The organism is [Collinsella] massiliensis (assembly GCF_002161605.1).
GTDB lineage: Bacteria > Actinomycetota > Coriobacteriia > Coriobacteriales > Coriobacteriaceae > Enorma.
The window spans coordinates 1-57,172 of the sequence record NZ_NFIE01000014.1; the positions used below are offsets into that span (position 1 = coordinate 1).

Here is a 57,172-nt window from a genome sequence, read left to right on the forward strand (position 1 = left end):
CCACTCTCCCTTGCGAGGTCGCCTCGGGCGCCCCAACTGCCATGCCGGCATCCCTGCCCGCCAGATTCTGCATTGCACCAAAGCATCCGGTATCCGGCTCTCAGATGCAACGACTTAAAGATAGGAGCGCTATGGCAGAGCGGACGGAGAGCGTCCTCGCCTCACGGCAGAAGACGGCGGAGCACATCATCAAGAACCTCGCGCGGCACGGGATGGACGGCTACTATTGCGCCACGAGCGCGGAGGCGGTCGAGCTCGTGCGCTCGTGGATGGCCGCGGGCGAATCCGTGACCTGGGGTGGCAGTGAGACGTTCAAGGAGAGCGGGATGAAATCCGCGCTCGATGAGGCCGGCTGCTTCCGCATGCTCGACCGCGCGAGCGCGACGACCCCCGAGGAGCAGCGCGAGATGTGGCGCGACCGCTCGAGCGCGGACTGGTTCTTCATGAGCGCGAACGCCCTCACCCTGGACGGTGAGCTCGTGAACATCGACGGCAACAGCGACCGCCTCGCGCTGTTGCTCCACGGCCCTGCGCACGTCGTGGTGCTCGCGGGCGTGAACAAGATCGTGGCGGACGTGGAGGCGGGCTTCAAGCGCATCCGCACCGTGACGTGCCCGCTCAACGCCGAGCGCCTGCACACCGAAACCCCCTGCGAGCTCACGGGCGCCTGCTCGCTGTGCCATGCGCCGAAGTGCATGTGCTGCAACCTCGTCGTGACGCGCCATTCCCGCCATGCGGGGCGCATCCGCGTGGTGATCGTCGGGGAGGAGCTCGGCTATTAGCGTAGAGCCCCGGCACAACGCGAGGGGCGGCACCGACTCTTCGGTACCGCCCCTCGGCGAACTCAGTACTTTGGACTCACCTCAAGCCATCAAACGCACCTCGGGCTTCACTCCCTCTGGAACGAAACCCCCGTCCATAGGTGCCTTCGAGCTAGTCTGCGTCTCGTCTTCGGCTTCTCTCCGTGCTGCGACGGAAAACAATGGGTTGCCCTCTGGCAGAGACCCCAGGCGCTAAGCCTCGAATCCGCAGGCTACGAGCCCGAACGCTTGCGGTTCATCTTCTAAACCCATTGGACTCGCCTCCTTCGGTCGTCGCTTGCTCCTCTGAAGCGACCCTGTTCTGTCATTGCGTATATTCCCGTGCGTGCTCCATATATTCCAGAATTCAAGAATCGGAGCATATATGCCGCGAACGGTCGGTATGCGCCCGCGAGCGGCTCGCCGGGGACGAACCGTGGCAGCGTCCGGCATCCCCACAGCATTCCCGCAGGTAGACGCCCTTACGCTTCCGCCTCCGCGGCGAACTTCGCGAGCACCCCGGGGATGTCGATCTGCTGCGGGCACACCGCCGCGCAGCTCCCGCACCCGATGCACGCGCTCGGCCGCTTGTCCGCGTCCATGGTCTGCAGGCGCATGCGCGAGATGAAGTCGCCGTTGCCGGTGATCTGGCGCTGGTTGTAGAGCGAGAGCAGGTCGGGGATGTCGAGCCCCTGCGGACAGTGGCTCGTGCAGTAGCGGCATGCGGTGCAGGGCACGGTGCCCTGGCCGAGCATGTCGGCCACAATCTTGGCGAGCACCGCGCGGTCCTCCGCCGTGAGCGGCCGCTCCTCCTCGAAGGTGGCGATGTTCTCCTTCAGCTGCTCGAAGTTCGACATGCCGGAGAGCGTGACGCAGACCTCGGGGATGCCCTGGATGAAGCGGAACGCCCAGGCCACCGGCGTCTCGTCGGGACGCTGCGCGGTGAGCTTCGCGGCATCCGCCTTGGAGAGGTTCGCGAGCTTGCCGCCGCGCACCGGCTCCATGACCCACACGGGCAGGCCGTGCTTGGCGAGCAGCTCGACCTTACCCTTGGCGTCCTGGAACTCCCAGTCGAGGTAGTTCAGCTGGATCTGGCAGAACTCCATGTGCTCCCCGTATGCCGCGAGGAAGCGCTCCATGACGGGGATGGCGCCGTGGGCCGAGAAGCCGAGGTGCCGGATGCGCCCGGCCTCCTTCTGGGCGAGCAGGTAGGGCATGATGCCGTGCGCAGGGTTGAGGTACTCGTCGATGTTGAGCTCGCACACGTTGTGGATGAGGTAGAAGTCGAAGTAGTCCATGCCCGTGCGCTCGAGCTGCGCCTCGAAGATCTCCTCGACCTTGTCCATGTTCGCGAGGTCGTACCCCGGGAACTTCGTGGCCAGGTAGAACGAGTCGCGCGGATGCGGAGCGAGCGCGCGACCGAGAGCCGCCTCGGAGGTGCCGTTGTGGTAGCCCCAGGCGGTGTCGAAGTAGTTCACCCCGTGCTCGAGGGCGTAGGCGACCATATCGTCCGTCGCGGCCTGGTCGATCGCGCCGTCATCGCCGTCCACCACGGGCAGGCGCATCGCCCCGAACCCGAGCGCCGACAGCCTGAGCCCCTTGAAATCCTTGTACAGCATGGCCTTCCCCCTAACGGATCCCCTACCGGTTCACGAACAGCACGACCGCGACGATGATCGCGACGACCACGACGACGATGCCCGCGATCGCGCCGATGAACCGCGCGCGCGAGCCGCGCGTGCGCTCCCGCACGCTCCGCTCCACGTTCGCGAGCTGCTCGACCTCCGCCGCCTGCTGCTCCCGCTCCGCGCGGTCCGCCTCGAGCCGCGCGGCGATGGTCTCCGTGACCTCGGGGTGCGTGTGGATGTCGTTCGCCTCGTCGATGAGCGCCTGGGCGTCGCGCGCCTCGTCCTGGGCGTCCTCGGCCGCCTGCTCCTGCTCGCGCTTGGCCTTCTCCTGGGCGGCGATGCGCTCCTTCATCGCGCGCTGGCGCTCGGAGGCGGCATCGCGCGCCTCGCGGTAGGCGTTGCGCGCCTCGTCCGCGGCACCGCTCACCTCGTTGAACGAACGCTTCGCCTCGTCCATGGGCTTCTCCGCCTCGGCCACGGCACGGCGGGCGTGCTCGAGCGCCTCGGCGAGCTCGCGGGTGATGCGGGGCAGGTCGTCCTTCGCGAGCGTCAGGTCGTGCTCGGCGTCGGCGATCTCCTGGTCGAGCTCGCCCGAGCGCACGCTATAGGCCGCGGAGTTCGCCGAGGGGTTCCGCTGCACCTCCGAGCGCTCCTCGCGGAGCATGGTGAGGCGCGATTCGGCGCTCTCCACGGCCGTCTGCGCGGCGGCGACGCCGTCCTTCTGCTCGCGCTCGGCGCGCTCGAGGTTCTTCTTGGCATCGTCGAGCCGACGCTGCAGGCGCGCGCCGTTCTCGCGCGCGGACGCCTCGCGCGCCTCAGCGGCGTCGAGCGCGGCCTTCAGGCGCTTATCGGTCTGGGCGTCGGCATCCTTCATCTGCTGGAGCTCGCCCTTCAGGGCATCGATCTCTCCCTGGATGCGCTTCTGCTCGCGCACGGCGGCCGAGCCCGCCTGAACGGCCGCCTCGCGGCGCGCCGTCTGCTCCGCGACGATCTGCTCGAAGCCCGCCTCGACCTCGCGCCGGTGGGCGAGCTCCGCCTCCTCGCTCGCGATGGTGCTCTCGAGCGACTCGAGCTGGCTGCGCGCCTCGGCGTGCGCGCGGCGGGCGTTGCGCATCTCGTTCATAGCCGCGGCGCCCGAGGTGAAGAACGACCCCACCGCCTCGACGGCGGATGGCCCCTCCGCGCCGGCCGGCGCGACCTCAGTGCCCGCATCGCCCGTGGGCGGCGCGGCGTCTTCTGCATCGTACGTTTGCGGCTTCTGCTCGTTCAGATCTTCCGGCATGATCCACTCCCCCAATGCATGGGCGAACTGTTTCTCAGCTCAATGATATATGCCCGCGCGGACACGCGGGCACGCGATCGTTGATTTTTACCGAGCGGCGCGGGGCGGAAAGGCGACGCCCGGCCGGCGGCGCCCCGGCGCATCCACCCGGCCGAGAGCCGGCGGCACCCTCGGGGCGCGCTACTCGATGAGCATCGCGTCGCCGAAGCTGAAGAAGCGGTAGCGCTCCGCCACGGCCTCGGCATAGGCGTCCATGATCTGCTCGCGGGTCGCGAGGGCGGAGACGAGCATCATGAGCGTCGAGCGCGGCACGTGGAAGTTCGTGATGAGCGCATCGACCACATGGTAGGTCGAGCCGGGCATGAGATAGAGGTTCGTGGTGGCGTCCGCGCGCGCCACGATGTCGCCCGCGCGCGCCACGGCGGCGGAGTCGGGGGCATCCTCGAAGCGGCGCGCGACGACTGCGGGGTCGGATGCCGGCGCCGAGGCCTCCCAGGCGCTCTCGAGCGAGCGCACGGCCGTCGTGCCCACGGCGATCACGCGGTGGCCGCCCGCCTTCGCGGCGTGCACGGCGTCCACGACCGCCTGCGGCAGGTGGTAGCGCTCGGTGTGCATGACGTGCTCGGTGGGGTCGTCCTCCTCCACGAGGCGGAACGTGTCGATGCCAACCTCGAGCTCGACCGTCGCCCAGCCCACGCCCTTCTGCTTGATGCGCTCGATGAGCTCGGGCGTAAAGTGCAGGCCCGCCGTGGGCGCCGCAGCGGAGTGCTCCTCGCTCATGGCGTAGACGGTCTGGTACTTTTCGGGGTCGCCCTCGTAGTCGGTGATGTAGGGCGGCAGCGGCACGTGACCCGCCGCGTGGATGGCCTCGTCGAGGGTGCGCGGACGGCCGTCGGTGCCCTCCCCCTGCGGCGTGAAGCGCACGATGCGCCCGCCGCGGCTATCGGGCACGAAGTCGACGATCTCGCCCGTGAGCACCACGGGCGCGGTCTCGGGGGCGTGCGGGCCGCCCGCGCGGTACTCCACGACCGCCCCGGGCTTCAGACGCTTGCCCGGGTTCACGAGGCACTCCCACACATGCCCGAGCGGGTCGAGGTCCTCGCGGCGCGTGAGCAAAAGCGTCTCGGCCATGCCGCCCGTCTTGGCCTTGCGGCCGATGAGGCGCGCCGGCATGACGCGCGTCTCGTTCGCCACGAGCAGGTCGCCGGGCTCCAGGTAGTCGATGATGTCGTAGAAATGGCGGTGCTCGACGCTCCCGCCGTGCGCAAGCGGCACGACATCGCCCGTCGTGGCGAGCGGCTCGCCGCGGTGCAGCACGAGCAGGCGGCAGGAGTCGCGCGGCTCGGCGGGCGCCTGGGCGATGAGCTCCTCGGGAAGGTTGTAGTCAAAATCGTCGGTGCGCATGGCGACCTCGCTTTCCGTGTTCCGGCTGAATAGCTTAGCACGCTTGCCGAAACGAAACGACCCGTTCTGAAGCGAGGTAACCACGCGCTGCCTTTATGAGAAGAGACGACGGATCTCGTCGCGACCCTCCTCGCTCGTGAAGATGATCGCCTCGTCACCCGGCTCCAAGACGGTATCACCGTTCGGCACGATGAGGTTGTCCTCGTGTTCCACGGCGGTCACGATGGTCTCCGCTGGGAACGGGATGTCCTTGAGGGCGAGCCCCGCCGCGCGGGCATGCGCGCCCACCGTCACCTGCACGATGCTGTGCTCGTCACGGCCGAGCTTCATGAGCGTGTACATGTCATGCACATCCATGCCCTCAATCACGAAGCGCGCCGTGATCTCGGCCTGATTCACACCCACGTCCACACCGTTCACCGGCGTGAACATCCACGCGTTCGCCGGGTTGTTCACACGCGCCACGACGCGCGGCACCGCATATTCCATCTTCGCGAGCATCGACGTCACGAGGTTCGTCTCGTCCAATCCCGTCACGGCCGCGACGGCATCCGCGATGCGCACGCCGGCGCGCTCCAAAACCTCGGGATCCGAACCGCTCCCCTCGATAACGGAGACGTTCGGGCATATCTGACACAAGCGCTTGACGACTTCGACGCGCTGCTCGATAACCGTGACCGCGATGCCGTCGTCCGTGAGGCGGGAGGCGAGATGGGCGCCGGTCTTGCCGCCGCCGACAATGATGACCTGCATGATTCCTCCTAATCGGTGATGCCGAGCATCTGCTTGAACTTCCTGCTGGCAGAGGTCGCCACAGCGGCGTAGATGATGTCGCCGGCGGCGAGCACGGTGCCCTGCGTGGGGATGAACGTCTCGTTATCGTGCGAGACGCTCACGATCTGCACCTCGCCGAGCGCCGAAATCTCGCGTACCGTGGCGCCATCGAGCAGCGCCGGCACGTCCGCGCGAACCAGGCGCACATCACCCGAACCCACTTCGAACACGTTGTCGAGGTGGTTATAGGTAAGGAGCTCGCCGATGCGCGCGATGCCCCAAGCATTAGGTGAGACCGTCTGGATGTTCAGGCGACGGTACGTATCGGCCTTCGTAAGATCGTGCAGGCGCGCGATGACGCGGGGCACGCGGAACGTCGAGCGGGCGACGTGTGCCACCACGATGTTCGCTTCGTCGGAACGCATGCAGGAAACGAGGGCATCCGTGCGGTCGATGCCCGCGCGCAGAAGCACGTCGCGGTCGAGACCGATGCCGCACACGCGTTTGCCGGGAAACGAATCACCCAGCGCATCGAGCGCTTTCTGATCTTGGTCGACCGCCGTGACCGAGAACCCTTGCCGTGCGAGTTTCCACGCGAGCCCCGATCCGATAAAACCCATGCCTACGATGATAACGTTCATAATCTCCACCTTTCAGATGGTGCGTACCCTCAACTCTAGCGATTCGCGACGGCACGCGACCGTTCACGACGGCGCAGCCATGCCTTGCGAATCTCTTCGATGGCGATGACCACGGGCGGGATGCAGCAGAGGAAAGCATAATCCTGCCAGGCCAGCGGCGCGGTGTGGAACACACCCTGCAGCGGCGGAAACGTGGTGAGGATCACGAGCAGCACCACCTCGAACACGATGCCTATGAGGATGCGGCGATTCGAGAAGAGCCCGATCTTGAATACCGAGGTGGTTTCCGTACGGCAGTTCATGACCTGGCCGATCTGCGCGAAGATGATGCCTGCGAGCGTCATGGTCGTCGCCTGGATGTACACGGGGTCACCGTCGTCGCCCAAGCCGGCGAGCGGGATGCCCGGCCAGCCGGCGAGCATGTTCACCAGGAGATAGCCTGCCATGGCGACGATCGAGGCCATAAGTCCGTACCACAGGAAAGCCTTCACGAGCACGCGGCGATTGAGCAGGCGCTCGTTGGGATCGCGCGGGGGTTGATCCATGATGGTCTCCTCCGGCGGTTCGGTGCCCAGGCCCAGCGCCGGCAGCATGTCCGTGCCCAGATCGATGGTAAGGATTTGCATGGTTGTGAGCGGCAGCGGCACGGCGCCGCCCGAGAGCAGATAGACCGCGTTCGGCACCGCTTCGGGCGCATTGGAGTTCAAGATGTAGAGCAGGAACTTGCGGATGTTGCTGTAGACAGCGCGCCCCTCCTCGATCGCGGCGACGATCGAGGCGAAGTTGTCGTCCGTCAAGATCATATCAGCCGCCTCCTTCGCCACATCGGTGCCGGTGATGCCCATGGCGACACCGATATCGGCTTTCTTGAGCGCAGGGGCATCGTTCACGCCGTCACCCGTCACCGCCACGATCTCGCCCATCTCCTGGAGCGCCGTGACCACACGGAGCTTCTGCTCGGGCGCCATACGGGCGAAGACCACTTGTCCGGCGAGCTTCTCCTTGAGCTCTTCATCGCCCATCTTCGAAAGCTCGAAACCCGAGATGACGGATAGCCCCTCGCCCTCCACGATCTTCAGGCGCCGCGCGATGCTCGCCGCGGTGAGACCGTAGTCGCCCGTGATCATGACGATGCGGATGCCCGCGCGATGGCACTCTGCCACAGCCGCCGCGACTTCGGGGCGAGGCGGGTCCATCATGACCTCGAGCCCCACGAAGGTGAGATCGCGCTCGATATTCTCGGGCGTGTAGTCGCTCATAGCGTCGGGGATACCCGCTCCTGCGTTCGCTCCGTCGAGCGGACGGTACGCCACCGCGAGCACGCGCAGGCCGTCGGCGGCATACGTGTCGTTCGCTTTCATGATGCGCTGGCGGAGCTCCTCGGTCATGGGCTCCACCGCGCCGTGTACGCGCACATGGGTCGAGAGCCGCACGACCTCGTTCGGCGCGCCCTTCGTGAATGCGATGCGGCGCGCCCCCTCCAGCGGGTACTCAAGGGCGTGCACGGTCGTCATGCGCTTGCGGCGGCTCTCGAACGGCAGCTCCTTCACACGGGGCATGCGCGCCTCGAGCTCCGCACGATCGATGCCACCCTTCTGCGCGGACACGATGAGGCACGCCTCCGTGGGATCACCGTACACCTCGTAGCGTTTGCCCTCCTCTTCCGGCTCGGCGAGACGCGCGTTGCCACAGAGCAACCCGCCTTCGAGCAGGAGCTCGAGGTCGGCGTCGTCCACAGCGCGCCAGCTGCGTCCCTCGCCCTCGATCTGGCCATCGGGCGCGTACCCCACGCCGGAGATTTCGTATTCGCGCGTCGCCGTCCACAAATGGTTCACGGTCATCTCGTTCTGCGTGAGCGTACCGGTCTTATCCGTGCAAATCACGCTCGTGGAGCCGAGCGCCTCCACGGAATCGAGCTTCTTCACCAGGGCGTTTCGGCGGCTCATGCGCTGCACCGCCATAGCGAGCGAAAGCGTCACCGTGGGCAGCAGGCCTTCGGGAATGAATGCCACCACCATGCCGAGCGCGAAGATGAACGACGACGCGAACGGCTCGTGCACCACGAACAGGGACAGGCAGAAGAACGCGATACCCATGCACATGGCAAAGATCGTGACCTGTTTCGTGAGGCGGTTGAGCTGGCGCGTGAGCGGGCTCTCCGCCGCCTGCATGTTCTGCGTGAGGCTCGCGATCTTGCCGAATTCCGTGTCCATGCCGATGCGGAACACCACGGCGCGCCCGTTGCCTTCGGACACACTTGTGCCGGCAAAGACGAGGTTGGGGATCTCCGCGGCGGAGAGCCCCTCTTCGAGCACCGCGTCAGCGGTCTTGCGCGACGGGGTGGATTCGCCGTTCAGTGTGGATTGATTCACCTGCAAGTCCGAGCTCGCGATGACGCGCGCATCCGCGGAGATCTTGTCGCCCTCGGCAAGGAGCATGATATCGCCCGGCACGAGGTCTTCGGCCAGAATCTTCTGCTCCTGGCCATCGCGAATCACCGTGGCGTAGGCCGGCAGCATCTTCTTGAGCGCCTCGGTCGCCTGGCTCGCGCGCGCTTCCTGCCAGAAGCTGAACACGCCGTTGATGATGTTCACGAGCCACACCGCGACGCCGAGCTCCGGGAGTCCCGCGACGAACGCGATGGCGCCCGCGACCCACAAAAGCACCGCCATGAGGTGCGTGAAGTTCGCGAGAAACGCGATGACGGGCGACTTCTTCTTCTCGCTTTGGATGACATTCTTCCCGAAGCGCCCCTGGCGTACGGCCGCCTCACCCGAGGCGAGTCCCGCGCGAGCCGTCCCAAGTTGGCCGAACACGCCGTCGATGGACGCCTTGCGGATGGCATCGAGCGCACCCGGATCCGTTGCGGCGACGGATGCCGGGACGCCGGAGCCCGAACTGCTTCCCATGAAACCTCTCCTTCCCTGATCGCGGGATGCCGACAGCACCTCCGCGATTGCGGAAGCATCTTAGTCACGCGAAAAAGCGGCTTCAAGGGGTTTTGCCATATCTTTGTGGCATCTTAATGCCCTGGCTCGCAGGGGGTGCCCGGAGCGCCGGAGGCGCTAGAGGCGTTGCATTCGATAGCCAACGCCCACATGCGTTTGGATGAGCTTCGGTTGCGACGGGTCGCGCTCGATCTTCTTCCGAAGCGTCGCCATGAAGACGCGCAGGCTCGCGATGTCGGAGTCCCACGACGTGCCCCATATCTCATGCGTGAGATAGGTGTGGGTGAGCACCTTTCCCACGTTTTTGCACATGAGCACGAGCAGTTTGTACTCGATGGGCGTGAGGTGCAGCTCTTCACCGTTGAGATACGCGCATCCCGCCGCATAGTCCACGCGCAAAGGGCCGTTCTCGAACACGCTCTCGCCCGGGTCGTCGCCGAGCGACATGCGAGCGCGCCGCTGCCAGGCGCGCACGCGAGCGAGAAGCTCTTCCACGGAAAACGGCTTCGTGAGATAGTCGTCCGCTCCCGTATCGAGCGCTTCAATCTTGTCCGCCTCCTCGATGCGCGCCGAAATCACGATGATCGGCACGTTCGACCATGAGCGTATCTTCTTGATGACGGCGATGCCATCCATATCCGGAAGGCCCAGATCGAGCAAAATAAGATCTGGGCCATGCGACGCGGCCTCGAGAACCGCCGCCTCGCCTGTGGCGGCGGCTTCCACATGGTAGCTATGCATAGCAAGGGCCGTCGTGATAAGACGGCGCACCGCCGCATCGTCCTCCACCACGAGAACGGAGAGCGTCCTCGTGCCGTCCGCACCGGCCGATGCCGCCGATTTCGATTCCCTATCCATGAATCGCAACCTCCTCTGCGGGAAGCGTGAACGAAAAGACGGCGCCATGGGGCACGTTATCGTGCACCTCGATAGCGCCGCCGTGCGCCTCGACGATGGAACGGCAGAGCGCGAGTCCCAAGCCGAAGCTACGCTGCGCATCTGCCGGCCGCTCTGCCTTCGAGCCGGAATAGAAACGATCGAACACATGCGGCTTGTCGTCGTCTGCCACGCCCGGCCCATCGTCTGCAACCGTCACGCGCACAAACGCCCCCTCACGCCGTGCGTACAGCCGGATGGTCGAACCCACCGGGGTGTACTTGATGGCGTTGCCCACGAGGTTCGTGAGCACCTGGATGATGAGGCTCGCATCAATGCGCACGAGGAGGATCTCCTCTGCGGGCTCGATGACGATACGGTGCTCGCCCGCCTGGTTCGCGAGATGCGATACAGCGGCCTCGAAGATGTCATCGATGAGCTCGGAGCTCAAGGTGAGCTTGACGGTGCCCTCATCGAAATGAGTGATGGTGAGCAGGTTCTCGACCATATCGATGAGCCAAAGCGAGTCATGGTACACGTCGTCCAGAAGCGCGCGACGCTGCTCGGGCGCGAGGCGGCCGGAGTCATCGCGTAGAATCGCCGCCGCGCCCGAGATCGCCGTGAGCGGCGTGCGAAGGTCATGGCCGAGCGAGCGTAACAGGTTCGCGCGGAGCTGCTCGTTGCGCGCGAGCACAGCGGCCTCTTCCCGCTCGTGCGCCTCCCGTTCTCGAGCGAGCTCGAGCGCGCACTCGCCGATGATCGAACGGGCGATGGAAAGCTCGAACGAGTCGACTCCGCGCTCGGCGGCGCGAATGCACACCACGCCGAACACCTCGTCGTGCGTGCGCACGGGCAGAAACAGGCCGTCTCCCATGGAAAGGGCAGCAATTTCCGAAGCTTCTACGCTTGCGGGCGGCGCGGAGGCGGGCGCGGCCGCAGCCGAAGCAGCGCCCTTCGAGCGCTCGGCAGAGCGGAGCGCGCGCAATGCGTCCACGCGGGCAGCCTCGGCAGCTGCGACCCGCATCGCCTCATCGTCCCCGTTGCCCACCAGCGGCGCGCCAAGACCGTCGCCTTCGGCAGGATAGAACGCCACCAACCCGTCAAGAAGCTTCGAAAGCTGGCTCAAAGCTATTCGCGCGATGCTTTCGGGATCATCCGCTTGCTGAAGCAGCTGGTTCGTCTCAAGGAGCACGCTCGTGCGATACGCCGTCCGCCGCGCCTCGCGGGCGTTTCGCGCGATATGGTTCGTGAGCTCCGAGGCAACGATGGCGGCGACGAACATGATGCCGAACGTGACGAGGTAGCTCGTGTCGAGCGACTCGAGCGAAAAGCGCGGCACGACGAAGTAGAAATTGTAGAGAACCACCGAGAGCGCAGACGAAAGCAGCGTGTACATGCGTCCCGATGTGGCCGTAGCGGTGAGCAGCGTCGATAAGATGTAAAGCGAGATGATGCTCGAATCGGTAAAACCCAGCTCGTGAAAGCCGAGACCGACCGCGGTCGACGACGCCAGGAGCACGCACATGACACCGATATGTGCCGCCGCTCGCCCTTCGCGTCGCGGCGCCCGCACGTTCGCCTCACCCATCTGCCGCCTTCCTTCGCGTTCTTCCTCAGTATAGCGCGGCAACGCGAGCGCAACGCATTCGTTCTTCATAGGTAATGCGCTGTCTACCTGCATCTTTATGACATTTTAATATCCAGGCGCCCGAGCTTAACGCCACCTTTACCACTCGCGTGCTGTACTGGATTCGACAGCAGGGACATATCCGTGAAGCCCCTATGGCGCCTGTATGTCGCTGCCGAGGAATCTTGGATTCACGTGCATATCGCCTGTTTCAGATGATTCATGCGGGGAAGAATCCGAGTTTCCGGCATAGGTTCTGCGGGCGTCGAACACCTCGAACCCGCCATGGGAAGGAGACCATGTCATGCACGCGATAACCCCGATCGCCCTCGCCGGGCTGCTCCTCGGTGCCGGATGCGCCGCGCTCTTCGGCTACTGTGCGTACGTGTTCGCAAGCGTCAGCCTCCGAATGCCGCGCAGCAAGCGTCGCAAGGGCTAACGAGGCGCGACCCCGCGCCGGCCTTATGCGCCACGCAGCCTGCACCCCGAACGCTGGCGGGCAGCGGCCCCACCCGAGAACCCGTCCCGAATCCAAGGGCTGGCGGCTAAACCAGAGCTGCCGAACAGCTCGTCCAATATATCGTCGATCAGGGCGTCTACGGTGCGCTCCAACGCCCCAGTGCGCAGAAGGCCGCGATTGAGCAGGACGAGCGCGAGCGTGGACTGCAGGTTCTGCACGGCGGCGATATCCACCCCAGGCCGTGCGTCGGCAACCTCATCCACGATCCAGCGCACGAGCGCGCCGTCGGAAGCAGGGTCGAGCGTCCGCTCGTTGGGCAGGTTCCGCACGAGATGGCGGTACTCCTCTGACGTCGCGATCCGGAAGATGTTTCGTTCCAACCGCCAAAGAAGCTCGAGCCATGAGCGCATCCATCACGCGCTGGCGGTTTTCCGTGAGCATCGCGTAGATGAAGTCGTCCTTTGAATCGAAGAAGTTATAGAACGTGCCCTTGGCGATACCCACAACCGCCGTAACCCGCTCCACGCGCAGAGAGCGAATACCGCCCTCGACGAGCTGCTCCCAGCCCGCCTCGATTATGCGACGGTATAGCTCGTCTCGATTCTGCTGAGTAAAGATAGCAGGCATGGTTCTCGCCTACCGCGCTGACGAGCGAGCCCGCCGCTCGCGGTAGCCGAGCCATTCGCGCACGAGCGCCAAGACCACGCTTGCGCCCACGATGAGGGCGAGCACGTGGAAGGCCAGGTGCATGCCGTCCATGAAGACGTCCGGCCTGCCCGCGACGTAACTCGTCACGGGGTAGCCGATCGAGCTCGACATGCCGCCGTAGAGCAGGGCCGAGCCCGCCGTGATGCCGACCGCCTGCCCCAGGTAGCGCATGAGGTTGCCGAGCGACCCCACGAAGCCGAGCGAGCCTTCCGGCGCGTGCCCCATGACCATGGAGTTGTTCGGCGCCTGGAAGATCGCGCTGCCGAGCGAGGTGAACATGATGCAGGGGATGAGCACGAAAAGCGACGTGTCGAGCGCCACGAACCCCATGATGGCAAGGCCGCAGGTGTAGATGACCTGCCCCACGAGCGTGGGCTTCTCGCACCCCACCTTGTCCGAGACCGCGCCCGAGATGGGACCCACGATGGAGTTCACGAGCGGGTAGCACGCCATGATGAGCCCGGCCGCCCCGGCGCCGATGCCGCGCGCCTCCTGCAGGTAGTACGGGAAGATGAAGGTGTAGGCGGACATGGCGAGGAAAACGAGGGCCATGTTCACGAGGTCGATCACGAAGCGCACGTCCCGGAAGACCCCGAGCGTCACGAGCGGCGAGGTCGCGTGGTTCTCGACCACCACGAACGCGGCGAGCAGCGCCGCGCCGCCCGCGAGCATGCCGACGGTGAGCGGGGTGACGCCGCGCTCCATAAGCGTGATGGCGAAGAAGATGGCGAGGATGGCCGGGATGAGGAGCGCGGTGCCGAGGGCGTCGAACGACGGACGGCGCGCGGGGCGGTGGTTGCGGAGCACCTTGAGGCCGACGGCGAACGAGATGACGCCGATGGGCAGGTTGATGATGAAGATGAACTCCCACGGAAGCGACGCCACGATGAGGCCGCCGAGCGTGGGGCCGCACATGGCGCCGAGCGCGGTGAAGGTGGCCACGAGCCCGAGCGCGCGGCCGCGGCTCGTGGGGAAGGTCTCGGTGATGATGCCCTGGTTGTTGGCGAGCGACGCGGCGCCGCCGAGCGACTGGACGGCGCGGGCGACGACGAGCATCCCGAACGTGCCGGAGAGCGCGCAGAGCGCCGAGCCCGCGGTGAAGAGCGCCACGCCCACCTGGAAGATGCGCACCTTGCCGTACATATCGCCCAAGCGACCGAACACGAGAAGCGCCGCGCAGGTCACGATGCTGTAGATGCTCGCGACCCACTGGATGGACGCCATGTCCACCCCGAGCTCCTGCTGCATGGAGGGCAGCGCGACGTTCACGATCGTGCCGTCGAGGATCTCCATGAACGTCATCGCGAGGATGACCACGAGCGCCGCCGCCGTATGCCCGCGCGACGCGCCGGCCGTCGCGCGGCGCCCCATCTCGTCCCCCATCTCAACCATCCCCCCATGACATGACGATTCTGTTCGGGTACCCATGGTATTCCCCCGACGCCGATTGGGGAATAGGCGCTCGGAACTCAGGAGGCGCCGCGATGCCTGGCCTTGCGCTCGTCGCGCTGGCGGGCGCGGTCGAGCGCCGCCTCGGCGGCGGAGAAGCGGCAGCCGCAGTACTGCTGGCGGTACATGCCGAGCTCGCGCGAGCGGCGCGTGGCCTCGCCGTACCAGGGGCGGAAGTCGCGGATGACGGGCGTGAGGCCGCTCGCGGCGGCGAGGCGCTCGAGCACGTCGTTGCAGGTCTCGAAGAGCTGGTAGGGGGACACGGCGAGCGTCGTGGCGATGTGCGTGAAGCCCGCGCGCTCGGCCACGCGGCACGCCTCAGCCAGGCGGAGCGCGTAGCAGGCTCGGCAGCGGTGAGCACGGTCGCGCGCGCCGATGGGCGCCACCGCGCGCTCCCAGCGCTCGCGGTCCTCCCCCGCCTCGATGAGCGAGATGCCCTCCGCGGCGCACCAGCGACGGAGCTCGGCGAGGCGGCGGTCGTGCTCCTCGACCGGCTGGATGTTCGGGTTCGTCCAGCAGATCGTGGGCTCGAAGCCCTCGTCGACGAGCAGGCGCACCGGCTCGAGCGAGCAGGGTGCGCAGCAGGCATGCAGCAGCAGGCGCGTCATGGGCGCACCTCCCCGCGCGCTGCCGCGCCGGGGGCGGCGGGCTCGTCCCTATCGCCCTCATCCCCCGCATCGCCCGCGCCAAAGAAGCGCACGCCGGACGCCGTGTCCTCGCAGTGCGTGATGAGCGGGTCGGCGGCGATCTCGCGCGCATACTCCCAATCGCCCGCGCAGCCCGAGAGGTGAAGCGTCGCCGCGAAGGCGCCCGCCACGGGGCAACCGCACGCGAAGCCGGCGGCGATCAGGGCCGCGGTCACCACGAACGTCGGGGCGAGCGCGATGACGAGGTACTGCGCGCGGGTGTAGATGACGCCCTCCGCGCTCGCGTAGAGCATGCCGCGCTTCCAGTTGGCGCCGAAGGTCACGCGCGCGCCTGCCGGTGCGAACGCCTTGAAGAAGATGCCGTGCACGAGCTCGTGCGCGATGAACGACACAGCCGTCGCCACCGCGACCCAGGCGATCCACAGCAGGTAGTCGATGAAGCCCCTGCCGTCCGCGGCGAAGATGCCCGAGAGCAGCCCGTCGAACAGCCCGGGTGCGAACATCGCGAGCACGATGCCGAACACGAGCGTCGCCCCGAGACCGATGACGAAGGTGACCGCGGAACTCTGCGCAACGCGGCGGAGGAACCCCTCGTCCTCGAAGGTCTGTATGTCGCCTCGGAATCTCATGCGCCCAAGCATACACGCAATCCGGCGCGCTGTGCCATAATGGGCACGTAATTGGACGGTTCAACCATATATGCAGGAGACCGCATGGCACCCAAGCTCAGCATCGATTCGCGCCCCACCTGGCCGCGCCGCGCCATCGTGACGGCCGGCATGCCCTATGGCAACAAGAACCTGCACTTCGGCCACGTGGGCGGCGTCTTCATCCCCGCGGATTTCTACGCGCGCTTCCTACGCGACCGCATCGGCCGCGAGAACGTGCTCTTCGTCTCGGGCACCGACTGTTACGGCAGCCCCATCATGGAGAGCTACCGCAAGCTCCACGACGAGCAGGGCTACGAGCGGTGCATCGCGGACTACGTCGAGGCGAACCACGACCGCCAGGCCGCGACGCTCGCCGGCTACGAGGTGGAGCCGGACTTCTTCGGCGGCAGCGCCCTCGAACCGGCCGTGCACGTGCACGAGCAGATGACCGACGAGATCATCCTGCGCCTGAAGGAGCGCGGCGTGCTGGAGAAACGCGCCACCAAGCAGTTCTATGACCCCAAAGCGGGCCAGTTCCTGAACGGCCGCCAGGTCATCGGCCGCTGCCCCATCCAGGGCTGCAAATCCGAGAAGGCCTACGCCGACGAGTGCGACCTCGGCCACCAGTTCGAGCCCGAGGAGCTCATCGCACCCAAGAGCGCCCTCACCGGCGAGACCCCGGAGCTCCGCCCCGTCGACAACATCTACTTCGACCTCCCCGCCTACCTCGACTTCCTGAAGCGCTACACGAGGGGCCTCGAGGGCGACGAGACCGTGCGCCCCGTGGTGGTGAAGACGCTCGAGGAGTGGCTCAACCCGCCGCAGCTCTACATCCAGAACAAGTTCCGCGAGGCGTTCGACGCCATCGAGGGCCAGCTTCCGCCGCACACCGTCACCGAGCCGGAGGGCAACAAGAGCTCGTTCACCGTCACGTTCCCCAGCTGGCGCGAGCGCGACGCGGCGCACGAGGTGCTCGGTGCCGCCGGCGTGCGGTTCCGCTCGGGCAAGGCGCTCGTGCCCTTCCGCATCACGGGCAACATCTCCTGGGGCGTGCCCGTCACCGACGAGTGCGGCTGCGCGGGGCTCACGTGCTGGGTGTGGCCCGAGAGCCTCTGGGCGCCCATCAGCTTCACGCGCACGGCGCTCGGCGCGGACGAGGCGGCGGGCGCGCACCGCTGGTCGACGGACGACTGGCGCGCTTGGTGGTGCGACCCCGACGCGCACGTCTACCAGTTCATCGGCCAGGACAACATCTACTTCTACGGCATCGCGCAGACGGCGATGTGGGAGGCGCTCGGCTGGAACATGCAGCAGAGCACGCTCGTGGCAAACTACCACGTGCTCTACATGGGCAAGAAGGCCAGCTCGAGCAGCAAGACGCCCCCGCCGCCCGCCTCGGAGCTGCTCGACCACTACAGCGCCGAGCAGCTGCGCGCGCACTTCCTGTCGCTCGGGCTCGGCGAGAAGCCGGTGAGCTTCAGCCCCAAGGCGTACGACACGCGCGAGACCGGCAAGAACCCGGACGGGACGGCGCTCCTCGCCCGCGACGACATGCGCGTGATCGACCCGGTGCTCAAGGAGGGGACGCTCCTCACGGGCGTCTTCAACCGCCTCGCGCGCTCGTGCTTCTACGGCGTGGCCGAGAAGGAGGGCGACCCGAGCGCGGTGCGCACGGGCTGCATCCCGGCGGGCGCCGCCACGCCCGAGGTGGCCGAGGCCGCGGAGCAGGCGGTCCTCGCCTTCGAGCAGGCCATGTGGCGCACGGAGCTCCATCGCGCGCTCGGCGTGTGCGACGCCTACCTGCGCGCCGCCAACAAGCGCTGGAGCGACGCGAGCAAGGCCGCCAAGGCGGTGCAGAAGGAGGACCAGGCCGCGGGCGACGCGCTCATGCACCAGGCGCTCGTGGACGCCTTCCTGGAGCTGCGCGTGGCGACCGTCCTCATGCACGGCATCGTGCCCGCCGGATGCGAGCTCATCTGCGAGTACTTCGGCATCGCGCCCGAGACGTTCTTCAGCTGGGAGCACCTGCTCGACCCGATGGATGCCTTCGTGGGGAGCCTCGGCGAAGAGCCGGGCGCGCACCGCGTAAAGACGCTGCCGCCGCGCTTCGACTTCTTCTCGTTCTAAGCGGCGCGCACGAGACGGGTAGATCTTGCTGCGGCGGTCGGGTGCCTCGCGCTCGGCCGCCGTTTTGCGTTCGTTCTGACCGATTGGTGGATTGGATACAACATGGGCATCGATGAAAACGCTTTCGCATATGTTCTCGATACGATTCCGCTCGGCTACATCGCTCCAAGCCCCGTGCACGGGAACGGGCTCTTCGCCCGCTGCGCTATACCTGCGGGATCGGTCATCGCCACGCTCGACGGGCAGGTCATGTCGTGGAGCACCTATCGTGAGCTACGGGACAGCATCGACTCCACAAGCCCCATCTTGTTTTACGAGTGGAATGCGTTGGAGCAAAACACGCTGCTCGTGCGACCGTTTCGCACGAAATACAGCTTCATAAACCACTCACGTTCGCCAAACCTGCAAATCGAGCGCTTTCCCCTGCGGGTGGTCGCCCTTAGCGACATCGCCCAGGATGAGGAATTCCTTCTCGACTATCGAAAAGAGCCCCTGAACGAGGAGTACCTCAATGGACATGGCAGAACATACCTGTAAGCAGTTTGATGTATACATCCATGACATCCAGGTCGTTGAGCTTCCCCAAGAAGCGCTGAAGCACGCGCTCCTGAGCACCCGCCATCCCCTTGGCCCCGACCCTCGACCAGACACTCCCTCATGGGCGCAATCGCTTGAATATGGCCGGGCGTATCACCGCATATCGTGGAAGCATGTGCTCTCCCCCGCAGAAGATGCCGCTCTCTTGGAAGCAACGCTGTCGCGCTTCGACACCGTCTATCTGGACGGCAGCGTTTCCGTTGCGGACGTGCTGGATGTCCACAGCATGCGATCAGATCTTCTCTTCGATTCCAACACGATGCAGTGGCTGCTCCTTCATGAGATGAAGCTGAGCATCCCGATCGAGGTCATGGATTCCGCTGCGACCGTCAGAAGCGAGGACCCCTGCAGCCGCAACTGGTATGCTGCGCTTCGGGACTGCCTCGTTCGCTCCTCGGACGACCAACCTGACAACCGCGCTCCTTGGATTCAGAGCGCCGAGGACGCCGCCCGCCTGGCAATCTGCTCATATTTCTACCAGCTCAAGCGCTATTCCCTTAATCCCCATGGCGTTCGCTTTCCCCCTAATTGCGGAAATCTGAGCTTCTTTTATGTGCCCGATCACCCCGAGGCACTCTCGCCGTATTCGGATCATGAGCTGTGCTCACGCATCGCGCGGTTGGGGCACAACGTGGAGCGCATTGACAGCAACGAAGATGATGCCCTGCGCAAAGAACGGCTCTACTATGATTTCGGCGGTAGGTACCATACGATCATCGTAGACTCCCAGGATGCGATCATGCGCTACATGCCCCTGCAATTCCATGCGCAATACTGCTGGGCATACCTGCGTACCGCGCACACGCTCGTATGCGACATGGAAGACGCCCTCGTCATGGAGTCGCTTTCGAAGCAGGACGAGGACTACCTCGATCGCATCATCAACAACATCCACTATGAGCAGTTCCTGTATGCGGAGTTCTCGCGTTCCGTCCAAGCCGACACCGAGATCCTCGCGTATATCGATCGGAAATGGTCGCTCACCCTTTCCCTCACACAGCTTGAGCAGTTCGCGAACAATCTCGCGGGCACGCTCGAGCGCTCATTGCAACGATCGGCGGGAAAGACGGCGCGGCGCCAGGAAATCGCCCTGTTCGCGCTGTCGCTCATCCAGCTCATCGCCCTCGTAAGCGTATGGGCGGATTACCTGAATCTCGTGGAAACCTATGGCGATAAGAACTATGGCGCATTCCCCTGGGCGATGTTTGGGTCGGAATCTGCCCTGAACTCATTCAACGTCCTGCTCCCCTGGCTGCTCATCATCGTATCGATATGCATCATGATTTGGTGCCTTGCGAAAATCGCCAGGCATCGTTAGCGCGCTCACCCCATGTCCCAATAGTGTTTTTAGGATGCATCTCGCGGCGTGCGGGAATGTGTCCGCCCCCACGCGGGCGCGCTCGGGCATAATCTGCTGGTTCGAAATGCAAAGGGGGGAAATCGATGCGGAACGAACTTACCTTGCGGCGCGCCGAGGCAGGCGACGCCGAGCGCGTGCTCGCCATCCTCGAGGACGGCAAGCGGTCGATCGCGCGCTTCGGAATCGCGCAGTGGCAGTGCGGCTACCCCAACATGGGCTCCGTGCGCGCAGACATCGACCAACGCGCCTGCTACCTGGCAGAAGACCCCGCGGGCAGGGCACTCGGCGCCATCTCCGTGCTCTTCTGCCCGGATGCCGAGTACGACGCCGCACCGGTCGCGTGGCTCACGGGCGACGCGGCTGCCGAGGGGCGCGCGGGCGCGTCCGAGCCCGTCTACGCCGCCGTCCACCGCTGCGCCACCGCCGCCGAGGCGCTCGGCCAGGGTGTCATGTCCTACCTCTTCGCGCAGGCGGAGGAGCTCGCGCGCGCTGCCGGCCGCCGGAGCCTGCGCATCGACACGCACCCCGGCAACGCCGCCATGCGCGGCTTCCTCGCCCGCCAGGGCTTCACCGAGCTCCAGGAGTTCGAGCTCACCACAAAGGGCGACACCGAGCGCGACCTCACGCGCATCGCCTACGAGAAGCTCGTCTGAACCCGCCGTTGGGAGGCACCGATGCAGAAGCTCTATCTCATGCGCCACGGCCAGACCGTCTACAACACCCAGCACATCCTGCAGGGCCGCTGCGACTCGCCCCTCACCGATGAGGGCATCGCCCAGGCGCGGCGGGCGGCTGCGTGGCTACGCGAGCACGGGCGCGACATGGAGGCCGTGGACCTTGCCGCCTCCTCGCCGCTCGGGCGCGCCGAGGCCACGCTCGACATCGTGCGCGCCGAGGTCCCGCAGCTCGCAGGAGCCGAGCGCGCCTCCGTACCCGGTCTTGCGGAGCGCGACTACGGCACCTTCGAGGCCGGCCCCGTCGAGCGGCTCGGCGTGAGCCCCTGGGATCCGGGAGATGCCGCCGTGCGCCGAGGCGGCGAGACGAACGCGTGCGCGCGCTACCGCATCGTGAGCACCCTGCGCTCGCTCATGAATAGCTGCGAGGGCAACGTCCTCGCTGTGAGCCACGGCTCCATCAGCCTCGCCTTCAAGACGTACTGGGCGCCGTATGCCCGCTGCGCGCAGGACGTGCCGCTCGGCAACTGCTGCATCCTCGTCTTCGAATACGACCGCGCGCGGCGCGCCTTCGCCAACACGGAGATCGTCAACCCTGCATAAGCGCGGACGCGAGGGCGCGCGGGCTAGCGCTTGCCGTGGGAGTTTCGCCAGATCTCGCGGCCGAGCATGAGCGCGAGCACGAGCGCGAAGAAGTACCCCAGAAAGCCGATGATGGGGATGCCGAAGATGACCGGCTCGATCTTTGCGTAATAGACCACCGAGGAGCCGATGAAGAGGCCCGCGATGACGATCGACATCGAGAGGCGGTCCACGATGCCGCCCAGGCGGCGCAGCACCGCGTCGGACCCAAGCACCTCGGCGTTGATCTTGAGCTGCCCGCGCGTGAGCATGCGCGACGCGAGCCCCAGGTACTCGGCGGTCTGCAGGTTCCCCCGCGCCGCGCGCACCGCGCCCTTGCCGAACTCCTCGGCCGCCTCGCGCATCCGGGCGTAGGCGCTCTTCTCGTGCGCGATGTGCACCTGGATGATCTCGATCATGTTGACGTCGGGCAGGTACTCCGTGAGCAGGCCCTCGAGTGTCACCATGCCGCGCGCGAAGAGCGTCACGACGCTCGGCAGCTCGATGGAGTTCTTCCGCGCCAGGTTGATGAGCGTGGTGAGGAAGCGGCCGATGTCGAGGTCCTTGAGGTTCGCGCTGCCGAAATCCTGCACGATGTAGTCGAGGTCGGTGAGGAAGGCCGTGTGGTCGATGGAGGCGGTGTCTCCGCGCGAGACCGCGAAGCGCATGAAGGCGTCCTTGAGCTTGGGGACGTCGCTCTCCGCCACCGCGAAGATGATCTCCTTCACGATGCCGCGGTCGTGCTCGGACATGCGGCCCACCATGCCGAGGTCGATGAAGTAGATGACGCCGTCCTTCAAGATGATGTTGCCCGCGTGCGGGTCCGCATGGAAGAAGCCGTCGTCGAGCACCTGCGTGGCGTAGTCGTCGACGATGCGCTCGCCCACGTCGCGCAGGTCGTACCCGGCGCGCTTGAGCGCGGCGGGCTCGGAGATCGATATGCCGTCGATGTAGTCCATGACCACGACGTGCTCGGTGCACAGCTCGAGGTACGAGCGCGGGCAGGAGATGCCGGGCGTGGATTTATGGTATGCATAGAACTCGCTCAGGTTGCGCGCCTCGGCGAGGAAGTTCGTCTCCTCGCGGAACGACCGCCACAGCTCCTCGACCACCTCGCGCATGTCGATGATCTGCTCGGTCTTGATGAAGCGCGTGACGTGCCGCGCGAGCGACCGCATGATGTCGATGTCCTGCGCCATGACCTGCTGCGCGCCGGGGCGCTGCACCTTCACCGCCACGTCCTCGCCCGTGACGAGGCGCGCGCGGTGCACCTGCGCGAGCGAGGCCGACCCGAGCGGGTTCGGGTCGACGGCGTCGAAGATCTCGCCGAGCTCCTGGCCGTACTCCGCCTCGAGGCACTCGAGCACGACGGGGTACGGCACCGGGTCGACCTCCGTGCGCAGGCGGCGCAGCTCGTCGCAGTAGCGCTGCGGCAGGATCTCCGAGCGGTTCGCAAGGATCTGCCCCATCTTGACGAACATGGGGCCGAGCTCCTCGAGCATCCGGCGCAGGCGCACGGGGGTCAGGTCGTGCCAGACCTCGTACTTGCGGGCGATGCGCAGGATCTCCGCGATGCGCCGCCGGCGGCCGGTGAGCGTGAGCTGGTACTTCTCGGTATCCGCCATCGCCTCGGGCTCGTCGGGCACCTCATCGACCGCGCGGGCGCGCCGGAAGCTCGTGCGCGAGGGCACGAAGTCGGCCTGCTCCGCCGCGGCGTCAGCGGCACCCGCGGGTTCCGGGCTCGGTTGTATCGTCTCATCCTCAGCGCGGCCCATGGTCATAGGGCACCGTTACTGGGCGGGGGCGTCTTCTGAGGCGTCCTCGGAAGCGTCGTCCACGGTCTCCTCGACCTCGACCTCCTCGGTCTCGACCTCGACCGACTCGACCGGCACCTCGACGGCGGCGTCGGGCGCGTTCGCCACGAGCTCCTCGACGTGCGCGATGAAGGCCGCGCGCTCGGTCGCCGAGAGCGGGCGCACGCGCGCGAGGATGAGCTCGTCCAAGATGCGCTCGGCGACGGTCGCGCCCTGGGCGCTCATGCGCTCGGTGACGTCGTGGAACGTGCCGCCCGCGCGCTCGAACGCGTCCGCCATCGAGCGGCCGAAATCGGTGTCGGCCGCATCGGCGCGCACCTGGGCGCCGCGCGCGGTGAGATCGTCCAGGAACTCCTTGCCCTTGTCGGCCGCCATCGCGGCGGCTCCCAAGCTCACGTTGACCATGTTGTTCATGAGGTCTTCAAACGATGTGGCCATGATGCCTCCCTAATCCGCATGGAGCCGGCGTTTCCCGTCGGCAGACATGCCCCTCTTGTACCCCGATTCCTCCTCGCACGATGATAAAAACCAGCCTGTCTGGGTTTTATCACTCAGCGCTCGTTGTCGGACATCGCGAAGCCGTTGCGCATGGCGCAGCTCGTGGTGTAGAGCACCTTGGCGAGCAGGTCCTCGGTGGCCCGCTTGAGCTCGACGGCGAGCGCGTCGTTCGCGCGCTCAAGACACGCGCGCACCTCCCCTTCCGGAAGCGCCGCCGCCTCGGCATCCGTCCGGTAGAGCATCGCGTGGCCCGCCGCCGCCATCTTCTCCTGGTAGCCCTGGACCGCCGCCGCGTTCTCGTGGAAGCGGGCGTCGGCGAGGGCGGCGATGAGGCGGTTCGCCCAGTAGAAGCTCTCGCTCGTCACGCGGGCGGTCGTGTTGCCCAGGTACTCCGGCAGCGCGTCGACATTCGCGTAAAACGGTACGAGCGCGTTGAAGGGGTTCGAGCCGAATGCCATCCACTGCACGGCGCGCCAGCCCTCGGGCGCGTAAGGACGCAGCTGCAGCACGGCGAGCTGGCTGTTGCGGTTGATGCCGATGGGCCGGTACAGGCCGCGCGAGGCCGGGGTGCCCTTGTAGCCGTACGGGTCGAACGGCGTGCCCTGGTAGTGGGCGGAGAGCACGTCCTTCACGTCCTCGATGGTGAGCTTGCGCTCGGGGACGCGTGCCCAGGGGATGTCGTCGGACTCGGGCGTGAACGTCGCGGCCGGGCCGTCCCAGCCGTCGCCCGGGTTCAGGCAGCGCTGCATGTACCAGGCGCGCGGCGTGTTGTACACATGGTCGGTGTCGGTGTGGCTCCCGAACGCCTCGCGCGGGTTGAAGATGTCGCCGGCGAGCACGCCCGCACGCACGTCCTCGAGCATGTCGAGCAGGTTCTGGTCGGCCCCGTTCCCCGCTTCGCCCCCATCCGCATCGACGAGGTCGTCGTAGAACTCGTCGAAGGCGTCGAGCTTGGGGAGCGTGAGGTCCAGATGGTGCGCGCGCATCCAGGAGCGCAGGTCGGCGCTCGCCATGTGCTCGACCTGGTCTCCCTCGGCGTCCGCCAGGTCGAAGTAATCGATCCCGAGCTGGTTCGGCATGGTCACGTACGCATCGTCCGGCACGCGCTTCGCGATCCAATGGTGCCCGCCTATCGTCTCGAGCCACCAGATCTCGTCGACGTCCGAGAACGCGATGCCGTTCATCTCGTAGGTGCCGTAGCGCTCCAGGAGCTCCCCTAAGCGGCGCACGCCGTCGCGCGCGCTCGTGATGTAGGGCAGCACGAGTGTGACCATGTCCTCCTCGCCGATGCCGCCGGGCTGCTCGGCCACATAGCCGGGCTCGCCCTCGACGCCCTCGGCGGGGCGGTAGGCGACGAGCGGGTCCGCGCCGAGCACGCGCGGGTTCGAGGTGATGGTCTCGGTCGCGCTCATGCCGACGTTGTGCTCGTTGAAGCCGGCCGCCGCCCAGGGTCCGTGGCCGGGGATGGCGTCGGGAACCGCCGTGTAGCGCATGGGGTCGTCCGGAAGCTCGATGGTGAGGTGAGACGCCGTGGAGGTGTAGGTGCGCGGCTGGTCCTCGGGGTGCACGACCGTGAGGCGCTTGGGCTCGAACTGGCCGTTGGGGGAATCCTCGTTGCGCGCGACAATCGTCGACCCGTCGTAGCTCGCGCTCTTGCCGATCAAGATGGTGGTGCAGGCCATATGCCCTCCTTACCCCGAAGCACCCGCAGGTGCCGTCCCCGCGCGCGGCGGAGCCTTCGTGTCATGGCATCAGTGTAGCGCTCTGCAAGGGATTCGAATGCATGCATATTTTATGGCACGAACGCGCACGCGTCGGGGTATCATCTTTCACCAGTGTCCGCGCCCGCGGGCACGCTACCCGCTCCGCCGGAGCGTAGATGAGGAAGGTACAGTATGGCAACCGGTACGGTCAAGAAATCGTTCTTCCGCGAGAAGGGCTACGGCTTCATCGCCCCCGATGACGCACCCGAGAACGCCTCGAAATCCGACGTGTTCGTGCACTTCAGCGCCATCCAGATGGACGGCTACAAGTCCCTCGACGAGGGCGATCGCGTCGAGTACGAGATGGGCCCGGGCAAGAAGCCCGGCGAGACGCAGGCGATCAACGTCCGCAAGATCGGGTAAGCACGAGCGTACCTCGTTTGCCCGCGAGCGCCCGGCCGCATGGCTGGGCGCTTTTTTCATATCAAGGCGCGCCCGAGCCTATGCGCGCGGCGGCTGCATGCCCAGGTGCTCGAAGGCGGCGGGCGTCGCCATGCGGCCCTGCGGCGTGCGCACCATGAGCCCGCGCTGCAGCAGGTACGGCTCGTAGACGTCCTCGAGCGTCGAGGGGTCCTCGCCCACCGCGCTCGCGAGCGTGCTGAGCCCGACGGCGCGGCCGTGGAAGGTGCGCGCGAGCGTCTCCAAGATGCGGATGTCCATCCAGTCGAGGCCGAGCTCGTCGATCTCGAAGAACTCGAGCGCCTCGCGCGCGATGTCCACGTCCACCGACCCGCCGCCGCGCACCTGCGCGTAATCGCGCACGCGCTTGAGCAGGCGGTTCGCCAGGCGCGGTGTCCCGCGCGAGCGCGAGGCGATCTCGGCGGCGGAATCGTAGTCCACCGAGACGCCGAGAATCGCCGCGGACCTGAGCACGATCTGCGCGAGGTCCTCCACGGAATAGTAGTCGAGCCTGAACGAGATGCCGAAGCGGTCGCGCAAGGGGCCGGTGAGCATGCCCGAGCGCGTGGTGGCGCCCACGAGCGTGAAGTGCGGGATCTCGAGGCGGATGGACCGCGCCGCGGGGCCCTTGCCGATCACGATGTCGAGGGCGAAGTCCTCCATCGCGGGGTACAGGACCTCCTCGACGGAGCGGTTGAGGCGATGGATCTCGTCGATGAACAGCACGTCGCCGGGCTGGAGGTTGGTGAGGATCGCCGCAAGGTCGCCCGTGCGCTCGATGGCCGGCCCCGAGGTGGTCTTGATCTGCGCGCCGAGCTCGTTGGCGACGACGGTCGCGAGCGTGGTCTTGCCCAGGCCGGGAGGGCCGGAGAAGATCACGTGGTCGAGCGTCTCGCCGCGGCTCTGCGCGGCCTCGATGAGGATGCGCAGGCTCTGCTTGATGTGCTCCTGGCCGCAGTAGTCGTCGAGGCGCTGCGGGCGCAGGCTCCGCTCGACGTCGAGGTCATCCGAGGTGAGGTTGCCCGTCACGAAACGGTCGCCATGCGGCGAGCCCGCGGCGGCCCCGCCGCCCCGGCGCGGTACGTCCTCCCATAGATCCTGGCTCGCGTCCGCTTCCCACATCATGCATCCATCCCCAGTCGCCTCAACGCGGCGGCAAGCAGGTCCTCCACCCGCATGCCGTCATCATCATACCCGTCGAGCGCGAGCTCCGTCTCCTGCGGCGTGAAGCCCATGGAGAGGAGGGCGGCGCGCGCGTCCTCGAGCGGACTCGTCGCGGCGCGGGCGACGGGGATGCGGCCAACTTCCGGCGCGGGCGCGCCCGCGAGCTCGCGGTCGTTCGCAAGCGAGCCCTTGAGCTCGAGCACGAGGCGCTGCGCGGTCTTCTTCCCCACGCCGGAGACGGCTGACATGCCGGCGAGATCCTCGGCCATGACGATGGCGTACACCTGCGAGACGGTGTACTTCGACAGCACGGCCAACGCGAGGCGCGGCCCCACGCCCGACACGGCGACGAGGCGGTCGAACATGGTGCGCTCCTCCGGCGTGGCGAAGCCGAAGAGCGCCACGGCGTCGTTGCCCACGCGCATCCGCGTGAAGAGCCGCGCCTCCTCGCCGAGCGGCGGCAGGGAGGCCGCGGTCATGCCGGAGATGCCCATCTCGAAGCCGATGCCCGAGACATCGAGCACCGCAACGGAGGGCGTCGCCTCGACGAGCGTTCCTCTAAGCTGAGCGATCATGCGTAGGGGTTTCCCTTCTCCTTGATGTAGGCGCCGTTCGTCGCCGCCGCGGTGCGCCAGAGGTTGGCGTGGCAGATGGCGCACGCGAGCGCGTCCGCCGCGTGGTCCGGCTTGGGGTCGTGGTCGAGGTGCAGCAGGTTCCGCACCATATATGTGACCTGGTGCTTATCCGCGGCGCCCGTGCCCACGACGGCCTGCTTGATCTGCATGGGGGTGTACTCCCCCACCTCGACGCCGGCGAGCGAGCACGCCACGAGCGCCGCGCCTCGGGCGTGCGCGGTGGGGATGGCGGAGCGCACGTTCGCGCCGAAGTAGATGCCCTCGACGGCGGCGGCATGGGGCTGGTAGCGGTCGACCACCATGGTGAGCTCGTCCACGATGCGCCTCAGGCGCGACGCGAGGTCGACATCGCTGGCCGTATGGATGCACCCGTACGCGCGGCAGCGGCACGCGCCCCGCCGCTCCTCGATGATGCCCCAGCCGGTATTCGCCAGGCCCGGATCGATGCCCAAGACGACCATGCGCACCCCCTCTCACGCGCTCACGAACATTTGTTCTACTATAGCACACGGAGCGGGCGCGCCGTCCGAGAAAGCTGGCGCACAAAAAATAGCGCGGGGCGCCGCGAAGCGCTGCACGTCGAAGCCCCGCGGCGCGCGAACGCCTAGTTGCGCGAGAAGAAGGGCAGGCCGTGCGGCCCGCCGAGCCTGCCGCCCGCGCCGCCTTGCTCGAAGAGCTGCTGCAGCGAGCGCTGGATCTGCTCCTCGACCTGCGGAAGACTCGCGCCCAGGCGCGCGCGGCCCTCCTCCGAGCCCAGCTCCTCGAGCTGCTCCGGCGTGATGCCGAGCAGGTTGCTCACGAAGCCCACGAGCTCGTCGCGCATGCGCTCGCCCATCTCGGCACCGCGCGACTCGGCCCGCTCGAGCTCCGCGCGCACGAGCGCCTCGAGCGTTTGCGGCTCCGCCCCGCGCAACCCCAGCTCGGACCATGCGAGCGATGCCGGCCAGGCGCGCTCCGCGAGCGAGCACGCGGAGACGGACGGGTACGCCGGCAGCGCGCGGCGCGCCGCCTCGCCATGGCGGACGAGCATGAGCAGCACGGCGACGGCATCGGGCCGTTGAGCCGCGAGCGGAATCTCGTCGAAGGGCAGCGCGCGGTCGATATGCGCCTCGAGCACGCCGTCCACCTCCGCCGGACCCAGGCGCCGCAGGAGCTCTGCCGCACGCGCGCCGAACTCCGGAGCGATGCGCGCGGGAAGCGACGCGCGCGAAAGGATGCCCGCGAGCGCGGCGCGAACCGCACGGAGCGTGACGAGCGGTGCGGGCAGCGTCGAACCCGAGCCGTTGCGCCAGCGCGCGAGGAACTCGAGCGCCGTGAGGTACACGTCGCCGAACGGCGCGACCGCCCCGACGGGGCCCGCTGCGCACGCGTCGGGCGCGAGGGCATAGTCGGTCTTGCACAGCGAGCGCACCGGTAGCGCCCGCTCGCGCTCCGCGATGTCCGCGAGCACCATCTGCTCGAACGCATCGGCGGCGCGCGCGGAGGCACCCCTGCGCCCGCCCTCCCCGACGATGCCGGCAGGCGGGGCGTCTCGGTCTAGGAGCTCGGAGAACGCCGGCTCCACGCGCTCCACGGTGCGGATGCGCAGGCCCGAGGCGACCGCGCGCGCCCGATCGAGCCGCTCGCGCTCGGCCTCCTCGTCCTGCGGCGTCAGCGCCCGGGCGCGCTCGATGACGATGCCCACGACGTTGCGGGAACCGAACGCGTCCACGCAGAGCGCCGCCGCGAGCGAGCTCGGCAGGTCGCCCGCGAGCACCACCGCGGCCCCGCCGAGGCCGCGCGCGCCGGCGGCATCGGCGAGCCAGAGGCGCAGCGCCTCCCAGAGCCATTCGCTGCGGTCGAAGTGGGGCAGCAGGTGGTCCTCGATGCACGGCACCGTGATGCCGCGCTGCACGTCCTGCACGAGGAGCGCCTCCTCGAAGCACGGCGCCGCAGCGATGACGCGCCCGCAATCGTCCATGAAAAACGAGCCCCCGCTGAAGGCCGCCTCATCGAAGCCACCCACCGGTGCGACGCATGCGAGCCACATGCTGCGCTGGGCGATCTGCGGGCGGAAGTGCCCGTCGGCGACCGACGCGACCGCAGCCGACTCCGCGCGCGCGGCGCAGAACGGCGCCGCCTGGAAGTAGATGACCACGTCGCAGCCGATGGGCACGAGGTCGATATCGCGCTCGAAATCGAACACGGGCGCGCAGCGCAGGCCGTCGACCTCGAACACGGGCGGCAGCCACAGATCCTCGCCCGCCCGCTCGCCCCGGAGGGCGGCGAGCGCGCGGATGGGCACAACGCGCCCCTTCCTGAGCAGGAACGTCTCGAAGAGCGCCGTCCCCTGGTACTCCACGATCGCGGGCACGAGCAGGGCGATGTCGAGCAGGGCGACGCGCTCGGAAAGCGCGGAGAGCCCGGAGAGCATATCGTGCATGAAGCCGCGCGACGCCATGAGCATGCCGGGCATCGTGCCCGTAAGGAGCGGGGCGGGGGCGCAGAGCAGGCGCGCGCCCTGCTCGTGCGCGATGACGGCCTGGCTCTCAAGGCGGCCGCAGATGGCGTCGATGTCCCCCAGACGCATGTCGACCTGCGCGATCGCGATCTTCATACATGCCCCCTCCCCCGTGCCCCGAACGAGCAGCATGGTTTCGATTGTACGCGAAAAGGGGTCACGCGCGGCGACCCCTCATCACATCGGTTGCGATTCGGCGTGCAGGCTCTCCCGCGCGCCCTGTGTGTGGAACTAGGTGGAACTAAAACTCGGCCTTCCAGAGCCCGTGCAGGTTGCAGTAGGCGTACACGGTGCCGGACTTCACGCCGCCGGGGAAGTAGGTCGTCGGCGACTGGCCGGGCTTGAGGACGTGCATCTCGAGCCTGCCCTCGGCCTCGAGCGCGATCCACTCGATGTAGTGCTCCTCGAGCATGGGGTGCTCAGTCGAGCCGACGGTCACGTGGATGAGCCGGCCGTCGCTCTCGATCTTGATATCGGGGACGTGCTTCTCCTGCGCGGCGTCGGTGCTGCCCGCCACGAGCTCGGTGTAGCCGCTCGGCGCGGGAACGTCCGCCGACGGCGCGATGATCAGATGCTTCTCGGAATCCTGGAAGAACGCTGCCATGATTGCCTCCTACGGTTGATGTGCGAATAGGCGTACGGCTCGATTATGCCCGCTCGGCAGCGGCGCTAGTCATGCGCGGCGCATGCCCACCGCTCGTCCACGCCGATAACGACTAGCCTGTCTCGGTGTTGTCGATCGCGGCGCCAGGGGTCTCGGGCACATTCTTTCACTTCTCCTCCACAAACGGCGGCCACGCCTATACAATATCTTCATATGCACACGCGCCAAGAGACGCAACGTTGCGGACGCGTGGGAAAGGACATCGCATGGGATTTCGCTCCTGGCTGCGCGAACGGTTCTCGCGCAGGTCGCGGAAGCGTACGGCGGCGGATACACGCATCGCGCCGCGCGCTGAAATCGCACCCGGGCTCCCCGCGGACGAATGGGAAGAGGTTCCCGCATACCTCCCCGTCGACCCCGCCGAGCACATGCCCGCGTGCATCATCGCCTCGGCCATCGCCGCAGGCGCCTATGAGCACAGCAAGCTCGTGGTGAGGCGCGTGAGCGTCGCCAACCCCGAGCATCGCCGCGTCGCCGTGATCGCCACGGCACTCGGCGCGGGGGCGCTCGATAAGAGCGCCTTCAGCGTGAAGCGCATCTACAAGAAAAAGGAACAGAAAGGTATGGGAAGCAAACATGCTGCGTAAATTCAAGATCTCGATCGACGGAACCCAGTACCTCGTGGAGATGGAGGAGGTTGGCGCCCCCGCGGGTGCCGCCCCCGTCGTCGCTGCCCCCGTGCCCGCCGCTGCCGCCGCTCCCGCACCGGCTCCCGCTCCCGCGCCCGCGCCCGCCGCGACCCCCGCGCCGAGCACCGCGACGCCCGCCGGCGCGCACGTGCAGGCCGCGCCCATGCCCGGCACCATCCTCGACATCCGCGTGAACGTGGACGACACGGTCGAGGTCAACCAGCCCGTCATGGTGCTCGAGGCCATGAAGATGGAGAGCGAGATCGTGGCCGAGCAGGCCGGCACCATCGCCTCGATCAACGTCGCGAAGGGCGATATGGTGAACCCCGGCGACGCGCTGTTCAGCATCGAGTAGCGTCCGCACGGCAAGCGCCCGGCGCACGGCGACGGTGTCAGCATCCGCGGCGCGCCGAGCTTTCCGAGAGCGCACGCGGCGAGCGCTGACACCCGTGCCGCGTCCTTGGTAAAGGAGAGACCAGTGGAGATTCTAACTACGGCAGCCGACGTGCTCACCGCGGGCGTCATCGCGCTCGCGGCGGAGCCCGGTCGCATCGTCATGATGCTCATCGGCTGCATCCTCATGTACCTCGGCATCAAGAAGCAATACGAGCCCACGCTGCTCGTGCCCATGGGTCTCGGCACCATCCTGGTGAACATCCCGTTCTCCGGCGTCATCGGCGAGACCGGCCCCTTCCAGATCCTCTTCGACATGGGCATCGAGACCGAGCTCTTCCCGCTTCTGCTGTTCATCGGCATCGGCGCCATGATCGACTTCGGCCCCTTGCTCTCGAGCCCGTTTCTGCTCATCTTCGGCGCCGCGGCCCAGTTCGGCATCTTCTTCGTGATCATCGTGGCGACACTGCTGGGCTTCGACATGGCCGACGCCGCCTCGACGGGCATCATCGCGGCCGCCGACGGCCCCACCTCGATCTTCGTGGCCAACAGCCTGGGGTCGAAGTACATGGGCGCCATCATGGTCGCCGCCTACTCCTACATGGCGCTCGTGCCCATCATCCAGCCGATCGCCATCAAGCTGTGCACCACCAAGAAGGAGCGCCGCATCCGCATGAGCTACAACCCGCTCGCGGTGTCCAAGACGGCGAAGATCCTCTTCCCCATCATCATCTGCATCATCGCCGGCCTCATCGCGCCCGCGTCGCTGCCGCTCGTGGGCTTCCTCATGTTCGGCAACCTGCTGCGCGAGTGCGGCGTGCTCGACTCGCTCTCCAAGAGCGCCCAGAACGAGCTCGTGAACCTCATCTCGATCCTGCTCGGCCTCTGCGTCTCCGTGAAGATGGAGTACAGCGAGTTCCTGCAGTTCGACACCCTCATCGTCATGGCGCTCGGCCTCGTGGGCTTCGTCATGGATACCGTGGGCGGTGTCATGTTCGCCAAGCTTTTGAACCTCTTCCGCAAGGAGAAGATCAACCCCATGGTCGGCGCCGCCGGCATCTCCGCCTTCCCCATGAGCTCGCGCGTCGTGCAGCGCCTCGCCACGGAGGAGGATCCGCAGAACTTCATCCTCATGCAGGCGAGCGCCGCGAACGTCGCCGGGCAGATCGCGTCCGTGGTCGCCGGCGGCCTCGTGCTCGGCTTGCTCATGTAAGGGGGATCGCATATGTCTGAGAACCTCATGATCGCCTTCGAGCTCCTCGGTGTGGGCTGGGGCGGCATCTTCGTCGTCATGATCATCATCTACCTCGTGTCGCTCGCGCTGTCGAAGATCTTCGCGCCGCGCGGCCCCGAGGCATAGGAACCCGGAGCGTGAAAGGAGAACCATATGGGACGAACCATCCGCTTCATGGAGACCATCCTGCGCGACGGCCAGCAGAGCCAGATCGCCACGCGCATGCCCATCGAGGATATGCTGCCCGTCCTCGAGGACCTCGATAGCTGCGGCCTCTACGCCCTCGAGGTGTGGGGCGGCGCGACCTTCGACTCGTGCCTGCGCTACCTGAACGAGGACCCGTGGGAGCGCCTGCACACCATCCGCGCGCACGTGAAGAACGCCAAGCTCCAGATGCTGCTGCGCGGGCAGAACCTCCTGGGATACCGCAACTACGCCGACGACGTGGTCGAGGAGTTCGTGAAGAAGTCCGTGGAGAACGGCATCGACGTGCTGCGCATCTTCGACGCCCTGAACGACACGCGCAACCTTGCGACCTCGATCCGCGCCGCCAAGGAGGCCGGCGGCGAGGTCCAGGCCGCCATCTGCTACACCACGAGCGACGTCCACACCGTGCGCTACTTCACCTCGCTCGCCGTGGAGATGGAGCGCGCCGGGGCGGACAGCATCTGCATCAAGGACATGGCCGGCGTGCTCACGCCCGATGTGGCCTATGAGCTCGTGGGCGAGATCAAGAGCGCCACGAGCCTGCCCGTGCAGGTGCACACGCACGGCACGGCGGGCATCGGCCAGATGACCTACCTCAAGGCCATCGAGGCGGGCGCGGACATCATCGACACGTGCCTGTCGCCGCTTGCCGAGGGGACGAGCCAGCCCTGCACCGAGTCCATGGCCATCGCGCTCGACGGGCTCGGGTACGAGACCGGCCTCGACGTGGACAAGCTCGACGTCATCGCCAAGCACTTCGCCGCCGTGCGCGACCGCTTCCTCGCCGACGGCGGGCTCAACCCCAAGGTGCTCGAGGTGGAGCCGAAGGCGCTCCTGTACAAGGTGCCCGGCGGCATGCTCTCGAACCTCATCAGCAACCTCACCGACCTGGGGGCGCTCGACCGCTACAACGAGGTCCTCGCCGAGGTGCCGCGCGTCCGCGCCGAGCTGGGCTACCCGCCGCTCGTGACGCCGCTCTCGCAGATGGTGGGCTCGCAGGCGCTCATGAACGTGCTCTCGGGCGAGCGCTACAAGGTGGTGCCGAAGGAGATCCGCGACTACGTGCGCGGCATGTACGGCCGGCCGCCCGTGACCATCTCCAAGGAGATCCGCAAGCTCATCATCGGCGACGAGGAGGTCATCACCTGCCGTCCCGCCGACCTGCTCGAGCCCGAGCTGCCAAAGGCGCGCGAGGAGATCGGCGCGTACGCCAAGACCGAGGAGGACGTGCTCGATTACGCCCTCTTCCCCGAGCAGGCGCGCGACTTCCTCGGCCGGCGCGAGGACCCGTTCTACGACGTCCCCGTGCAGGAGGTCGAGGTCACGATCGACGTGGCGTAACAGCGCCGTGTAAAATTACCCCAGGGGTTATTTTACATTCGGGGCGGGATCGCTTATCGCAAAGCGTCGCATAACTCACGGGTGAAGCCCGAAATCGAACTTCACCATCGAGTTATGCGACGCTTTTTGTCGTGGCACGAGGCCACTCGGGGCGCGCGATGTAAAAATACCCCTGGGGTTATTTGACGGGGTTATTTTATAAAAATACCCCTGGGGTTATTTTACGGGGCGGAGGGAGACCTGCGCTGAGTCGTAGGGCTTGACGTCGCCGTTCGGGAGCTCCACGAGGGCGCGACCCCACACGTCCACGCCGGTGAGGACGCCGTTCTCGGACACCGAGCCGTCGGGCGAGCTCACGTGCACGCGCTCGCCGCGATAGGCCAGCAGCTCATTGTAGGCTGCCTTGATGCCGGTGAGCGGGGCTGCCGAGGGACCGGCGGCCTCGATGCCCTCCGACCACAGCTCGACGGCGTCGAGCACGGAGGCGCGCACCATCTCGGCGAGCTCGTCGAGCGACGGGAGCACGCGGTCGTCCGGCAGGCAGTCGGCGAGGCCAGCGATGGGCAGCGCGTTCGGGTCGCGCCAATCCATGGAGATCGCCGTGATATTGAGGCCGAGGCCGCACACGGCGAGCGCCTCGCCCGCCTGCCGCCCCAGCTCGACGAGAATGCCCCCGAGCTTGCCGTTCGCGCAGATGACGTCGTTCGGCCACTTGAGCCTGATGTCCGTGCAGCCGAGCGCCTCGAGCGCGTTGACCACGCCGATGCCGCAGGCGACGGGGATACCCGGCAGCACGCGGTCGGGCACGCGCGGCGTGATGAGCACCGAGAGGTAGAGCCCGCCCTCGGGGGAGGTCCACCCATGGGAGCGGCGGCCGCGCCCCGCGGTCTGCGAGCGGGCCCGCAGCGCGCTGCCGTGCGGGGCTCCCGCGCGGGCGCGCGCCATGAGCTCCCGGTTCGTGGATTCAACCTCGTCGAGTACCTCAATCGCAGCGAAGGTATCGTGCTGAATGTCAGCCATGGCCGTCCTCCCGCCTATTCATCTGTCCATCCGGCTCCGAGCGCGCTCGCAGCCCGCAGCGCTCTTGGGGGTAGTTGTACCCATGCCCCCGCGCGAGCGTGCACGTTCCGCCGGGAGCGGCTCGCATCCGCAGGTGAACGGCCTGCATCGGCACGGCGGAACTCGCCCGGGCGACACGCGCCGGCGGCGAGCACCCCCCCCCAAGCACGACCCCTAGATCACCGTCACACGGCCGCGGTCGCCCACGATCGCCTTCGTCTCGGCGATGAGCGGGATGGAGCGGGCGTTCACCCGGGTGGGGATCTCGGCGCGCATGGTGCGGCCATCGCCCTGCTCCACGAAGAGCTCGACGCGGTCGCCACCGGGGTTGCTCGCGAGCACGGTGGCGAGGCGCGCCATGCTCCCCTGGCTGAAGCGCGCGCTCGGGATCATGATCTCGAACACCTTGGGGCGGTTCGTCTCCTCGTTAAGCTCGAGCGGCAGCACCTCCTGCGCGATGATCTGGTCGCCGCGGTCGCTGCGCTCCACCTTGCCGTGCACGCGGATGAACGCCTCGGAGAGCACCGCGCCCGTCTCCGGATCAGTCTCGCCCCGCAGGTACTGCTCGCACTCCTTGTACGTCTTGGGGAAGACGACGACCGTCGCCTCGCCTTCCATGTCCTCGAGGGTCACAATCGCCATGGGGTCGCCGTTCTTGGTGACGCGCTTGGACACGGCGGATACCATGCCGGCGAACCAGAACTGCTTGCCCTCGGGGATCTCGACGTTCACCATCTCGCCGTTGGCGCCCTCGCGCTCCACGCCGGTGTCGATCTGCGCCAGCGTGAACTCGCGCGCCTTGCCGAGCGCGTACTCGAACGGGCGCAGCGGGTGGTCGGAGACGTAGATGCCGAGCACCTCGCGCTCCGCCTGGAGCTTCATGTGGCGGTCCCATTCCTGGCCGTCCGGCTCGGGCACGGTGACCTCGAAGCCGGAGCCCGCGACGTCGCCGAAGAGGTCGAAGAACGAGACCTGCCCCGAGGCGCGCTCCTTCTGGCGCTTCGCGGCGGCGTCGATGATGTTCTCCGGGTTCTCCTTGTCGACGAAGTGCATGAGCTGGCGGCGCGGGTAGCCCGTGGAGTCGAAGGCGCCCGCCTTGATGAGCGCCTCGATGACGCGGCGGTTGGCCTGGCTGGAATCGACGCGGTCGACGAAGTCGTGCAGGTTCTTGAAGGCGCCGCCGCGCTCGCGCTCGGCGATGATGGCGTCAGCCACGCCCTCGCCCACGCCGCGGATGCCCGCGAGGCCGAAGCGCACGCCCTCGGCGGTCGCCGTGAACTCGCGGCCGGACTCGTTGACGTCAGGCGGCAGGACGGGGATGCCGTCGTGGCGGCAGGCGGACACGTAGTGCGTGATCTTCTCGGTCTTGCCCGTGTAGCTCGTGAGCACGGCCGCCATGTACTCGTGCGGATAGTGCGCCTTGAGCCAGGCGGTCTGCATGACGAGGATGGCGTAGCCGGCCGAGTGCGACTTGTTGAACGCGTAGGAGGCGAACTCGAGCACGTCGTCCCAGATGCGCTGGGCGGTCTTGCGCTCGTAGCCGTTGCGCTCCGCGCCGTTCATCCAGTGGTCGTAGATGGTCTCCTCGCGGCCGTCCTCCCACGGGAAGATCTGCTCGGTAAGCATCTTGATCTTCTTCTTCGCCACCGGCTTGCGGATACGGCTGTCGGACTCGCCCTTGGAGAAGCCGCACATCTCGACCGAGATGTTCATGACCTGCTCCTGGTAGACCATCGTGCCGTACGTCTCGCCCAGAATGTCGTCGAGGCGCGGGTCGTAGGAGACGGCGGGCTCCTTGCCGTTCATGCGGTTGATGTAGCTCGTGACCATGCCGGCGCCCAAGGGGCCGGGGCGGTAGAGGGCGATGAGAGCGACGACGTGCTTGTATTCCGTGGGCTTCATGTTCTTGATCGTCGCCGTCATGCCGGCGGACTCGATCTGGAACACGCCCGCCGTGTGGCCTCCCTGCATGAGCTTGAAGATCGCGGGGTCGTCGAAGGGGATGGCGTCCACGTCGATGTCGATGCCGTGGTTCGCCTTGATGTTCGCGCGGGCTTTCGAGATGACCGTGAGGGTGCGCAGGCCCAGGAAGTCCATCTTGAGCAGGCCCATGTCCGCGACGGTATGGCCTTCGTACTGGGTGATCTCCACGCCGCCCTTCGTGTCGAGCTTCGTGGGCACGTGCTCGTTCACCGGGTCGCGGCAGATGAGCACCGCGCAGGCGTGCACGCCCTCGCCGCGCGTGAGGCCCTCGATGGCGAGCGCCGCGTCGATGATGCGCCGCGCGTCGGCGTCCTTCTGGTAGGCCTCGGCGAAATCGGGATTGTAGTTATCCTCCTTGCCCTCCACGCGGGTGAGCACCTGCTTGAGCTTCACCGACGGGTCGGACGAGATCATCTTCGAGAGCCGCTGGCCCACGTACACGGGGTAGTCGAGCACGCGCGCGGCGTCGTTGATGGCCTGCTTGGCCTTGATGGTCGAGTACGTGATGACGTGCGTGACCTTCTCGGGGCCGTAGAGCTGGCGGACGTGCTCGATCACCTCGAGCCGCCGCTCATCGTCGAAGTCCATATCGATATCGGGCATCTCGGTACGCTCGGGCGAGAGGAATCGCTCGAACATGAGGCCGTTCTCGAGGGGGTCGAAGGTGGTGATGTCCATGGCGTAGGCCACGATGGCGCCCGCGGCGGAGCCACGGCCCGGCCCCACGCCGATGCCGTTCTGCTTCGCCCAGCGCACGTACTCGGCGACGATGAGGAAGTATGCCGCGAAGCCCTTGTCGCAGATGACCTTGTACTCGAACTCGAAGCGCTCCTTGACGGAGATGCCGTTTACGACCTTGGTCTCCCAGTCCGGCCCGTAGCGCTTCGCCAGGCCCTCCTCGCATTCGCGGCGAAACTGGCTCTCGTGCGTCTCGCCGGGGTCGAGCAGCGGGTAGCGCGGCAGGATGATCTTGCCCCACTCGAGCACGACGTCGCACTTATCCGCGATCTCGAGCGTGTTGTCGCACGCCTCCGGACAGTACGGGAAGAGCGCGCGCATCTCCTGCTCGCTCTTCATGTAGAACTCCGAGCCGTGCATGCGCATGCGGTTGGGGTCGTCGACCTTCGCGTTCATGCCGATGCACTGCATGATGTCCTGCACGGGGGCGTCCTCGCGCGTGAGGTAGTGGAAGTCGTTCGTGGCGATGACCTTGACGCCCACCTGCTCGGCGAGCTGGATGAGCTGGCGATTGATCCACTCCTCCGTGTTGCCGCTCTCCGTCGTGATGCCGTGGTCCTGGATCTCGATGTAGAAGTTCCCCGGCTCGAAGAGGTCGCGGAAGGTCTCCGCCCAGCGGAGCGCCTCGGCGGGGTTGCCGCGGTCGATGTTTCTCATGACGATGCCCGAGAGGCAGGCAGACGAGGCGATGAGCCCCTCGCGGTGGCGGCGGAGGTTATCGAGGGTCACGCGCGGCTTGTAGTAGAACCCGTCCACGGCGGCCTCCGATACCGTCTGCATGAGGTTCACGTAGCCGCGCTCGTTGCGCGCGATGAGGATCATGTGGTAGAGCTCGGGCTTGCGATCGCGCGCGAGGGTGTCGTCGGGCGTGAAGTAGACCTCGCAGCCGAAGACGGGCTTGATCACGTAGGGCTTCACGCCATCGAGCGAACCCGCGGCTGCCCAGGCCTCGAGGTCGCGGGCGCGCTGCTCGACGGCCTTCGGGTCGGCATCCGGCGCGAGCGCGGGCAGGGCGGCGGGATCGGTGCCACCTTCGAGCGCCGCCTTGTCCGCCTTCCACTGGCGGCGCGCGGGAGCTTTGAGGTTATAGGAGTCGCAGGCGAGGCCGAGCTCCGGGATGCCGTACATGTAGCCGTGGTCGGTGAGCGCGACGGCGGGCATGCCCAACTCGACCGCGCGCGCGACCATATCGGACACGCGCGTGGCGCCGTCAAGCATAGAGTACTCGGAGTGATTGTGCAGATGAACGAAGGCCATGGATGCATCTCCTCACTTCATATGCTCAGAACAACGTACATGCCAGATGCGGAACGGAGCGACCCCACGGGGCGCTTTGGCCATCCGATTCCGGAACCAGATTCTAACGCATGGGGCGGACAGGTGTACGCCTTTGCGCCGCGTACGCGGAAGCACCATAGCGTGTTCGATTCCCCGCCGAATGTAAAATAACCCCTGGGGTAATTTTACATTGCAGGGGTGTCCGGCTCGTCCTCGAGGCGGTCGAGCGCGGGGTTCGCGGCACGGGCGCGGCGGTAGTCCTTCGCGAGCTTCACGATGCTCTTGACGGTCTCCTCGGCGGTCCGGCGCACCCGGTGCTCGTAGCGCTTGGCCTGAAGACGCGCGAAGAGCCCCTTCACGGGTTGGGCGAAGGCGTACTGCTCGGTGTACTCGAGCACCATGCCGCCCGCGCCGTCCGGGGTCGCCCGGTAGGTGATGTCGTTCGACCCGGTGCTGTACTTGAAACGGACCTCGTAGACCTCCGGGTAGCGGTACTGCTTGATCTTCACGTCGATCGCGGTGCCACTCGACTTGCCGCCGCCGCGCGAGCGCTTCTTGTATTTGAAGCCGTTGAGCTTCGCGCGCGAGATGACCTTTCCCGTCGCGTCCTCGATGTCCCCCTGCACCGATTTCTCGATCTGGTCGAAGAACTCCTCCGGCGTGATGTCGAGCTCCTTGGTGAATTCCATGCGATCCGCCTTTCTGCCGTCGTGTGCGCAAACCATTCTACCGTCTGCTACAGCTCGAAGACCACGACCTGTGGCTCATCGGGGGCGGCGGGGTCGGGGACCTCGACGCGCACGAACTTGAGCGTCACATGCTCGAAACCCGCCTTGTGGAGCACATCGGCATACACCCGCGCCTGGAGGGCGTGCTTCTCCCGCAGCTCCTCGGGGGTCTCGTGCGCGCTGCCGCCCGTCTTGTAGTCGAGCACGAGCGCCGCGTCCGGGTGGGCGGGATCGGTGCACAGCACGTCGATCGCGCCCTCGGCGTAGGTGCCGAAGCGCTCAGCCGCCTCCTCCATGCCGAGCGAGAAGAACGGCACCTCGGCCCGCACGCGCGGCCAGGCGCGCATCTCCGCGCGCACGCGCGACCCCTCCCAGCGCGCAAGCGCCCGCTCGAGGCGGTCGCGCTGGGCCTCGCTCACGCCCCAGAGGCGCGCGAGGGCATCGATGCGCTCGGCAGGTACCGTCTCCGCGCCCGTCTCGATGAGCCATTGCGCGGCGGCATGGAAGGCCGAGCCCAGGGCGGTCGGGTCCTCCGTCCGGCTCGCCTCGGCGCCGCGGCCGGCGGCGCTGCTGCCGGGCGCATCGGCGCGCGGGACGCCCCCGGGCAGGTCGGCCTCATCCCCCGCCGCGTCCGGGCGACGGTCCTCGCCCTCGGCATGGAGCGCAGCCGCCATCGAACTGTAGCTATACGAGTCGCGCGCCGCCGGCTGGGCGGGCAGGATGCGCAGCTCCACGGCCGCCGGGCGCGCGAGCACGACCTCGCGCGGAACGTCCGGATCCTCTCCCGCATCCTCGGCCGCGGACGCCTCCGCAGCGGCCTCGGACTCCGAGGGCGCGGCTCGAAGCGGGTAGTCCTCGGCCTTGAATTCCACGCACGGGCGCTTCTTCTTGCTCGTGGAGGGATACTTCATGTCCTCGAGCAGCACGAGCTGGTAATCGCCGGCGTGGGCGTCGGCGAAATCCAGGCGGTCCGCGCCCAGGTCCGGCAGGCCGCCGTTCTCGCGGTCGGCGGGGAGGATCCGCGCGAGCACCTCCCCCACGAGCGAGGTGCGGCTCCCGGGCTCGAGCTCGGTGGCGCGCTTCGCCCCCATGGCGAGGATCACCACCTCGCGGGCGCGCGTGATCGCCACGTAGAGCTTGCGCGCCGCCTCCTCGTAATCGAGGGCGTCGGAGGCGCGGCGCATGTACGTGAAGGCCTCCGCCGCCGTATCGGGCGCCTGGGTGACCTCCTCGTCGAGCACGAGGTCCTTCGCCGCGGCCATCTGGGCGTCCACGTCGAGCTCGGGGAGGTTGGGGCGCGCCGCCCAGAGCGTTCGGCCGCCCTCATCGAGCATGGCGAAGCAGTCCGCGTTCACGCGGATCCCGTCGCTCTCGACCACCGCGACGACCGGGTACTCCAGGCCCTTCGAGGCGTGGATGGTCATGATGTGCACCGCGTCCTCGTCGCCGCCGGAGAGCGCGGCGGGCGTCTCCTTGATATGCGCGACGTGGTTCGCGACCGCGCGGGCGACGAGCCGCGGCGAGAACTCCCTGCCCCGCTCCTCGTCCTCGATGATCGCCATCACCTTGAGCACGTTCGCGGCGACGGCGCGGTCCTCGGCGCCGCCCCGCTCGAGGCGGGCGAGCCATCCGGATTCGTTCACCACGTCGCGCACGATGGCGCTCATGCGGTCGCGCCCGACGCGCGCGAGGGCGCGACCGAGGATCTCCCGCGCGCGGTCGAGGAGCGGCAGCGGCAGGAAGTCCTCGAGGATCTCGCCGCGGACGAGCGCATCGCCCGTGATGGTGCGCGCGTCCCTGATGCCCGCCTCGGCGTTCCACTGCGTGCCGACCGCCAGGAGCTCGGTCGCCCCGAACTCGAAGAGCGGCGAGGTGATGAGCGGCGTGATGCCCTGCTCGCCGTCCTCGGGGTCGGCGAGGAACGCGGTGAGCGCGAGCATGACCCCTACCTCGGGCGCCTTGGGGAACACCGAGGAGCCGCCGGAGATCACGCAGGGCATGCCAGCCGCGCGCACCGCGCGGGCGTAGACGTCGGCGGTCGTCATCTTCGACATGATGATGACCATGTCGCCGGGGGCGAACCCCTCCTCGTCGCGGAGGCGGCGGAAGCGCTCGGCGATCGCCTCTGCCTTCGCCTGGGCGCGCTCCTCGGTGGTGCCGCCCACCACGAGCACGGCCTGGCGGCGCGACAGGTCCGGGCTGCGCATCACATGGACCCCGCCCTTCTTGGCGAGCGCAGCGGCGCGCACCTCTTCGCCGCACGACTCGAGGTGCAGGAAGTCATGGCCCAGGCGGTTCTCCGCGCCGCCCTGGAAGATGCGGTCGGCGAACTCGAGGATCTGGGCATGGCTGCGGAAGTTCACGTCGAGGTCGAGCACGGTCCCCGCTCCGGACACCGCGGCCGCCTTGGCGCGGAACACCGAGACGTCGGCGCCGCGGAAGCGGTAGATGGACTGCTGCGCGTCGCCCACGGTGCACAGCTCGCGCCCGTCCGGGCTGCACAGCAGGTTCACGAGCTCCACCTGCTGCTGCGCGGTGTCCTGGAACTCGTCGACCATCACCATCTTGAACCTGCCCGCGAACTCGGCGCGCACGACGGGGTTGTGTTTCAGGGCGTCGTAGGCGATCTGGAGCAGGTCGTCGTTATCGAGCACGTTGCGCTCGCGCTTGAGGGCGCGGTAGGCCTCCTGCACCTCGGCGGCGAGCGGCATGAGGTCGTCGAGGGCAGCGGCGTTGGCGGCGAGGTAGGCCTCGGCGAAGAACTGCGCGCGGGCTTGGCGCACCTCGTCCACGAACTCCTTCTCCGCGCCCGCCACGCGCTTGTTCAGCGTGCCGCAGGCGGCGTAGCAGGCGCGCAGCGCCGGCAGGTCGCGCGGCGAGGCGAGGTAGGCCTCGATTGCCTCGACCGCCTCGCGCGCCGCGGCGGCGTTCTTGAAGGCGGGGGTCTCCGCGATGTCGCGGTACGCCTCGTACAGGCGGCGGTACGAGGGCTTCGGCACCACCTGCTGGAACTGCTCGAGCCCGCCCGTGGAGGAGGAGACCTTGTTCAGGATCGCGAAGAGGATGCCCATGAGGCTGTTGACGGCGAGGCTGCCCGGGGAATCCGGCTCCACCTTGAAGCGGCGGAGCAGCTCGGCATGCGCGTCGCCGGCGTTCGCCAGCACGCGCTCGACGGCGGTGCGCTTGAGGTCGTCGGCGTAGTCCGCCATCTCGAACGCGGGGTCGACGCCGAGGTCGAGCGCATGGGCGCGGATGATGCGCGAGCACATGCTGTGGATGGTGGAGAACCAGGCGTCCTCGACGCGCTCCGCCTGGGCCTCCATGCCCTCCTCGGTGAGCGCGCGGCGCACGCGCATCTTGAGCTCCTGCGCCGCCTTCGTGGTGAACGTGATCGCGAGCACCTGGTCGATGCTCTCGAGGAACGGCTCGGGCACATCGGGGTCCGCCCATTGAGCGCGCGGCTTCGAGCCGGGCTTCAGGGCGTTGAGCACGCGCTGGGTGAGGACGAGCGTCTTGCCCGCGCCCGCGCCCGCCGAGACGAAGACCGGGCCTTCGAGCGTCTGCACGATCCGTGCCTGCTTGGGGTCTAGGGTGATACCGGCCATCAGCGCCTCTTCTCGCACATCTTGATCGGGCAGTACTTGCAGGAATCCTTGGCCGGGGCGGGGGCGATCTCGCCCGCCTCGAGCCGGTCGAGCTCCTCGGCGATGCCTGCCTCCACCGCATCGAGCATCTCGGTGAAGCCGAGCGTGCCCTCGGGCTTCTTCGATTTCTTGCCCGGCGCGGGGAGGTCGGGGAAGGCATACACCCTGCCCGAGGGGAAGGCCGGCGGCTCCATGGAGGTGAGCGCCTCGTCCACCATGGCGGCGACCTTGGGGCCGCGCGTGATGAGGTAGGCCGCGCCCTGAGGCGAGGCGTGCGCGATGCGCCGGTACGCCTGGGCGTAGATGAGGGTCTGCACCACCGGGGCCTTGTCCCGGTCGCGCCCGGGGATCCACGTGCTCACCTCGGCCTCGGCATCCTCGCGCGCCGTGGGGTCGGGGGACGCCATATCGGCATCGCTGCCACCCGTCTTGTAGTCGATGACCACGAAGCGCTCGCCCGAGCCCGCGTCGGGCGCCACATCGATGCGGTCGATGCGGCCGCCCAGGGGCCTTCCCGCATAGCGCAGGTCGGCGGCATCGAAGGAGTACTCGAACAGCTCCGGCGTGAAGATGGGGAGCATGTCCGCCTCGGCGCGCACCACGCCCTCGAGCATGGGAAGCACGCTCGCGAGCCGCGAGCGCTCGAGCTCGCCCAGGGGCACGTAGGGCGAGCGCACGCGCGCCGCGCCCTGCCGCGCGTACTTGCCGTGCGTGAACTTGCCGCGCGCGTGGTCGGCCTTGAGCTCCTCGAAGGAGGCGCGCATGAGCTCGAGCGCGCGCTCCACGTTCTCCGGCGTCACGCGCATGAGCCCCGCTTCGATGAGCCGCTCATGGAAGCGCTGCATGATGTCGTGGACGAAGTTCCCGCGCTCGATGGGGCCGAACGCCGCGTCCAGCCGCTTCGAGCGGGCGCGGTTCGTCACGAGCCACTTGTAGGGGCAGGAGAGGTACGCCTCGATGCTCGACGCGGAGAAGCGCCGTGGGACGACCGCGCCGCGCCAGACCATGTCGGGCAGGTAGAGGTAGGGCGCGAGGTGCCGGGGCAGGGCGTGCGCCGGCGTACACGAGACCGTCTCGAGCGCGAGCCCCTCCCCGCCCGACGGGTCGAGGTTCTGCGCGAGCGCGTACTCGGTGGGCAGGCCCGCGACCACGGCCGCCCCCGCACCGAGGGCGTTTTTGAGCTCGTCGAGGGCGAACGCGGGAAACACCTCCTCGCCCTCGCGCGTGCGCGCCACGTAGGCGAGCGTGCCCGCGCGGCCGCCCGCGAGCGCCCGGCGCACCGTGACGCGCTGCCGCTCCGCGGGCGTGGCCGAGGCGCCCGCGCAGCCGAGCTTGCGGGCGAGCACCGTGGCGGGGGTGTCCTGGCGGGCGCACGGGCAGGTATCGGCATCCAGGTCGAGCAGCAGCACCGCGGCGGCCGACGCCGGCGCGCCCTCGGCGGCGGCATCGAGCGCCGCGAACGCGACGGCGCCGAGGCCGTCCCCGCGCGCGGCGGGCTCTACCGCCGCGGACACCTTCACCGGGAGGTCGGAGAGCACGGGCAGGGCGGCCGCGGGCGGGGTGCCCAGGCGGCGCGCGTCCGCCAGGCACGCGAGCGCGGCCCCGAGCGCGGCGACCTCGACCTGCTTGGCCACCATGCCGCCCTGGCCGAACATCCCCGGCGACGCCGCCTGGGCGACTCCCAGCATCGCTTGGAGCGCGGCGCGGTAATCGCCCGCGCCGAGCGCCTCGAGCACGTCGAAGACGGCGACGGGCCGGCGCGCCGCACCGCTCTCCTGCGCGCGGTCGGATTCGAGCCGGGTCTCGTTGCTCTGGAGGGAGCGGAGCTCCCTCAGCACGCCGTCGGCATCCACGAGGCGCGAGCCGCGCCAGCGCTTATCGCTCGCGCAGGCGATCCGCGCCGCACCCGACCACACGCCGGCGAAGGGCGAGCGGATCCAATCCACGAGTTCGGGTGCCGGCCACCATGCGACCGGCTCCTCGTTGCCCATGCGGTCGAGCACATCGATGAGCATGAAGAAGAGCTCGCCGGCACGCGTCTCGGAGAAGCGCAGGCGCGCCTCGACGCGCGACGCGACCCCCCGGGCGGCGAGCCGGGGTGCGAGGTGACGCGCGAGGGCGAGCGGATCGGGCGATGCCGCGACGACGTCGCCTGCGCGCGCGGCGTCGAGCACCAGGACCGTATGGGCGGCGTCCCGGGCCGACGGGCCGGCGACCTCGGCGAAGCGCGCAGCCGGGACGTCCGCCGCCGTGCCCGCGGCATCCGGGTCGCGGGGCGCGCACCGCTCCACGGCCGCACCGAGGCGCCGTCCAAGCTGCGCCGCCATGCCGGCCATGCCCGCATCGACGCAGAGGAGCACCTCGCCCGCACCGGCGCAGGCCTCGAGCAGCTCGAGCGCGTACTCGGGAAGCTCCGGGACGCCGTGGACCGCCACGGCGCGCGCGCACGCCGGCGCGAGGGCGCGCACCTGATCCGCGATCAGCCGCGCGGCGACCGACGGCTCGGTGAGGCCGCGCGCGTCGAGCTCCTCGCCATAGCGCGCGAGCGCCTGGACGAGCGCGCGCTCCGCGGCGGAGAGCACGGGCGCGACAGCGTCGCCCTCGCGCGCCGCGGCAGCCTCCCCGGCGCGCTCGATATAGGGCAGGCTCTCGGCGGCCGCCCGGGCGTGCAGGGCGACGATGCCCGGCGTGAGCGCGCGCGGCGCGTCCCCCTCCCCCGCCTCCGGTGCGCCCGCGAGCACCTGAGCCATGAGGAGCTTGCGCTCGAGGCCGCCCACGAGGCGCCGCCCATCGCCCAAAAGCTCCCAGAGCGATGCGACCCACGCGCCGAGCGTGAGGACATCGACCCCGACGCCCATCCCCGCCCGCGCGAGCTCGCGGCGGCACGCGTCGCGCACCGCGAAGCTCGGCACGATGAGCGTCGCCCGCCCCGTCCCGGCGAGCGCGCGCTGAAGCCATGTCGTCTCTTCCCGTGTCAACCCGGTGCCGAGGGCACCCACCGCGATGCGTATCGCCATGTCACTCCACCCCATGTGCTCGAGGAATCGCGTTGCATGCATGGTACCCGCGCGTCCGGACAAAACGGGACGGAGAGGTGCCCGCCCTGCGCACTCCGAGCGCGCGGCGGGCGGTCGCCCCGCCCCACGTGGCACCTCGGGCCTTAGACCCGCTTCTCCATGATGTAGTCGTCCATGATGAACCCGGAGCCGATATCGGTCTCGACGGCGTCGATCGTCGTGAACCCGTTGCCCTCGTATGCGCGGATGCCCAGCTCGTTGCCCTTGTTCACGGTGAGGTACATCGCCTGGAGCCCGCGGTCGCGGCATAGCTCCTCATAGAAGCGGATGACCGCGCTCGCGAAGTGCTTGCCGCGCTCGTCGGCGCGCAGGTAGATCTTCGAGATGAAGAAGCGGTTCGTCTCCGGCTCGACGTGGCCGCCCGTGTAGCCCACCACGCGGTCGTCGTCCCCCGCGTGGATGAACCAGTACTCGTAGGCGTGCTCGCGCATGTCGCGCTCGATGGCGGGCAGCGATTGGAACTGCCCCACCATGTAGTCCGTCTGCGCCGCGCCGATGAGCGCCGGCCAGTACTCATGCCAGATCGCGCTCGCCAGCTCGGCGAGCTCCTCGGTGCCCTCTTCCGTCACCTGTTCGAACCGAGCCTCTGCCATCCGCCTCACTCCGCATCCTCTAACCGGACGATGACCCGGCGGTAGCCCCCGTATTCGCCGTTGAGCGCCTTCGACACGCGGCTCACCGTGGTCGACGAGGCGCCGGTCTTCGCCTGCACCTCGAGATAGGAATCGCCTTCGTCGAGGCCGCGCGCCACCTCGAGGCGCTGCGCCAGGTCGCACACCTCGCGCGGCGTGCACAGGTCCGTGAGGAAATCCTTGATCTCTTCCTCGCCTTCCACCAGGGAAAACGCATGGACCAGCTGCTGCACGTCCCCGCGCGCGAACAGCGACTCGATATTCATGGGCGACCTCCTCTTCCGTCGCATCGAGTGTAGCACAGCGGGCACGGCGCTTTATCGCGCTGGAGCGTCACCAGATGCCCACAACCGACCCGGAAACGCGGGCGGCGGTGTGGGTACAAGGGGCAGAGGAGCGGCGCGCCACGCGGGCTCGCCGCAGAAATCCCGCATCGAAGGAGGCACCATGGCCACCATCTATACCTCGAACGAGAAACGCATCGGACACACTCCCCTCGTGGAGCTCTCGAACATCGAGCGCACCGACGACCTCGCCGCGCGCGTGGTCGTCAAGCTCGAGAGCGCCAACCCCGCCGGCTCCGCCAAGGACCGCGCCGCGCGCGCCATGCTCGACGACGCGGAGGCCGCGGGGCGCATCCGCCGCCACGACGGCTACACCATCATCGAGCCCACCTCGGGCAACACCGGCGTCGCCCTCGCCATGCTCGCGGCGGTGCGCGGCTACCGCGCGGTCATCGTCATGCCGGAGACCATGAGCGTCGAGCGCCGGCGCCTCATGCGCGCCTACGGCGCCGAGCTCGTGCTCACGCCGGGCTCCGAGGGCATGGCGGGCGCCATCCGCGCCGCCGAGGAACTCGCGCGCACCACGCCGAAGAGCATCGTGGCCGGGCAGTTCACGAACCCGGCGAACCCTGAGGCGCACCGCGCGACCACCGGCCCCGAGATCTGGGAGGACACGGACGGCGCCGTCGACATCTTCGTCGCCGGCGTGGGGACGGGCGGCACCATCACGGGCGCGGGCGGCTACCTCAAGGAGCGCAACCCGAGCATCCGCGTCGTGGCCGTCGAGCCCGCGGACTCCCCCGTCCTCTCGGGCGGCGCGGCCGGCCCGCACGGCATCCAGGGCATCGGCGCCGGCTTCGTGCCCGAGGTGCTCGACACGGGCGTCTACGACGAGGTGGTGCGCGTGGCCACGGAGGACGCGTACGCGACGGGGCGGCGCCTCGGCGCGGAGGAGGGCATCCTCGCGGGCATCTCGTCCGGAGCGGCCGTCTGGGCGGCGCTCGAGCTCGCGCGCAAGCCCGAGAACGCCGGCAAGCTCATCGTCGCCATGGTTGTCGACACCGGCGAGCGCTATCTCTCCACGCCGCTCTTCGGCCGCGACTAGGGAAACGGGACGCCATGGCTCATGAAGGCAGGCGCGTGCTCGTCGCGATGAGCGGCGGCGTCGATTCGAGCGTCGCGGCATGGCTGCTCAAGCAGCAGGGCTATACGTGCCTGGGGGCGACCATGCGGCTGTACGACGGCGAGGACGCGGGTGCCGGCGCGGCGGGGGCAGAGCTTTCCGGCAGCGCTGGCACCGCCCGCGCATGCGGCAACCGCGCCGACATCGAGGACGCGCGCGCCGTGGCCGAGCGCCTGGGCATACCGTTCACCGTCATCGACTGCCGAGCGCGCTTCGAGCGCGACGTCATCGAGCCCTTCGTCCGCGCCTACGAGGCGGGGCTCACCCCCAACCCGTGCGCCATCTGCAACCGCCGCATCAAGTTCGGGGCGCTCCTGGAGCATGCCCGGGAGCTCGGCTGCGACTACCTCGCAACCGGCCACTACGCGCGCGTGGCACGCCGTGCGGGGGACGCCGGGGGTGCGCCCGTCTTTGAGCTGCGCCGCGCGCAGGACGTCTCGAAGGACCAATCCTATTTCCTCTACGGCCTCACGCAGGACGTCCTCGCCCACGTGCTCTTCCCCTTAGGCGACCTCACCAAGGAGGGCGACGTGCGGCGCATCGCGCGCGAGCAGGGCTTCGAGACCGCCGCGAAGCGCGACAGCCAGGGCATCTGCTTCGTGGCGGACAATGATTTCGCCTCGTTCATCGAGCGCCGGCGCGGGCAGGCGCTCCCCGAAGGCGATGTCCTGGACACCGCGGGGACGCTGCTCGGACGGCATCGCGGCGCCATCCGCTACACCGTCGGCCAGCGCAAGGGGCTCGGCGTGGCCGCCGCGCACCCGCTCTACGTCACGCGCATCGACGCGCGGGCGAACACCGTGACGCTCAGCGAGGAGGCCGACCTCATGGCCGGCGCGCTCATCGCGGACGCGTGGACGTGGAGCGTGCCCGCGACGGAGCTGGAGGCCGCGCTCGACCGCGCGGGCGACGCGGGCCTGCCGGTGTCCGCGCGCATCCGCTACCATCAACAGGGCCAGGCGGCCTGCCTCAAGCGGGCGGGCGACGCCGAGCGCGCGGGCTGCACGGGCGAGGCCCTCCGCATCGATTTCGCCGACGCGCAGCGCGCCATCGCCCCCGGCCAGGCCGTCGTGGCCTACGACGGCGATACCGTCCTCGGTGGCGGCAGGATCGTCCGCGCCGTCTGAGATACCGCGGCGACCGTAGGCGTGTACCGCTCGCACACGCGGCCGGGATCCCGCCCTTACCCGAGCTCCTCGAGGTACTCCTCGAAGCGGTCATGGAACAGCTCCGGGTGCTCCGGGTAGATTTCGTCGAAGATGCCCTGCACATAAGCCACATCATCCGCCGAGAACGGCTCCACCCGCTCATAGACGTAGACCTCGAGCCCATCCGCGAACGCAAACGTCCGCAGGAGCTCGTAGTGCGCGCCGATCACCCCGTCTGGATCCTGAACGAGGCGGTTCAGCGTCTCGACGATGCGCTCGGTGCCGTCCACGAGGTGTGTCTGCACAGGGTTGGTCGCCACGACGTAAGAGGCGTCGAAGAACGCGGTGTTGAAGCCGTCGCGCAGATCGACGTCGGCGTCCGCGGTCTCGATGGGGTACTCCGTGGATGCGGGCAGCACGACCCCGATGGGCAGCGTCGAGTTGATCTCCCAGCTCGCGCAGGTGAAGTACACCGTATCGACGCCGCCCGTGATGTCGGTGAGGTACGAGATGAGCGCACGGCGCTCGTCGAGGTCGGCCTCGATGCGCGGCTCCTGCAAACGCATGGGCAGCACAGCCGAGATGCCGGGCACGAACGGGATGAGCGTGAAGCTCTGGGCGAGACCGGCCACCGCGATGACAACGAGCGCAGTGGAGGCGCCGAAGGCGACAGCAGGGCGGCTGCCGCGCGCGCATACAAGGCGCAGGCAAGCGAAGAGGGGCGCGAACAGGACCACGAACGCCTGGCCGATGAACAGGTACCAGTGCTGCATGCCCAGATCCTGCGTGCGCCAGAACATGCCGAGCGTCACGACCGCCATAAGCAGGCAAGAGACCCAGACGGGCAGCGCCTCGCCCACACCCTGCGAGCCGCTGGCGTCCGCCCGCGCGTCGCCCCGATGCCGCTTGCCCCGCACCAGGAGCGCGACCATCGCGACGAGCGCGAGCACGATCACGGCGATCCCCAGCGACGATGCCATCTCACTCAGGCGGTCTGCAAGGGAGTCGAAGCGGAAGTACGCTTGGTAGGCCGTCGTCTGACCGCCAAAGAGCGACATGTAGATGAACTTGTAGAACACCACCGCCACCGCGAGGAAGACCGCGACGATGATTCCCAGGCCCCGAAGCAGCCGCTTGAAGAGCGCGCCCCGCTCCCCCGCCTTGACCTGGACGAGCCGCCACACCCACAGGACGACCGCGCCCACGGCGAGCCCCATGACGCCGTAGAAGAAGTACCGGCGCAAAAGGAAGGTTCCGCACACGCCGATGCCCACAGCGAGCGCGCGTGCAGGCGACGCCGTGAAGCCGCGGTCGACGAGGGCGATGGTCACGGCAAGGAAGAGCACGTATGCCGGGGCGTCCATAAGGCCGTCGAACGCCGGGTGCAGCACGACGGGCGCGCACAGCACGAGAGTGAAGAGCGCGACGATGAGCGCCGAGCGCGCAGCCACGCCCGTCGCGCGATCGTCGGCGCGGGCGGCATTCCCATCGGCCGCACCCTCCCCCTCGGAAAGCAGGCCGGCGAGCCGTCCCACGAAAGCGGTGACCATGAGTGCCGCGGGCACGAGGAAGAGCAGGACGAGCGCGAACATGCTCGGTGACCAGCCCTGCGCAATGGCTACCGGCAGCGAGAGCACCCAGCTCATGAGGTAGTTGTAGTTCATGTAGAAGATGGAGACGACGAGCTCGTGGAACGCCTCGATGACCGAGCGGCGGAGTACGTCGTTGAAGTCCAGCGTGTAGTACCAGTACGTCTGCTCGTCCCAGGTGGGCGCGAAGCTGTATCGCGCGAGGTAGAACCAAGTGAAGGCCGCGAAGAGCACGGTAACGGCGACGATGCCCGCGAGCGCGGCACGGGGCATGCGCAGAGCGGCGCGCCAGGTGCTCGTGGGAATGAGCAGTGCCGCGACGACTCCCCAGAAGCCCACGAACCCCGCGAGCCGGATGGAGAACGCCCGAGTGACGGACACGACGAGGAGAACGAACCAGAGCGCGGCAACTACGACGGCGCTATGCCTTAGAGCGGAACCCCCCCCCCTTGAATGTAGACACGCGCTGCTTGAAGTGACGTCCGCCCTGTTCCACGGCTACCCCCGAACCAATCATCGCAACATGATACCCGCGCAGTAGCGTAGCACGCCCAGGCGGAGCACTTCGGCACAATCTCGCGCTAGGAGCGCGCCGCCTTCTCGCGGTCGATGAGCATGAGCGCGAACGCGATCATGAGCAGGCCGGCGCACACGAGCGTCGCCCGGAGCCCCAGCATATCGAGACACCAGTTGCCGAGCACCGCGCCGAGCACGAAGCAGAGGATCGCGCCGAAATACAGCAGGCTGTTCTCCAAAAAGCCGCGCTCATGCGTGATCACGAAATCGTCGACGCTCTGGAGCGCGCTGCGCAGGTTGCCGATGCACATGGTCGTGGCCATGCCGTGGCCATGGATCTTGCGGAACGATTCGACCTGCATACCGCAGGCGAACGAGATGAGGCAGTTCGCCTGGAGGTTGAGCTCGGCGCCCATGAAGCTCACGACGCAGAAGATGAGCACCTCGGCGAGCACCGTGACCTGGCGCCAATGGAAGCGGCTCGAGACGCGCTCGTGCACGAGGTCCGAGATGACGATGCCCGCGGCGAAGCAGAGCACCGGCACGAGGTAGCGCACGGCGAGCGCGAAGTCGCCCTCGGAGAGATGCACGCCCGTGAGCAGGATGTTTCCCGTCTGCGCGTTGGCGAACACGCCGTCGCGCCCGATGTAGGAATAGGCGTCCATGAAGCCGCCCGCGAGCGCGAGGACGATCCCGAGCTCGATCGAATCGGACATCTGCCTGGCGCGCTGCACCCTCGGCCTCCTCACCCGCTAGCCTGACGGCACACCATTCTAGGGCATATGCGCGGCGCAACCGGCCGCGAGGGCGGAATCATCCGAATCCCGCATGCGCGGCGCCTGCTCGCCCGGGCCGAAGGCGCCTGTGGGCGAGATGTCGAACGGGAAGGTGCCGCACCGATTGAACGCCGCGATGAACATGCGGATGGCATTCGAGGGCGTGGTGCCCACGCGCTGGGTCGCCGCCGCGAAGGCCGCCTTCTCCTCGGGCAGGACCTTCGCGACGACCGGGGTCATGTGCTCTGCCATGGTCGATCCTTGGTGGAACGTGGGTGCTGCGATTACCTGGGCATGGGGCATGTGCCGACGTTGCACTACCAATGACCGAACTCCGGCGCATGCCGCATACCCAGGCGAGTACGTTTCTGCGTGTTGGTATTACTTAGTATGCTTAAGTTATACCCCGATACGTAGTATATGCCCGAACCCCCGCAGAGGCAAGGTTTTCATGCAAGCTATTGTTGGTTCAGCGTGTGATGGGGGGTATGGCCTACCGGATGCCGCCGCGATCGCCGGGGCGGCGACGTGGCTTCGCGGTGCCTCCCTGCGTCCGCGCGGCACGCGGGGCACCCGTCCCCTTGGAGCGCGCGGGATGCCGACGGCTGCGCGCGGTATCCGCAGGGCGCTCATGGCGCTGAGGTGCCGGGGCGGCGTCGTGCGCGGCGCGGCCGTCTCCCCTGCCCTGCTCGCCCGGGACGCGCTCCGCACGCACCCGCGCGCGACCGGCATGCTTCGGCCGGGCAGGACGCGGCGCTCGCTCCTTGGGCGCCTGAGTGCGCTCGACGCCTGCCTCCTGCGTCGCGGAGGCCTCCGCGGCACCCTTGCGCACTCCCGCCGCGCCGCGCTTCTTCCGCTTCGAGGTGGACTTCCCGCGCTTCGTCTTCTTCGGCGCCGTCTGCTTCCGCGGCACGCGCGCGGGGTCGATGACGGGCGGCTGCGCACCGAGGTCGAGGTCGCCGGCATCGTAGAGCTCGGCGGTCTTGCCCATGAGCGCCTCGATGTCGAAGAACTCGCTCGCATCGAGCTCGGTCACGAAGGTGAGCGCCCAGCCCTCCTCGCCAGCGCGGCCCGTGCGGCCGATGCGGTGGATGTAGTCGGTGGGCTCGCCCGGAACGTCGAAGTTCACCACATAGCGCACGTCGCTGATGTCGATGCCGCGCGCGAGCACGTCCGTCGCCACGAGCACGTCGACCTTGCCCGCGCGGAAGTCTGCGAGCGCGCGCTCGCGCTGCGCCTGGCTGCGGTTGCCGTGAATCGGCGCGGCCTTGATGCCCGCGCGCGAGAGGCGCCGGCAGCAGGCGTCGGCGCGATGCTTCGTGCGCGTGAACACGATCACATGGCGCGCGCCCTCGCGCTTGAGCACCTGGGCGAGCAAGCCGTTCTTCACCTCGAACGACACGGGCAGCACGTACTGGTCGACCGTCTCGGCCGTGGACGCGGGCGGCGCGATCTCGACGCGCGCGGGGTCGCGCACGAGGTCGGTGATGGAGCCGACCGCCTGCTCGTCGAGGGTCGCGGAGAACAGGAGCGTCTGGCGGTCCGCAGGCGTCTCGACCACGATCTTGCGGACGTCGGGCAGGAAGCCCATGTCGAGCATGCGGTCCGCCTCGTCGAGGACGAGCACGGCCACCTCGCTCAGCTTTGCCGTGCCCTCGCCAATGAGGTCGACGAGGCGCCCCGGGGTGGCCACGAGGATGTCGCACCCCGCTTTGAGGGCGCTGCGCTGCGGGTTGTAGCCCACGCCGCCCACCACGGTCACGGCGGTGTGCCCGGTCCGCGCGGCCACGTGCGCGCAGACGTCCTCGATCTGCTGGGCGAGCTCGCGGGTGGGCGTGATGATGAGCATGGCGGGGCCGCGGCCGCGCGCACGGCGCCGCTCGCGGGCGCTGCCGCGGGGCGCCAGGTGCGGGAGCGTGCTCATGGCGGGCAGCAGGAAGGCCGCCGTCTTGCCCGTGCCGGTCTGGGCCGCCGCGAGCACGTCACGGCCGGCGAGCACCTCCGGGATCGTCCGCGCCTGCACGGGCGTGGGCACCTCGTAGCCCATATCGCGCACGGCGGCGAGCACCTCGTCGGACAGGCCGAGGTCCTCGAACCGCACGTTCTCCCCGCTGCCGGAAACCGCAGCGCCGTCGGTGGTTTCTTCGATTGTATGCATGGATATCCTTGTCTTCGCGCGCTTCGCCATGAAGCGGCGTCTGTCGTTCGAACTGAGCTGTGAGCGATTCGCGGGCGCGCCGGGGATACCGGGCGCGATAGAGCCGCGATGGAGCAGATTCGCCGAGGCCAGTATAGGGGGCATCATCGCGCCCGCGCGCCGCCACGCCCGTGCCGCGCAAAAACAACAGAGGCAGGGTGCCCGGCGGCTTGCCTGCGGAAGCGCAGCTGCGGGATGCCCGCGCGAGCGAAGCGTCCCTCCTGGCACGCTTGGGAGCCAATTTCGTGCATGTTTTCGCGTAAACCTTGCTCAGATTTGGCTCCTAAGGCCGCAAAGTGGTAGGAACCAGTCGGCGCGCCGTGAGAAATGCCTGCTATTGGATGCGTCCCGCGCTGTGCCACCCCGTGCCATCTCGCCCCGTCGCGCCACATCCCGCCCCGCCCCACCGCGGCACGCTGCCCGTGCCCGGCCACCAGCTCCTCCGCGCGACACAAAAAGGCCAGCTACCGGGCACGCATTCCGCGCATCCGATAGCTGGCCGAATCGCACAAGCCCAAACGGGCCGCACGCCAGGCAGGCGCCCGCGCTATCCGCCGAGGTACGCCTTGCGCACGTCATCGTTATGCAGCAGTTCCTCGCCCGTGCCGGAGAGCGTCACGTGCCCGGTCTCGAGCACGTAGGCGCGCGTCGCGATGGAGAGTGCCATCTGCGCGTTCTGCTCCACGAGCAGGATGGTGGTGCCCGCCTCGTGCAGCGCCTGGATGATCTCGAAGATCTGCTCCACGAGGATGGGCGCCAGGCCCATCGAGGGCTCGTCGAGCATGAGCAGCTTGGGGTTCGCCATGAGCCCGCGCCCCATGGCGAGCATCTGCTGCTCGCCGCCGGAAAGGGTGCCGGCCACCTGGCGGCGGCGCTCCTTCAGGCGCGGGAAGCGCGCGTAGACGCGCTCGAGGTTCTCGGGGATCGTCTCGCGCGGCTGCGTGTAGGCGCCCATGTCGAGGTTCTCCTCCACGGTCATCTCCTGGAAGATGCGTCGCCCTTCGGGCACGTGCACGAGCCCGCGCTCCACGATCTTCTCCGCGGGCATGTGCATGATGTCCTCGTCCATGAACTTGATGGAGCCGGTGCGCGAGCGCAGGAGGCCGGAGAGCGTCTTCAGGGTCGTGGACTTGCCGGCGCCGTTCGCGCCGATGAGCGCCACGATCTCGCCGTCGTTCACCTCGAAGGAGACGTTCTTGATGGCGTGGATCGCCCCGTACCACACGTTGATGTTGTAGACGGAAAGCATTTACGCCTCCACCCCCTTCCCCAGGACTTCCTCCAGCGTGCCCGCGACGTTGATCTCCTCGGCGTCGGGATGCGCCTGCTTGCCCAGGTACGCCTCGACGACGGCGTCGTTGCGCTGGATGTCCTCCGGCGTGCCCTTGGCGATGATCTTGCCGAAGTTCAGCACGCAGATGCCCTCGCAGATGTTCATGACGAGGTTCATATCGTGCTCGATGAGCATGATCGCGATCTGGAACTGGTCGCGGATCTTCACGATGTTCTCCATGAGCTCGGCCGTCTCCGACGGGTTCATGCCGGCGGCGGGTTCGTCGAGCAGCAGGAGCTTCGGGTTCGTGGCGAGGGCGCGCACAATCTCCAGGCGGCGCTGGGCGCCGTAGGGCAGCGAGCCCGCCTCGTGGTCCGCGAGCCCCTCCATGTCGAAGATCGAGAGCAGCTCGAGCGCGCGCTCGTGGTAGTACTTCTCGCTCTTCCAATGGTGCGGCAGGCGCAGGACGCTCGTCACGAGGCCGCAGTGCATCTGGTTGTGCAGGCCCACGGCCACGTTCTCCTCGACGGTCATCGAGTTGAAGAGACGGATG

48 protein-coding genes and 1 pseudogene (1 of these 49 cut by a window edge) are annotated in these 57,172 nt (G+C 67.9%); 15 read left to right on the top strand and 34 right to left on the bottom strand.

Features of this window, described 5'->3' with window-relative positions; translation table 11 throughout:
* Window positions 1-131 precede the first annotated feature (131 nt).
* Window positions 132-782, top strand: coding sequence for a lactate utilization protein (locus tag B5G02_RS06725; protein ID WP_094335672.1), 651 nt, complete (start codon window positions 132-134; stop codon window positions 780-782).
* 500 nt (window positions 783-1,282) lie between these two features.
* On the opposite strand, the gene B5G02_RS06730 is transcribed toward B5G02_RS06725, so the two are convergent.
* From B5G02_RS06730 to B5G02_RS06765, 8 genes are all read right to left on the bottom strand, one after another.
* On the bottom strand, window positions 1,283-2,419 hold the full coding sequence (locus B5G02_RS06730; protein ID WP_094335673.1) for an aldo/keto reductase: 1,137 nt from the start codon (window positions 2,417-2,419) through the stop codon (window positions 1,283-1,285).
* Window positions 2,420-2,441: 22 nt separating this feature from the next.
* Window positions 2,442-3,710 (bottom strand): hypothetical protein, encoded by a 1,269-nt coding sequence (locus tag B5G02_RS06735; RefSeq protein WP_094335674.1) that lies wholly within the window; start codon window positions 3,708-3,710, stop codon window positions 2,442-2,444.
* A 180-nt stretch (window positions 3,711-3,890) separates the two neighbouring features.
* A complete protein-coding gene (gene queA, locus B5G02_RS06740; protein WP_094335675.1) occupies window positions 3,891-5,114 on the bottom strand; it encodes a tRNA preQ1(34) S-adenosylmethionine ribosyltransferase-isomerase QueA in 1,224 nt (407 codons plus the stop codon).
* A gap of 93 nt (window positions 5,115-5,207) precedes the next feature.
* The gene (locus tag B5G02_RS06745) at window positions 5,208-5,867 is read right to left on the bottom strand and encodes an NAD-binding protein (RefSeq protein ID WP_094335676.1); all 660 of its coding nucleotides are present in this window, start codon (window positions 5,865-5,867) and stop codon (window positions 5,208-5,210) included.
* 8 nt (window positions 5,868-5,875) lie between these two features.
* Entirely contained in the window at window positions 5,876-6,529 is a 654-nt protein-coding gene (locus B5G02_RS06750; RefSeq protein WP_094335677.1) for a potassium channel family protein, read from the bottom strand.
* Between the two features lie 35 nt (window positions 6,530-6,564).
* Complete coding sequence (locus B5G02_RS06755) at window positions 6,565-9,438, bottom strand: cation-translocating P-type ATPase (RefSeq protein ID WP_094335678.1); 2,874 nt, start codon at window positions 9,436-9,438, stop codon at window positions 6,565-6,567.
* A 156-nt stretch (window positions 9,439-9,594) separates the two neighbouring features.
* Window positions 9,595-10,335 carry a response regulator gene (locus B5G02_RS06760; protein WP_094335679.1) on the bottom strand — a complete coding sequence of 247 codons (741 nt, stop codon included), beginning with the start codon at window positions 10,333-10,335 and terminating at the stop codon, window positions 9,595-9,597.
* Window positions 10,328-11,941 (bottom strand): sensor histidine kinase, encoded by a 1,614-nt coding sequence (locus B5G02_RS06765; protein ID WP_162609756.1) that lies wholly within the window; start codon window positions 11,939-11,941, stop codon window positions 10,328-10,330. Before B5G02_RS06765 ends, B5G02_RS06760 begins: the two co-directional genes overlap by 8 nt.
* Before the next feature lie 343 nt (window positions 11,942-12,284).
* Between B5G02_RS06765 and B5G02_RS10250 the strand changes: the two genes are divergently transcribed.
* A complete protein-coding gene (locus B5G02_RS10250; protein ID WP_275080507.1) occupies window positions 12,285-12,419 on the top strand; it encodes a hypothetical protein in 135 nt (44 codons plus the stop codon).
* 23 nt (window positions 12,420-12,442) lie between these two features.
* Here the strand turns inward: B5G02_RS10250 and B5G02_RS06770 are convergent, their stop codons facing one another.
* From B5G02_RS06770 to B5G02_RS06785, 5 genes and pseudogenes are all read right to left on the bottom strand, one after another.
* Window positions 12,443-12,850 carry a hypothetical protein gene (locus B5G02_RS06770; protein WP_241146189.1) on the bottom strand — a complete coding sequence of 136 codons (408 nt, stop codon included), beginning with the start codon at window positions 12,848-12,850 and terminating at the stop codon, window positions 12,443-12,445.
* 97 nt (window positions 12,851-12,947) lie between these two features.
* Window positions 12,948-13,067: pseudogene (locus B5G02_RS10210) on the bottom strand (TetR/AcrR family transcriptional regulator); the annotation flags it as partial.
* A 9-nt stretch (window positions 13,068-13,076) separates the two neighbouring features.
* A complete protein-coding gene (locus B5G02_RS06775; protein WP_094335681.1) occupies window positions 13,077-14,531 on the bottom strand; it encodes an MFS transporter in 1,455 nt (484 codons plus the stop codon).
* 86 nt (window positions 14,532-14,617) lie between these two features.
* Window positions 14,618-15,205 carry an epoxyqueuosine reductase QueH gene (locus tag B5G02_RS06780; RefSeq protein ID WP_094335682.1) on the bottom strand — a complete coding sequence of 196 codons (588 nt, stop codon included), beginning with the start codon at window positions 15,203-15,205 and terminating at the stop codon, window positions 14,618-14,620.
* Window positions 15,202-15,873: a DUF3267 domain-containing protein gene (locus B5G02_RS06785; protein ID WP_094335708.1), complete on the bottom strand. Its 672-nt coding sequence runs from the start codon at window positions 15,871-15,873 to the stop codon at window positions 15,202-15,204. The genes B5G02_RS06780 and B5G02_RS06785 overlap by 4 nt, the downstream gene beginning before the upstream one ends.
* Window positions 15,874-15,957: 84 nt before the next feature.
* On the opposite strand from B5G02_RS06785, the gene B5G02_RS06790 reads away from it, so the two are divergent.
* From B5G02_RS06790 to B5G02_RS06810, 5 genes are all read left to right on the top strand, one after another.
* Complete coding sequence (locus B5G02_RS06790) at window positions 15,958-18,021, top strand: class I tRNA ligase family protein (RefSeq protein WP_094335683.1); 2,064 nt, start codon at window positions 15,958-15,960, stop codon at window positions 18,019-18,021.
* A 102-nt stretch (window positions 18,022-18,123) separates the two neighbouring features.
* Window positions 18,124-18,558: an SET domain-containing protein gene (locus B5G02_RS06795; protein ID WP_094335684.1), complete on the top strand. Its 435-nt coding sequence runs from the start codon at window positions 18,124-18,126 to the stop codon at window positions 18,556-18,558.
* Window positions 18,533-19,936: a hypothetical protein gene (locus B5G02_RS06800; protein WP_094335685.1), complete on the top strand. Its 1,404-nt coding sequence runs from the start codon at window positions 18,533-18,535 to the stop codon at window positions 19,934-19,936. The genes B5G02_RS06795 and B5G02_RS06800 overlap by 26 nt, the downstream gene beginning before the upstream one ends.
* A gap of 125 nt (window positions 19,937-20,061) precedes the next feature.
* On the top strand, window positions 20,062-20,631 hold the full coding sequence (locus tag B5G02_RS06805; RefSeq protein WP_094335686.1) for a GNAT family N-acetyltransferase: 570 nt from the start codon (window positions 20,062-20,064) through the stop codon (window positions 20,629-20,631).
* 21 nt (window positions 20,632-20,652) lie between these two features.
* Window positions 20,653-21,255, top strand: a complete 603-nt coding sequence (locus B5G02_RS06810) for a histidine phosphatase family protein (RefSeq protein ID WP_019238933.1) — start codon at window positions 20,653-20,655, stop codon at window positions 21,253-21,255.
* A gap of 23 nt (window positions 21,256-21,278) precedes the next feature.
* On the opposite strand, the gene B5G02_RS06815 is transcribed toward B5G02_RS06810, so the two are convergent.
* The 3 genes from B5G02_RS06815 to B5G02_RS06825 form a co-directional block, all read right to left on the bottom strand.
* The gene (locus B5G02_RS06815; RefSeq protein WP_019238934.1) at window positions 21,279-23,054 is read right to left on the bottom strand and encodes an ABC1 kinase family protein; all 1,776 of its coding nucleotides are present in this window, start codon (window positions 23,052-23,054) and stop codon (window positions 21,279-21,281) included.
* A gap of 9 nt (window positions 23,055-23,063) precedes the next feature.
* Window positions 23,064-23,525: a hypothetical protein gene (locus B5G02_RS06820; protein ID WP_019238935.1), complete on the bottom strand. Its 462-nt coding sequence runs from the start codon at window positions 23,523-23,525 to the stop codon at window positions 23,064-23,066.
* A gap of 113 nt (window positions 23,526-23,638) precedes the next feature.
* The gene (locus B5G02_RS06825; protein ID WP_094335687.1) at window positions 23,639-25,267 is read right to left on the bottom strand and encodes a C69 family dipeptidase; all 1,629 of its coding nucleotides are present in this window, start codon (window positions 25,265-25,267) and stop codon (window positions 23,639-23,641) included.
* 213 nt (window positions 25,268-25,480) lie between these two features.
* Between B5G02_RS06825 and B5G02_RS06830 the strand changes: the two genes are divergently transcribed.
* Entirely contained in the window at window positions 25,481-25,711 is a 231-nt protein-coding gene (locus tag B5G02_RS06830; RefSeq protein ID WP_019238937.1) for a cold-shock protein, read from the top strand.
* 78 nt (window positions 25,712-25,789) lie between these two features.
* Here the strand turns inward: B5G02_RS06830 and ruvB are convergent, their stop codons facing one another.
* The 5 genes from ruvB to B5G02_RS06855 form a co-directional block, all read right to left on the bottom strand.
* Entirely contained in the window at window positions 25,790-26,869 is a 1,080-nt protein-coding gene (ruvB, locus tag B5G02_RS06835) for a Holliday junction branch migration DNA helicase RuvB (RefSeq protein ID WP_094335688.1), read from the bottom strand.
* A complete protein-coding gene (gene ruvA / locus B5G02_RS06840) occupies window positions 26,869-27,486 on the bottom strand; it encodes a Holliday junction branch migration protein RuvA (RefSeq protein WP_094335689.1) in 618 nt (205 codons plus the stop codon). Before ruvA ends, ruvB begins: the two co-directional genes overlap by 1 nt.
* On the bottom strand, window positions 27,483-28,007 hold the full coding sequence (ruvC, locus tag B5G02_RS06845; protein ID WP_094335690.1) for a crossover junction endodeoxyribonuclease RuvC: 525 nt from the start codon (window positions 28,005-28,007) through the stop codon (window positions 27,483-27,485). Before ruvC ends, ruvA begins: the two co-directional genes overlap by 4 nt.
* A 143-nt stretch (window positions 28,008-28,150) precedes the next feature.
* Window positions 28,151-30,142: a hypothetical protein gene (locus B5G02_RS06850; protein WP_094335691.1), complete on the bottom strand. Its 1,992-nt coding sequence runs from the start codon at window positions 30,140-30,142 to the stop codon at window positions 28,151-28,153.
* Window positions 30,143-30,287: 145 nt separating this feature from the next.
* Entirely contained in the window at window positions 30,288-30,650 is a 363-nt protein-coding gene (locus B5G02_RS06855) for a desulfoferrodoxin family protein (protein ID WP_094335692.1), read from the bottom strand.
* Between the two features lie 266 nt (window positions 30,651-30,916).
* Here B5G02_RS06855 and B5G02_RS06860 point away from each other — a divergent pair, with 266 nt between their 5' ends.
* The 5 genes from B5G02_RS06860 (at window position 30,917) to B5G02_RS06880 (ending at window position 34,514) form a co-directional block, all read left to right on the top strand.
* Window positions 30,917-31,297, top strand: coding sequence for a hypothetical protein (locus B5G02_RS06860; protein ID WP_094335693.1), 381 nt, complete (start codon window positions 30,917-30,919; stop codon window positions 31,295-31,297).
* Complete coding sequence (locus B5G02_RS06865; RefSeq protein ID WP_094335694.1) at window positions 31,287-31,694, top strand: acetyl-CoA carboxylase biotin carboxyl carrier protein subunit; 408 nt, start codon at window positions 31,287-31,289, stop codon at window positions 31,692-31,694. Before B5G02_RS06860 ends, B5G02_RS06865 begins: the two co-directional genes overlap by 11 nt.
* Before the next feature lie 123 nt (window positions 31,695-31,817).
* Window positions 31,818-32,945, top strand: coding sequence for a sodium ion-translocating decarboxylase subunit beta (locus B5G02_RS06870; RefSeq protein ID WP_232385488.1), 1,128 nt, complete (start codon window positions 31,818-31,820; stop codon window positions 32,943-32,945).
* A 12-nt stretch (window positions 32,946-32,957) separates the two neighbouring features.
* Complete coding sequence (locus B5G02_RS10255) at window positions 32,958-33,092, top strand: OadG-related small transporter subunit (protein ID WP_019238946.1); 135 nt, start codon at window positions 32,958-32,960, stop codon at window positions 33,090-33,092.
* 27 nt (window positions 33,093-33,119) lie between these two features.
* Complete coding sequence (locus B5G02_RS06880; RefSeq protein WP_094335695.1) at window positions 33,120-34,514, top strand: oxaloacetate decarboxylase subunit alpha; 1,395 nt, start codon at window positions 33,120-33,122, stop codon at window positions 34,512-34,514.
* 216 nt (window positions 34,515-34,730) lie between these two features.
* Here the strand turns inward: B5G02_RS06880 and B5G02_RS06885 are convergent, their stop codons facing one another.
* The 7 genes from B5G02_RS06885 to B5G02_RS06915 form a co-directional block, all read right to left on the bottom strand.
* Entirely contained in the window at window positions 34,731-35,534 is an 804-nt protein-coding gene (locus tag B5G02_RS06885) for a biotin--[acetyl-CoA-carboxylase] ligase (RefSeq protein ID WP_094335696.1), read from the bottom strand.
* 213 nt (window positions 35,535-35,747) lie between these two features.
* Window positions 35,748-39,551, bottom strand: a complete 3,804-nt coding sequence (gene dnaE / locus B5G02_RS06890; protein WP_094335697.1) for a DNA polymerase III subunit alpha — start codon at window positions 39,549-39,551, stop codon at window positions 35,748-35,750.
* Between the two features lie 206 nt (window positions 39,552-39,757).
* A complete protein-coding gene (locus B5G02_RS06895; protein ID WP_094335698.1) occupies window positions 39,758-40,261 on the bottom strand; it encodes a DUF3284 domain-containing protein in 504 nt (167 codons plus the stop codon).
* A gap of 47 nt (window positions 40,262-40,308) precedes the next feature.
* A complete protein-coding gene (locus B5G02_RS06900; protein WP_094335699.1) occupies window positions 40,309-43,905 on the bottom strand; it encodes a UvrD-helicase domain-containing protein in 3,597 nt (1,198 codons plus the stop codon).
* Window positions 43,905-46,961 carry a PD-(D/E)XK nuclease family protein gene (locus B5G02_RS06905; RefSeq protein ID WP_094335700.1) on the bottom strand — a complete coding sequence of 1,019 codons (3,057 nt, stop codon included), beginning with the start codon at window positions 46,959-46,961 and terminating at the stop codon, window positions 43,905-43,907. The genes B5G02_RS06900 and B5G02_RS06905 overlap by 1 nt, the downstream gene beginning before the upstream one ends.
* Window positions 46,962-47,104: 143 nt before the next feature.
* Complete coding sequence (locus B5G02_RS06910; protein ID WP_019238953.1) at window positions 47,105-47,614, bottom strand: GNAT family N-acetyltransferase; 510 nt, start codon at window positions 47,612-47,614, stop codon at window positions 47,105-47,107.
* A 5-nt stretch (window positions 47,615-47,619) separates the two neighbouring features.
* A complete protein-coding gene (locus B5G02_RS06915) occupies window positions 47,620-47,919 on the bottom strand; it encodes a YerC/YecD family TrpR-related protein (RefSeq protein ID WP_019238954.1) in 300 nt (99 codons plus the stop codon).
* Between the two features lie 181 nt (window positions 47,920-48,100).
* On the opposite strand from B5G02_RS06915, the gene cysK reads away from it, so the two are divergent.
* Together cysK and mnmA are read left to right on the top strand one after the other, a co-directional pair.
* The gene (gene cysK / locus B5G02_RS06920; protein ID WP_019238955.1) at window positions 48,101-49,042 is read left to right on the top strand and encodes a cysteine synthase A; all 942 of its coding nucleotides are present in this window, start codon (window positions 48,101-48,103) and stop codon (window positions 49,040-49,042) included.
* Window positions 49,043-49,056: 14 nt separating this feature from the next.
* The gene (gene mnmA / locus B5G02_RS06925) at window positions 49,057-50,247 is read left to right on the top strand and encodes a tRNA 2-thiouridine(34) synthase MnmA (RefSeq protein WP_232385489.1); all 1,191 of its coding nucleotides are present in this window, start codon (window positions 49,057-49,059) and stop codon (window positions 50,245-50,247) included.
* 56 nt (window positions 50,248-50,303) lie between these two features.
* Here the strand turns inward: mnmA and B5G02_RS06930 are convergent, their stop codons facing one another.
* The 6 genes from B5G02_RS06930 to B5G02_RS06955 form a co-directional block, all read right to left on the bottom strand.
* On the bottom strand, window positions 50,304-52,238 hold the full coding sequence (locus tag B5G02_RS06930; RefSeq protein ID WP_241146187.1) for a hypothetical protein: 1,935 nt from the start codon (window positions 52,236-52,238) through the stop codon (window positions 50,304-50,306).
* A 200-nt stretch (window positions 52,239-52,438) separates the two neighbouring features.
* Window positions 52,439-53,089 (bottom strand): YoaK family protein, encoded by a 651-nt coding sequence (locus B5G02_RS06935; RefSeq protein WP_019238958.1) that lies wholly within the window; start codon window positions 53,087-53,089, stop codon window positions 52,439-52,441.
* A gap of 57 nt (window positions 53,090-53,146) precedes the next feature.
* On the bottom strand, window positions 53,147-53,401 hold the full coding sequence (locus B5G02_RS06940; protein WP_019238959.1) for a type II toxin-antitoxin system RelB/DinJ family antitoxin: 255 nt from the start codon (window positions 53,399-53,401) through the stop codon (window positions 53,147-53,149).
* 241 nt (window positions 53,402-53,642) lie between these two features.
* The gene (locus B5G02_RS06945; protein ID WP_094335701.1) at window positions 53,643-55,307 is read right to left on the bottom strand and encodes a DEAD/DEAH box helicase; all 1,665 of its coding nucleotides are present in this window, start codon (window positions 55,305-55,307) and stop codon (window positions 53,643-53,645) included.
* Between the two features lie 586 nt (window positions 55,308-55,893).
* Window positions 55,894-56,595, bottom strand: a complete 702-nt coding sequence (locus B5G02_RS06950) for an ABC transporter ATP-binding protein (protein ID WP_094335702.1) — start codon at window positions 56,593-56,595, stop codon at window positions 55,894-55,896.
* Window positions 56,596-57,172, bottom strand: the 3' portion of a protein-coding gene (locus tag B5G02_RS06955) for an ABC transporter ATP-binding protein (protein ID WP_094335703.1). It continues 359 nt past the right edge of the window; 577 of the gene's 936 nt are visible here — the last part of the coding sequence; its start codon lies off the right edge, out of view; its stop codon occupies window positions 56,596-56,598. It abuts the gene before it with no gap.

Bases quoted from the DNA above. Each gene is read 5' to 3' on its own strand.
- B5G02_RS06725 (WP_094335672.1), top strand. From the start codon at position 132: ATGGCAGAGCGGACGGAGAGCGTCCTCGCCTCACGGCAGAAGACGGCG.
- B5G02_RS06730 (WP_094335673.1), bottom strand. From the start codon at position 2,419: ATGCTGTACAAGGATTTCAAGGGGCTCAGGCTGTCGGCGCTCGGGTTC.
- B5G02_RS06735 (WP_094335674.1), bottom strand. From the start codon at position 3,710: ATGCCGGAAGATCTGAACGAGCAGAAGCCGCAAACGTACGATGCAGAA.
- queA (WP_094335675.1), bottom strand. From the start codon at position 5,114: ATGCGCACCGACGATTTTGACTACAACCTTCCCGAGGAGCTCATCGCC.
- B5G02_RS06745 (WP_094335676.1), bottom strand. From the start codon at position 5,867: ATGCAGGTCATCATTGTCGGCGGCGGCAAGACCGGCGCCCATCTCGCC.
- B5G02_RS06750 (WP_094335677.1), bottom strand. From the start codon at position 6,529: ATGAACGTTATCATCGTAGGCATGGGTTTTATCGGATCGGGGCTCGCG.
- B5G02_RS06755 (WP_094335678.1), bottom strand. From the start codon at position 9,438: ATGGGAAGCAGTTCGGGCTCCGGCGTCCCGGCATCCGTCGCCGCAACG.
- B5G02_RS06760 (WP_094335679.1), bottom strand. From the start codon at position 10,335: ATGGATAGGGAATCGAAATCGGCGGCATCGGCCGGTGCGGACGGCACG.
- B5G02_RS06765 (WP_162609756.1), bottom strand. From the start codon at position 11,941: ATGGGTGAGGCGAACGTGCGGGCGCCGCGACGCGAAGGGCGAGCGGCG.
- B5G02_RS10250 (WP_275080507.1), top strand. From the start codon at position 12,285: ATGCACGCGATAACCCCGATCGCCCTCGCCGGGCTGCTCCTCGGTGCC.
- B5G02_RS06770 (WP_241146189.1), bottom strand. From the start codon at position 12,850: ATGCGCTCATGGCTCGAGCTTCTTTGGCGGTTGGAACGAAACATCTTC.
- B5G02_RS06775 (WP_094335681.1), bottom strand. From the start codon at position 14,531: ATGGGGGACGAGATGGGGCGCCGCGCGACGGCCGGCGCGTCGCGCGGG.
- B5G02_RS06780 (WP_094335682.1), bottom strand. From the start codon at position 15,205: ATGACGCGCCTGCTGCTGCATGCCTGCTGCGCACCCTGCTCGCTCGAG.
- B5G02_RS06785 (WP_094335708.1), bottom strand. From the start codon at position 15,873: ATGAGATTCCGAGGCGACATACAGACCTTCGAGGACGAGGGGTTCCTC.
- B5G02_RS06790 (WP_094335683.1), top strand. From the start codon at position 15,958: ATGGCACCCAAGCTCAGCATCGATTCGCGCCCCACCTGGCCGCGCCGC.
- B5G02_RS06795 (WP_094335684.1), top strand. From the start codon at position 18,124: ATGGGCATCGATGAAAACGCTTTCGCATATGTTCTCGATACGATTCCG.
- B5G02_RS06800 (WP_094335685.1), top strand. From the start codon at position 18,533: ATGGACATGGCAGAACATACCTGTAAGCAGTTTGATGTATACATCCAT.
- B5G02_RS06805 (WP_094335686.1), top strand. From the start codon at position 20,062: ATGCGGAACGAACTTACCTTGCGGCGCGCCGAGGCAGGCGACGCCGAG.
- B5G02_RS06810 (WP_019238933.1), top strand. From the start codon at position 20,653: ATGCAGAAGCTCTATCTCATGCGCCACGGCCAGACCGTCTACAACACC.
- B5G02_RS06815 (WP_019238934.1), bottom strand. From the start codon at position 23,054: ATGACCATGGGCCGCGCTGAGGATGAGACGATACAACCGAGCCCGGAA.
- B5G02_RS06820 (WP_019238935.1), bottom strand. From the start codon at position 23,525: ATGGCCACATCGTTTGAAGACCTCATGAACAACATGGTCAACGTGAGC.
- B5G02_RS06825 (WP_094335687.1), bottom strand. From the start codon at position 25,267: ATGGCCTGCACCACCATCTTGATCGGCAAGAGCGCGAGCTACGACGGG.
- B5G02_RS06830 (WP_019238937.1), top strand. From the start codon at position 25,481: ATGGCAACCGGTACGGTCAAGAAATCGTTCTTCCGCGAGAAGGGCTAC.
- ruvB (WP_094335688.1), bottom strand. From the start codon at position 26,869: ATGTGGGAAGCGGACGCGAGCCAGGATCTATGGGAGGACGTACCGCGC.
- ruvA (WP_094335689.1), bottom strand. From the start codon at position 27,486: ATGATCGCTCAGCTTAGAGGAACGCTCGTCGAGGCGACGCCCTCCGTT.
- ruvC (WP_094335690.1), bottom strand. From the start codon at position 28,007: ATGGTCGTCTTGGGCATCGATCCGGGCCTGGCGAATACCGGCTGGGGC.
- B5G02_RS06850 (WP_094335691.1), bottom strand. From the start codon at position 30,142: ATGAAGATCGCGATCGCGCAGGTCGACATGCGTCTGGGGGACATCGAC.
- B5G02_RS06855 (WP_094335692.1), bottom strand. From the start codon at position 30,650: ATGGCAGCGTTCTTCCAGGATTCCGAGAAGCATCTGATCATCGCGCCG.
- B5G02_RS06860 (WP_094335693.1), top strand. From the start codon at position 30,917: ATGGGATTTCGCTCCTGGCTGCGCGAACGGTTCTCGCGCAGGTCGCGG.
- B5G02_RS06865 (WP_094335694.1), top strand. From the start codon at position 31,287: ATGCTGCGTAAATTCAAGATCTCGATCGACGGAACCCAGTACCTCGTG.
- B5G02_RS10255 (WP_019238946.1), top strand. From the start codon at position 32,958: ATGTCTGAGAACCTCATGATCGCCTTCGAGCTCCTCGGTGTGGGCTGG.
- B5G02_RS06880 (WP_094335695.1), top strand. From the start codon at position 33,120: ATGGGACGAACCATCCGCTTCATGGAGACCATCCTGCGCGACGGCCAG.
- B5G02_RS06885 (WP_094335696.1), bottom strand. From the start codon at position 35,534: ATGGCTGACATTCAGCACGATACCTTCGCTGCGATTGAGGTACTCGAC.
- dnaE (WP_094335697.1), bottom strand. From the start codon at position 39,551: ATGGCCTTCGTTCATCTGCACAATCACTCCGAGTACTCTATGCTTGAC.
- B5G02_RS06895 (WP_094335698.1), bottom strand. From the start codon at position 40,261: ATGGAATTCACCAAGGAGCTCGACATCACGCCGGAGGAGTTCTTCGAC.
- B5G02_RS06900 (WP_094335699.1), bottom strand. From the start codon at position 43,905: ATGGCCGGTATCACCCTAGACCCCAAGCAGGCACGGATCGTGCAGACG.
- B5G02_RS06905 (WP_094335700.1), bottom strand. From the start codon at position 46,961: ATGGCGATACGCATCGCGGTGGGTGCCCTCGGCACCGGGTTGACACGG.
- B5G02_RS06910 (WP_019238953.1), bottom strand. From the start codon at position 47,614: ATGGCAGAGGCTCGGTTCGAACAGGTGACGGAAGAGGGCACCGAGGAG.
- B5G02_RS06915 (WP_019238954.1), bottom strand. From the start codon at position 47,919: ATGAATATCGAGTCGCTGTTCGCGCGCGGGGACGTGCAGCAGCTGGTC.
- cysK (WP_019238955.1), top strand. From the start codon at position 48,101: ATGGCCACCATCTATACCTCGAACGAGAAACGCATCGGACACACTCCC.
- mnmA (WP_232385489.1), top strand. From the start codon at position 49,057: ATGGCTCATGAAGGCAGGCGCGTGCTCGTCGCGATGAGCGGCGGCGTC.
- B5G02_RS06935 (WP_019238958.1), bottom strand. From the start codon at position 53,089: ATGTCCGATTCGATCGAGCTCGGGATCGTCCTCGCGCTCGCGGGCGGC.
- B5G02_RS06940 (WP_019238959.1), bottom strand. From the start codon at position 53,401: ATGGCAGAGCACATGACCCCGGTCGTCGCGAAGGTCCTGCCCGAGGAG.
- B5G02_RS06945 (WP_094335701.1), bottom strand. From the start codon at position 55,307: ATGCATACAATCGAAGAAACCACCGACGGCGCTGCGGTTTCCGGCAGC.
- B5G02_RS06950 (WP_094335702.1), bottom strand. From the start codon at position 56,595: ATGCTTTCCGTCTACAACATCAACGTGTGGTACGGGGCGATCCACGCC.